The organism is Mucilaginibacter sabulilitoris (assembly GCF_034262375.1).
Taxonomy (GTDB): Bacteria; Bacteroidota; Bacteroidia; order Sphingobacteriales; family Sphingobacteriaceae; genus Mucilaginibacter; species Mucilaginibacter sabulilitoris.
Genome location: NZ_CP139558.1, coordinates 5,763,009 through 5,820,679 on the forward strand (window position 1 = coordinate 5,763,009; position 57,671 = coordinate 5,820,679).

A 57,671-nucleotide genomic window follows, 5' to 3' on the forward strand; every position below is an offset into this window, starting at 1 on the left:
AATGAATGTGGAGGGCTTGTCCTCATTTTTAACAAAACTTACGGGTTTGACGATTCCTAGATAGAAAAATTCTGTGTGATGTTTATGTCTGTAAAATAAATGTATAGTATCTTTATTTTGCTCTGCTGCTATTATCCTGGAATCATTTCCCCCTTTTTCTTCACCTTCCCAATACAAATAACCGTCGTTTATATAATTGTTATATTTGGTAGCCGAGACCTGATTTTCTTTGGTAACAAAGAGAATTATTTGATCGGAGTAAGACGGTGTAACTACACCCCTACTAAGAGGAAAATGCGTTTTGTATCCCCAAACTTTTGCCAGGTATGGCCTCCCATAGACCTGCCCAATTTCAATTTCACTAAAATCAATTTTACTCATTGATACAGGCTAGGTTAAACAACCGTAAAACAAGGGTTATGAGTTATCTGTTCAATAAGTCAATATTTTTTTAAAAATGGCCTCCGCTAACAGTGGAGGAACCGCATTTCCTATCTGTTGCTGAACATGCATCAACGTACCTTCAAAAACAAAATTATCGGGAAAACTTTGAAGGCGAGCTGCCTCACGAACTGATAATCCTCTGTCCTGAAAAGGATGAATTAGCATGTTTTTTCTGTAATTTGATATAACAACCGAGGGAATAGCGGAGTCAAGCCTTTTATATATACCACTATGGCAGTTTTCTAAATTCGCATAATTTGTCATTAATTCCTCTGGGATAGCTCTCCAATTCTGACCTTGTTTTATGTGTTTATATCGTTCGACAACGTAATCTTCATTTTTGGAAACCAGATTTTGCTGTGCTGTTTCTGAATTAGATCTCATGGTCTTGGCATATATACCAACCTCCTCAATGCTTTTTTTATATGGGAGTTCTGAAAATTTATCTCCATTTGAAAGATCGGGAAGGTCAGAAATAGCTTCTTCAACGCTTACTGTGTATTCGGCTTTTTTTGGGAATTCAAAAGACTTGCCTAAGCGGTTACCGACCATTATAAATCTGTTACGATGTTGCGGCACGCCATAATCTGATGCATATAATACATCTTCAGTTGTTTCATAACCAATTTCGCGAAAGCATTCCTTTATAATTCTGACTGTTTCGCCCTTGTTAAAGGTTGTAATCCCCTCTACATTTTCAAATAAAAACCATTCTGGCTGCAATTCTTTTACAAATCTGACAAACTCATTAAAAAGTTTATTATTAATATTCTCTGATGTCCTTGTTTTCGTATTAGAAAGAGAAAATCCCTGACAGGGGGGGCCTCCGAAAACAATAAATGGAGGTTGTTTTATATGTAATAGCGGATCTATCTGCGTAATATCTTCGCATAGAATATTAACTCCAGGGTGATTGCGACTGAAGGTTTTTGCCGCTGAAACATCCTTTTCGACTGCAAGACCTATTTTTATACCTGCGTTTTCAGCTCCTAAACTCAGACCGCCTGCTCCGCTGAAAATATCTATTCCTATTTTTTTTATAGTTTTCAAAATGATAAGTTGTTGATTTTGAGTTGATTAAAAAATTTATAACAAAAATCCCCCACCAAACTAAAAACGTTGGTGAAAATACAAAATATAATACTTTTATGCCGAATTAACCTCATGCAATTGCTAAAAAATTTAGTTTACATTAACTCCTTCTGATTTTGCACTGGAATAAACCTGATAAAGTATTTTTGATTGTTTTTCAGATGGCAAGTCGATTTTACCTGAAGCCATCTTTTCTAAGACCCCGAGCTGCATAGAACTTAAGTTTTTAATCCCTTTATAATTTCGGTAATAGTCATAAAGCTTATTCCAATCCTCATAAGTCACTTTCAAAACGAAGACTTGTGCATCTATTCCTTTATCAACAACTTTTATTCCTTTGCTTTCTTTTATCTGATAGTTTTTTTCCGCTCTGTCTATAAATAAACGCGGATCTAAATCGGGAAAGTCAAGATCAATTTCCTGAACGCTTGTCCAGCACATCGAATTTTTAGTCCATTGGGTGATGTTTGCATATCCAGCAGCAGGACGGGTAATTTTTTGATATACCTGTTCGGAAATTAGTTTTAACATTTCTATAAGACTTTGCGGAATTTCCTGTGTTTCCCAAATCAGGTCGAAATTCAGATGAAGACCAGATTCCAGAGTTAGCGCAGAAAGATAGGAAACAGTATAAGCAACAGTCTGGGCTCTGAACCCACCATCGTACCAGGGGGCAGCGGAGATGATTTTTTCAACAGCCCTAAATAAAATTACGCGGCAGATTGCATCCTTAAAATATGTTTCCGTAATAGCCAGATTATCCTTTTCAAGAGTCTCTGTAATTTCATCAGCGAATTTTTTGAAACTTTCCTGTGCACCTTTGGACACGATATCCGGTCGCCTGCGCCACATTACTTCTGTTTTTGAAAGCAGCGTTTTATCGACTACCTGCTGTTTCGGATTCTCATTAATAAATCTTCCTTTTTCAGCCGGTTTCAAATATGCCTGACTGTTGAGGTATTCCCCTCTTACCCGTTCATAAAACCAATGAGTTCGCTTTTGAGAGCCGCCGATGGCTGGGGCATAAATTCTATTCGAGTAATCCTTCATGTCCTTATGAAAAGGGCTATTGGAGAAAAAATCAGAATTATTTATTTTATTCTGCGTATTAGCATATTCAGCCACTTTTGAAATAAAGTCATCCTGGTTTTCTGTTTTTTTAACCACAGATAATTTCATCTGAACTGCTACTTGAGAAACATCGAGATTTGAAGTCATCCTTGCTGCATAAATAGCAGAAGTTGTCTGCCCGCCATTAACGATCTGAAAATTCTTTATTTTTTTTAAATGACCGTCACTTCCGACTTCGACTGATTCCGCAGTTGCCGTAATCCCGTTGTTATATGCAAAGAACATTTCCGGTTTGTATTCAATTGTATTTTTTAAACCTTTATTGACATTGCCTTTGAACTGAAGGAAGGTACGCACGTTTTGTTCAAACAGCTTTTGCCCGTGATCTTCATAGATGCTGACCAGCAGATCTCCGTTGATAACGGTCAAATATGACTGATAGCTATTGTTTTCGTCATTTATTTTCAAACATGGCAAGTTCACTTCTATATCAGAAACTGCCGCTTTACTTTCGGATTGATAAATGTTATGCAGATACTCGATGTCTACAACACGAAACTCAAATTGTATATCCTTGTCGGTCTCTGAAGGAAGCTCCATTAAATTCCTGGTAGCTTTTCCGTCAGTAAGCACCATGAATCTTACTTTATGGAGTTGCTTTTTTTCGACGTATTTATAAATGTTATACGCCATAGAGTAAGCTTCTGACGTTTCTTCCATTTCTTTGTATAACCCCTCAGTGGATTTTTTATAAAAAGTCTTAAGGCGGTTAAATTTTGTCTCTATCTGTCCCTTTGTCAAAGTCTGAATTATATTGTCTTGGAAAAACTGGTGATTTAATATTGTAAGTATTTTCCTTTCATCATCATAATCATAACCGTAGGCCTCAATACCTTTTTTTATATATTCAGCAGGTGAGTAATTATTGGTCAGATCACCTACGCTGACAAGGTCTTCACAGACAATTTCAAAGAACGACTGAGCCTTTAAAAGTGCCCGGCTTTCCGCGTCACTCAGAATTGACTGTAAAAAGTCTTCATGGAATTCTTCAATTGATGCCATTGTGATCAGGTATTAAATGGTAAGGGTACTTCATTCGTGACACATTTCGCTAAATCAATAGAATACTGAGCAGTCAGGATTCTGCTGTCGACACCGCTCGATAATATTTTAGGAAAATCATCTGATACGAGATATGACTTACTTAAATCAAATGAATACGTAAAAAATGGGGGTTCGGTTACGCTCTGCATGTACCCATATGCCGAAAGTTTAGCCTCAAAAATATCTCGGGTTTCGTAATCCTCTTCCGGGATTAGGGCATTAACTGCATCGATCATGTCCAAAATTGAGATGCCATGGTTTGTATGTGTCAAGCCATAAACTGACAGATATAGTGGTTTTATTTCGCAATCAAGCTGCTGCAATGAGGAAATCTTTATTATTCTTCCCTTACTGGCAATAAACGATTTGACTTCAACAAAGAATTCCGGCAGAGAAAAGTCTTTTTTATCAGAGTCGGGACCCACCCAGCTTAAAATAGATTCTTGATACCCGAATTCAGGTATCAATGAATAAACTATAAAATAGAGTTCGGTAAGCAAACCCATCTGAAGAATTTCTGTCATGGCTGTCGTATTATTTTCACGTAGAAATTTCTGCCACCTTTTAATCCTAAGATTAATTACTGGAATCATACTGATTTCATTTGCACACTTACTGGCCATAAATACTAGGTTGGTACAGACAGAAAGAAATATTTCCCAATCGCCGTTATTAGTCAGGATAAAATACAGTTTGCCTGATTCATCGTCTGAAACTGGAATTACTGAAATCCCTTTGATATTTTCGGCAATTTCTATATCCGTCAAGGGAAACCCGAATTTAATAAGCAGGCCATACCTGTTTTTACTGTCTGTTACCCAAAAAAAATCATGAGCTGTTTCGATATCGATCCTTCGAGAAGTATCAGGTTTCATGTGTAGCCATGGATTCTCTGCAGCTTTAGTCATCGCTTTCGCTTTCTAATTTTAAACTGTCTGTTAAATTTTTAAAATACACTGTATTAATTAAAAGCTTAGCGGGTTTTTCTTTCGTGAGAGCATCCCCGGAAAAGCTAATGCCGAATGCTGCTAATTCATCTCTGTAATTCGGATCATCTTTATCCTCAACCTGGAGGATGTGGAGCATTAGTAATGGCCGCACCCGCGCCGCCCTTGCAGCCTTACGATCATTTTTCAATGCTTTTCTAGTTTCGTCATCTTCAATTGTAATAGACTCTGATGTTCCTGAAGACACCTGCCTATTCAAAACTTCGTATGCGCCTTTATTAAGTTTAATCCTTCTGTACTGTTTTTTAATACCAATATCATTAAATACAAAATCATCCCCATTTCCACTGTAAAGGGCAATATCCCAGTCTGTCGTGCGCTCGTCGAGGTATTTCAAAATAAAGGCAATGGGCATACGAGAAGTAAGCCCTAGTTTATCTTTATCCACCGTTTTGAATTCCTTTATGAACTTTTTAACTAAACTTTTATTTATGTTTTTCCAGACTATAGTTTTTTCATCAGTTGAAGGCTGGGGCAGTAAAACAAGTAAATCTTTGATTGCATTTATATTATGATCAATGCTTTCAGCTTCTGCACGTAAATAACTCGTTTCTTTTAAGGAGCCATCCAGCTGCATACTGTAGTAAAACTCCTGGACATTTTTCTGCTTGTTTCTGGCAGTTATCTGCAGGGCGCTGTCAGGGTTTTCTACCAAGTACAGGCCAAAATCATTGGGTGTTTTCTTATGCTCTGCCATCAGTTTAAAATCAGAAATCAGATCTTCAGTTGCCCGAATTATTTCAGCAAAGTCCCTTATTCGGTCCTGCGGCATAAATATTTTGCATATATCTTCATACCCGGGCCGGTAACCAAACCACCGCCCCATCTGCATTAAAGTATCATAAAATACCGTATTTCTCAAAAAATAGCTGATACTCAGTCCTTCGACGGTAAACCCTCTGGCAAGACTTGCACCGCCGATTACAATTGCGTTGGTAACGGTATCTTTCCGATATTCGAGAGGAATCGTTTTTTTTAAGTGAACTTCTCTGACAACAACCGTTTCTATATAAGCTGGAAGCTCGGCGAGTAACTGGTCCCATGAAAATTCAATTTCTGAAAGATGCATGTCAAATGATGTTTTAAGGTCACGAATTGTTTCACTTTGATCTAATGCATCGAAAAGCTTTGAATACGAAACAACATCCTTTTTTATTTTTTCTTTCAGATATTCTTCAGTCAGCGTAGCAAGATTTTTATGTACATCTGTAAATCTCGTCGCATGAATCAGCATACTGTTGTGTTTATTGCCCTGACCTCTTAATCGTCGAATACCTATATTCAAAACAAAAAGGCGAATAGCATCAAGCAGGCTGCCGGGAAGCTCCTCCAACTTAAAGTCTTTCTTGTGATCATAAGGAATACTAAATTCATTATCCTCGATGGGAATAAGATGCTGTTCTTCAGAATCGATAAAAATCTTACGGGCGCCGAAATAATTTGAAGGAGCGTCTAAAGCGTAGATGAAATCTTGTGGAAATAAATCGTTTCCAACATCTGTATGAGAGGCTTGATGATCTATGAATATATTAGCATAGGGTGTAGCAGTATAGGCGACATACGCAGATTTTTTAAACAAACTAAGCAGTTTCCTTAGTCTTAAATTTATGGCAGTCGGATCCTCTTTCTCTTTTGTATTAATTGACGCATAATCGGACTCATCATCAATAACAAGCATCGCATGATCTATATCGTTTCCCTTGTACTGCATTTCAAGCCAGTCAATTACGTTCTTTAACGTACTTGTATTTTTCTTAATAACCAATAATATGGGAACACTAACCGTATCAAAGTTAATACCGTGAGCCAGGCGGTCAGCATCCTGCTTATTAAAATCTCTTTCTACCGTTGTCAGACTATACGGCATCGACTCCCTTCGAGTGTTTCCAATTCCTGCACCAACCTGAGATCCCTTGTGCTGACCGATGAATGATTCATTCAGCCGCTCTTGAGTCTGATCTCTCAGATTATTTATGCCGCCCGCAATAACGACAATGAACTTATATCCAGCATCGGCGGCTTTGCAGATCAATGAAGAGTAATTCCCGGTTTTTCCAGACTGTACGTGTCCGACTACCATCCCATAACGATTGAAATCGCTTTTCGTAGGATTTTCGAGGTTATTCATCACGAGATCAGTATCCGTGTCAATAGTTTTGACCACCTCAGGAGGTAATGACCTCAGCAGGTAATTGCGCAGTCTTTCCCAATAGTAATTATCGGTTAACTGCTTTTGAATTGAAGTCCACCACAGGGTATCTCTTTTTTGCTGTTCATCGCCCTGGATTAAAATTCCATGCCTCATCTCTACATCAAAATGAATCTCAAATTCTCTTGTCATCCTGTGCCAGTCATCGATGGATAAGTTTTCATAATCTTGTACCGAAAGAATACTGATGAGGATTTCTTTAGGGACGGAGGCAATAACATTTTTGAAATTTTCAATTTCCTGGGATATAATTGATTTCCCAAGCGGGCTGGGCGTATCATTCAGCTTGTTGTATATAAACTGTTTTACGGCCTGGTAACTATTTGTCTGCATTGCTGATAAGGTATTTTCGGTTTATGTAAATTTCTGTCTTTAGTAATTCATCAATATAAGATTGCTGCAATCCCGATGCTAATAGTCTTTCAGTTAACGCTTCAATGTCAGATTCAGAAAGCGCAGTTTGCTGTTTGATTTGATGAGGGCTGTTCTGCAGTTTAAACTGAATAGCATCAATTGGCAGGTAAGCTTGCAGGCCTTTTAAGTAAATCTGCAGTTTTTGAGATGCAACACTGGATAATTCAGATTCGAGATCCGTAAATAAAGGATGATCCTGGTTGATAGAGAAACGAAAGTCGTCATTCAGCGGTAGAATTTCCCAAAACTGGATCACTGTTTTATCTTCGATTTTACGACCTCTTCCTGTAAAAGGTTTGGATCCAATGTCCGTTACTCTGCTTATAATTCTGCGAAGGTCAGTTTTTATGGCATCCGCAGGCCGTGCAATTGATTTCTTGATATCTATACCCCAAAGTGCATCCATGTCATTGGGGATATCAATTTTAATTCTAACCAGTTTATGTGCATCTACAATTTTATGAAGACCCCACCAGGTACCGTAGATTAATATCCTGTTCCCTCTGTACAAATAGAATCCCTGGGATTTAATATAACCTTCTTCCGTGGCATAATACTCATATTCCTTCTGAGAAAGTTTCGAATGATGAGGCAGTATGAATGGCTGCACATTCACATCTGACGAATAGATTTTAATTTTCTCCAGTTGCAGCTGCTGTGTAGCCGGATGATTAAGATTAAAAGGATTAAATGGAAGTACCGGGTTATTATTGATTTTTATTTTAACTGTTTTTTGATCTGCCCCTTCAAGAAAACGATGAAACACCAAGGCCAGGTGTTTTCTTACCTGATCAATTATATTAGTAAGGTTGTTTTTGTCGCATCGATCAATCTGCTGCCAGCATATAAGGGTCCCGCTTTTTAGAATATTTAGTTCATTATATAGCGGGAGATGTGCGATTTCTTCTGGAGTTATAAGCAGCCATTCGTTTTTTTCAGAAATGTAATCTAAATCCCATTGGCGGCAGGAGAGGGTGTTTTCTTTTTTTGAAATAACTGTCAGCCTCCTGCATTGAGAAAAAGATGCCGTCTTTAAGCCAAGTCCAAAACGCCCCAGATCATTTTTATTTCGAATTTCTTTGGGATTTCTCGAAGCAAGTCTCATGGCCTCAACCACTTCGTTTTCGGACATTCCAGAACCATTATCTACCATAGCGAAGACTAATTCAGGCTGTGGCACCATGGTAATCTGCAGATCATTGCAGCCAGCAGTTAGACTGTTGTCAATTAAATCGGCAACAGCAACTTCAAATGAGTAGCCAATATCTCTAATAGATTCAATAAAGTTTCCGACATTCGGATTGACCAGTTCAGTTTTTAACATATTGATAATAAGGTGTCAGGTCTCGCAGGAACTGTGAAGTTAAATTTACACTATTTTATTCTAAATACATCGATTTTTATCGTCAAGAAGTTTTAAGAGACCAATTAAAGTTTGATCTATTTTTGTAGTTTTTAGGTCACACTCCCAAATGACTATAATTCTCCATCCAAGGCTCTGAAGTTTTTTCTCTGTATCAATATCGCGAATAAGATTTTTACTGATTTTACCGGACCAGTATTCAATATTGGATTTAGGAATAACCGCATATTTGCAGTTTATGTGGGAATGCCAGAAACAACCATGTATAAGTATCGCTACTTTATACTTGGGTAAGACAATATCAGGTTTCCCAGGCAGTTTTTTATCGTGAAGACGAAATCTGAAGCCTTTCCCAAATAAATATTTTCTTACAAGCATTTCAGGCTTTGTATCCTTGCTACGGATTCGAGACATATTATAGCTTCTTGCTTCCTTTGAATGGGTGTCGGTCATTAGCTTTAAATTACAACATGAATGCCAAAATTCTGATTATTAACGGAGTGACATCGTAGGTTATCTAATTTCGAATAGGTAATATTACAAGCGGGTTAAATAAAAAGAAATACTTAGTTCTTACCTTTCAAAAGTATGGTATCTGCAATTTGCACAATTACGGGAAACCTTATTGCCAACTAATTTGCTGTTTTTTAACGCTTTTTTGTACGCTACGAGTATTCCAGCCATGGTGTCAAAGTATACAACAGTAGAAAAATGATTAAAACCTCTACCATATAAAGTTTCAATTCATGTTGACCTGACATTGTGACAAATGTAAATTAGTATTTTGAACTGTTAGGGAACGTGAACTTAATAGGGCTCGTTCCTTATTTAAGGATAAGCGAACACTAAATCAACTTCTCTATTTAAACAACTCAATAAAAAGTCTAACTGTTCTAGCGACACATATATTTATGGTGTGTTCTTTAAGAAATCCAGGTACAAGCTTGAAGCATCGAAAAACGGATAGTTATCTTTTTGCAGATTAGCCTGTATCTCATTGGTAGCGAGTTCTACAGCCTTTACTATATCTTCCTTAGACAGGTCTTTGTCAGGATGATTTTCATAGTCGAAGCCAGAATATTGCCAATTTTCACTAAGCTTTATCGCGTTGCTGAACTGTGCCGGAAAGGCTCCCGCCAGGATTTTTACCATTTTCTCGAGGGCAAAAATGAGATACGCTAAGTCCCCGATAGTTTCTGGTGTATGGTAAAACCTAGTATTCCCCAAATATATGTGATTGCCCTTTTCATCCCGATGATTGTGTGCAATAGCATGATTTCTGAACTTTCTCAATCCCTTCCATCTTTCAAGGATTCTTCGGGCCGGCCTGAGCACCTTTTTTAAACGTACAATTTCATCAAAATATTCCGGCTCGGTTTTAAGTCCTAAGTGTTGATCCCATTCATCAGTAAACGCGCAGGTTTTTAGAAGGATCTGATAAATCAGCGCCTCCCGGATGGTATCCAATGATATATTTTCTTCCGTTTCCAGATCATCAATATTATCAATCAAATTGCGATAGGTGAATAGAGCTGTAAAGTGCTGATCTATCAATACGAAAAGTGACCAGAGTGTCAGGACTGATATATCTAATTTGCTTGGCTCGACAGAATTAGTCGATGTGTTACTGGACATGGGATTCTGCTTTTTGAATAATATTAAATAAATGTCCGATCTTACAAAATAACCTGCCAGACCGAACAAAACGGATGATTTTTGGTATGTAAGAAGCAATTATCAACCCAATATTCGTAGGGTGATGCCAGAGCGAAACGACGACTTCGCGCCTGACTCATTCGCAGGTGCCTATCTCCGATCGCAGGTATCTCGAAAAATTGGTCAAAAGTTTCCCCCAGATAGGGGGGTACGAAGAATTATATCGCTTGGCTTTCGGAAACTATTTGCAAAAATGCCAATACGGATACCGTCTAAAATTGACCAATAATATTGTCCGGCTCCTCGACTTCATTTTACCAGTACGTTTGGATGAAATAGAAAATCAATTGGGGCATAGAAAAGGCTGTATTATTATGTTAGTTAAGAATAAACTTGATTTCGAATACGATAATCGATTATTTTTTGAAATTACATGCGCATTAACGGTAAAGCCGCATCAGCATAATCTCTTATTCGTTGTTGGAATATACCCATATCTGGATTTGCATATTTGCCTCCTTCGTCAATTTCATGTGCAATCTTATTTCTCATTGGCCTCAGTTTATCCGTTAATAACCTGCCTAATGTCCATCCGATAGATTCCGGCCAAACAAATTTATTTATTTCATTTTCATCAATCTTTATCTCAGTATCCATTTTGTATTGCTTCAAATCTAAGCCTTGCCTTTTTGCATTGTCATGGGTTAGCGCTTTAAATTGATTGACAAGTGTCAAACATTTGTGAATGCATAGGAGTCGATATGGGCTACTTGTCGAATTAATCATTTCCCGATGAAAAGAAAACAAGGCAGCGATATGATCGTTATACTGTTCTACAGGCCTCAGATGTAATCGAAAAGCTTATTAAAGGTATGGGCTGAATGAATTTGGCATAACGATAGTTGGTTTCAACATCCAAACCATTGACATTTGACAGTACCAGAGGCGCATGGAATTTCCAAGATAACATGCTTAAATATGGATCTACAAGATCATGAAATATTTCTAATGCATCATGCCAAGCAACAGCAGATATTGTACACGACACTGATGAGAGTCGTTTGAATTGATTTAGATGGACTGTGAACTTGCGCTGACTAGTTCCCTCAATTTCATAAGACTGTACTTCTGTATCAGTAACATTTAGGAGTGAATCGCCACCCTCCAATTTTCCAGCAACGATTCGTGAGTTCCATAGAGGGGGAACACTATAGAGTGTTCCCATGACTTTAAAATCACGGCTATAATTAAAGTTTATTAACTCTCCTTTTGGATTATCCGGTATAATAGGAACTATCGTTATATTCTCCATAAAACCGACCTTCTCTGGTCTTGTAGGAAATTCAACGTTGACATCTTCAGCCATATTTGAGAATTTAATTTAAAGGAACTTTTTAGCTATTATCGTTAATATTAATTGTAACATTAAATTATTGTTTTACAAGTTGATTTTAACGTGGTCAAATTTTTTAATTGTTGGTTGGGACTACTTTTCTTTCCATCAGTCGCCTTAAGAAAAGCAGCAAAAGAAAGTTGCTTTAAAAACAACTACAACAAAAGTGAGAGTGATAAATAGAGAAGGCGAACTATTCAGTAAATTCGATACCAAGTTCTTTTGATGCTTGTGCTTGAAATTCAGCATGTTTATTAGGATCATTCATTATTTCTTTTAAACGCAGAGCCGATAACTTCATATCAGTTAATGGCCTCAGAAGAGGTTTTGCTGATACCAATCTTAATTCAGCCTTTTCCAATAGCTCTTTAGCCATGTCAGAGCTGATAATCTCCGAGGGGACTGAAAATTTATCATCAACCATACTTACATAAAGACTTTCATTTTTTAAACTGTTTAATTTATCTACGCGACTGAAAACATCAATTATTGAGCCTCGAAAATCGGTTTTCTCATCAATGCTTTTTTCGTATAAATAAACTGAAATGAGTTCCGATTTTAATGAAAGCCGAGTTTTTTGCTGATGATCGCGAAATCCCAATTTATCGAGATACTTACTGTTTACCTCTTCACCCATATAAAAAGCAAGTACTGCTCTGCATAAAAGTGTGCTTTTTCCTACTTCTTCTATTGCCAATTGCGACAAGCTGTATGACCTTGCAAAGTACCCATTTGCAAACAATAGGGTGGCTTCGTCAAAAAGCGATTGCGCATTGCCGATTACCATACTAAAACCCTTTTCTAATTCTTTATCATTCATGTTATAAGTCTGTAGTAATCAAAGCTAACTTTAATTTGTTATCCTCAAATCAAGGATTAAAATCGTCATTTGTTTTTATCTTTTAAAAACATATTGTACCAATCCATATTAATGGTTACTTTTACGTAAGTCATTAGGAATCAAACGATATCAGATTATTTGTGAAAACTTCGGGAGTTGTCACAAATCAGAATTTGTAAATTATTGAAAATAAGGATAATACTGAACTCGGTTCGAGTCCCGTCCACCTGCAAATCAACAGATTGCAGGTTTTTTTATTGCTATCAATACGGCATATTATGCATCAAAACGCAACAAAATGGTGCATAATTCGGTGCGTAACCAAGAGCAACGATACTACGCACCGAATTTGAATTAATTATTTGATTTTCAAGATGTTCTGCGAGTGAACATCTTGATGTCAGCAGGCTACAAACTTACTTTTGTTTAACTTTTAAGCTTGTATCAATGAAAAGTAATTTCCATCTGCTTTTTTACATCAGAAAGCAAAAAAACTACAAAGGCGGCGTAATGCCCATCTACATGCGCATTACAGTTAACGGAAAACGCGTGGATATGTCCGCAGGCCGTAATTGCGATCCGGCTATCTGGAACAGTCACGCGGGACGTGCTATCGGACACAAAGCAGAAATCAAAGCACTTAATAAGTATCTGGATAGTCTGCAGACCAAACTCCGAAATGCACATCAGGAATTAATCGATGCCAACCAACAGGTAACAACGGAAAGCCTACAAAATCAATTCACTGGAAAGGCTCAAAAAAGTATTTTCTTGATGGAATTATTTAAAGAGCACAATGCAAAGGTCAAGGCGCTAATCGGAAACGGATTTGAAGCCAACACATTAAAAGGATATAATACGTCTGAAAAGCATCTAAGTGGTTATTTGAAAAACGCCTCGCTTGTATCGGACTATAGGATGGATCTTCCGTTTGGATATTGATATAATTTTTAAAATCTTCATCCGGATGATAATTTAGTCCTTCGTTGAATGGCGTCAAAACAAAAGTCTTAACATCATTTATATCTTTGATTCGCTTTAGCATAAATCCGATTTCAAATAATAGCCCTATTTTCTTCTGCCTGGCGAAGCATTATTTCCAGACCTTCCTCCCGTGACATTACTTTACCAAACTCCTTTAAAGATTGGTTATCATTATAAATACCATTAGGATCATTCCACATCAGCCATTCAATAATGTCCAGCCTTGTTAAACAGTTAACAAGATTAATCAACTCTTTTTCTGAGATTTCGACGAGACGAACATAAGGGTACTTTGATTCACTCCAAAAACTCATGATGATTTATAATTTAAATTCATTGACAATTGTTCCACGAGTTAAAATAAAATTCAAGGCTTTCACTCACCACAATGAGCTAATCGTTTTGTAATACGTATACGTTAAGCACCAGCCGGGATTTTTATATTTCGCTGATAGAAAACTGCCTCACAGTGCTTTTATCCACTCTTTAAACATATGATTTAAAGTTTTTCCGTATTTATCTTTAAGATATTTTATTTCAGATTTCTTTATCCGGAAATTGATTACTGCCGTCGCTTCCTTTTTTGGCTGTCCAGCTCCCGCTCTTTTACCACCGCGTCCGGAATTTGTTTTTTTATTATCAAAAGCGGAGACTCTGATTACCTCGGACATTTAGAATGAACAATAATTAGTGAATGAATTGATTGCCCTCAAAAAATTATAGAGCATTTAAATTGTCGGGGCTTTGAAAACAGTATCACGCAAGCCATTAAGATTCCAGATCCGCCTCAAATAAATCCATAAGATCTTGTTCAGTATTTACTTCATGATCTAAACTGCGGTATGATTCTTTCCCTCTAATTTTATAATAAACAACAACGTTGGATTCATCATCTGGCGCAACGTAAGTTTTAAACCATTCGATCTCGTCTAATTCAAGATCAGTAGAAGAAAAAACGTCACCAACAAACTCCCTTATTGCAACCTCTTGAAAATCATTTGTAAAAAACCAGTTAACGCCATCCACCTGAAATGCAGTTAAAGGAGTAAATTTTTCATTGTATATAAAGCCCCAGTTCCCATAACCGTCATCACTAATGGGAATAATTTCACCTTCGTAAACGATTTCAGTGTCGTCTGTAATCTCATAATACTGTCCCTCTACTAGAGTTTTCATATATATTCTTTAATGTTGTTTGCTAAAATTATTACTTAGGTTAAAAATCGTATTCTTGGCTTGAAAAAGCAAATTATTAAACTCTATTTAATACCCATTGTATGCGTTGCGACTTATTACATTAAAGTTAGTTTTTTATTTGAAACTTGCAAAACAATTTTCAAATAAAATAGACTTTTCACATGTTCGCGAAGAATTGAAAAAAGTCAGCCACTACACTTTATTGATCAAACCTCGACTCAGAAAATCAATACAATGAGACCACAATTAGCAAATATGGAGCCACCAGCAAAAAAAAGCTAGCCAATTGTTAGTCGCTCTCCGGTGCAATAGAAACTAGAATTAGTAAAAGCTATGATTAAGTTGATTGCAGCAGGCAACAACATATCCCTTAATTTACAGAATTCATCGTTCTGGTACTTCGCGAGGATTTTTTTTGAGATCGGCAATAGTGGGATAACTGCAGGTGTACCTGTTTTTTGCCGGTTTTTAAAGATACGCAACTCACCATTTGACGCGATCGTAACTTCCGATCTTTTCAGTTGCTTTACATCGATGAAAGATAAGCCGGTGAAGCTACAGAATATAAAAAGATCACGAACCCTGCTCAGTCGATCATTCGTAATTTCTTTGTGCGCAATAGCCTGTAGCTCCTCTTTGCTCAAATATACCGTATCAACATCTTCCCTTGTCATTTCAAATTTGGCGAACGGATCATTTATCAACCAGCCGTTGTCGACGCAATCCAATACGATCTTCTTCATATTGGCAATATTCTTTAAACTTGAGTTATGATTTAAATTTTTTGTGGTACGGAACCAGCGATACAATTTCTTTACGAATTCCAGATCGAGACTGAGTATATTAATTTCTTCAGTTTTATACATGGACTTCAGAAATGCCAAAGTATGCTTGTAGGAAGTATTATAATTCGTCCATGTGCCCTTTTCAACTCCTTTTCCGATCATGTTTTTCAAATCTTCATTATGAGATTTGAAAAGCACCATCAAGAGCCTTTTCCGCTGCGTCTCGCCAGACAACATATCTCTGATGGCTATAGCAGTAACTATCTTTCCCCGGTCAATGAGCTGCGTTCGCGCGGCATATGCATTGTTCTGCAATACATCCAGATAGTCATTCAGACCTCTGGCATCCTCTCTGTTCCCGGTCGCTCGACTGGCTCTCACATTCCACCTGGAAAGGTCCCAAAAACGTTTAACAGACATCTCTTTGGGTACACCGTCGACGGTTATCCTTAAATAAATCGGAAGGATGTTTCCCTGATGGTCTTGTGTTCTTTTGAGAAAGAACAGTAACCCTAAACTTTTTTCTAACATAACGATAGATTTTTAAGTGAATAAATATCGAAATGCCGGAATCAAAAGTCAAGATGTTTGGCATTTGAACACGTTGTTAATCAGCGCATTATACCACTTTTCGTGCGCGTTTTTTGTCTCATCAAACTGACGCGCACGAATCGCACACTTTTTTTATGCGATTCAATGGGTCATGCGGAAAAGTTGAGGGCTGAAAGTTTTAAGCATAGATTTTAGCGAGTCTGAACAAGAAAAAAGTTGTATCTCTGACGCCTCTGGAGGTAGCTCTAAAAGCTTTGATTTTGGCATTAAAAGATTCAGCTGATGCGTTTGTACTCCTGTTGTCAAAGAAGTTTAAGATAGATTCATAATGTTGTTGGACAGACCTTGCCACGGTCTTAAAGGTGTCGATACCACATGCCTCCACGTGGTTATACCAAAGGGCCAGTCTTTTAAAGGCGACTTGCTTACTTTTGCAGATTGTGAATATATTGCCCAATCCTATAGCCAGTTTATAAGCCTTGAGCAATTCCGGATACCTTGGAAAAAGTAAACCGGCTCTTTCTTTTTGCGAGGCAGTCCACCTGGACTCAGGTTTAAACAGCAGATAGCGACTTCTGGCAAGCAATTGTTTTAGCGTATCGCCATTGCTGAATATCTCGGGCTGATAAGGATGTTTGTTTTGCCTGGCCTGTTCAATAGCACTGCTTTCTGCATCCAACGCTTCCCAACGATATTTTATCCGGGCTTCCTGTACAGCATCGTATGCTAATTTTTGTACATGGAACCTGTCGATTACACGGCTGGCATTGCTAAAACACCTGCGGATGGCTTTAATCATGTTTGCCGCCATATCCATCGTCACTTCTTTTACCTTATGTCTTTTACGCAACGGTATCTGTTCGATAACCTTTATGATCTGTTCCGCTTGTGTACCCCTTAGCATGGCTACAATTGCCTTCTTGCCGCCTTTAGCTTCCTTTTTGGTGATAATGGTATAGAGTTCGCCATTGCTCAACGCTGTTTCATCTATGCTTAGCGATGGCCCGATGTTCTGTTCAAACAGCATCCACTCATCTGCATGTTCTTTTTGATCCCAGCTATGAAAATCGCTCAGAAAATCTTTATATTGCTGTTGTAGCTGTTTTCCGTCGACGCTGTAAAGCCTGCCCAGCAAGTGGCAGCTGATCGGGTTATTATCCAAATATACCTTTTAAAAAAAGGCCGAATTCCGTTGTCATTCGTGCCCCTTTTCGTACTAAATCCCAGTCCCTGGTGATGACCTCACCGCTGGATTTTACTTCCCATCTGCGCCGTTTAATACAGAGTGCTACCTTATGACCACGGATCGGAAAGTCCTGGATAGCTGTTTCAGGCAGAAAGCCTTTTGACTCTATTTGTGCCTTTTCATAACCGGCAGGAGGCAGGTTCTTTTCTTCCAGGTAAATATTCAGCTGACCACTTTCTGACGGTTTAACGTCAGTCAGTTCAAAATAATCTAACAAGCCTTCAGGAAGTATAAGGCGGACCAGGGTTTCGTATGCGTTGGACAAGAGATCGTGTTTCGTTAAATACAAAACAAATACTTTTTATCTTATCCCTCAACTTTTCTGCTTGACCCATTCAATGCATATTTTGGCTATTTGGGAAAACAAAAAAGCCTGTAATCATATGATTTACAGGCTTTTGTTGTATTTTGTTATTCTTATCAGCGGTGAGGGAGGGATTCGAACCCTCGGTACAGTTTCCCGTACGTCAGTTTAGCAAACTGATCCTTTCGGCCTCTCAGGCACCTCACCATTTTTTCAGTACATCCCCGTTTTTCAGGGACTGCAAATATAGTAATTCAATATTCCCGTCAAAAAAAAAGTTCAATTTCTAATAATCTATCCGCACATGGTAAATACTCATCAACATCCGCTTGAAAATAGTTTTAATGGTTTCAATGTCTTTCAGGGTTATATTACTGTCTTTCAACTGGTTCTGATCGAGTTTATATTTTACTATGCGGTCAACCAAAATACTTATTGATTCTTCATCAGGCTCTTTTAAAGAGCGCGAAGCCGCTTCAACCGAGTCGGCAAGCATCAAAACACCTGCCTCTTTTGAAAAAGGGATAGGTCCGGGGTACCTGAAAATGTTCTCGTTGATAAATTTTTCAGGAAAATTCTTTAACGACGACTGGTAAAAATAATCCACCCTGGTATTACCATGGTGCGTACGTATAAAGTCTATCACAATTTCGGGCAGGTTAGCCTTACGCGCCATTTCAATCCCCTTGCTTACATGCCTGATGATGATCTGGGCACTCTCTTCGTAAGGTAATTTATCATGCGGGTTAAAACCGGAGCTTTGGTTCTCGATAAAAAACAAAGGGTTTTCCATTTTACCAATATCATGGTACAACGCCCCTGCCCTAACCAGCAGCGCATTACCGCCAATGGTATATATGGCATTCTCGGCCAGATTAGCCACCTGTAACGAATGCTGAAAGGTACCGGGGGCGTTAAAGGCCAGTTCACGCAATAAGGGCGCATTAGTATTGGTAAGCTCAATAAGGGTAATATCGGAGGTAATGGCAAAAACCTTTTCAAAAATATAAATAAGCGGATAGGCCAGCAATGTAAGCAATACACTCACTACAAATGGTACAAAATCCATCCAGTCAATATCCAGAAACGTACCTTCCCGTATAAATGTAATACCCAAAAAGGCCACGAAATAGGTAAACGTGATAATAAGCGCGGATATCAGGAATTGCTCGCGCCTGATGAGGTTTTTGATGCTATAGATAGAAACCATGCCTGCGGTAATTTCATAGTAAGCAAACTCAAAACTGTTAGGCACAAAAAAGCCGGCAATCAGCACTACCAGCAGGTGAATGTTTAGCGCGAGCCGGGTATCAAACAAAATACGGATAATAATAGGTACAATGCAGTATGGCATATAATACAAATTGGGCAATTGCAGCTTTATGGCCAGCGACAGGGTGGCCAACATAGCGGTAACTACCAGCAATATTAAACTTACCAGCCGGTTGTCTTCATAAATATCTTTCCTGAAAAGGTACAGGAATATCATGAGCAATGATATGGCAATAGCCACCAGTAAAAATTGACCTAACAATACCAGTTTACGGTTGCCATTGGTGCGGGCGTTATCTTCAAAAGCTTGTTTATATGATTCCAGCTTTTGATAAATTTCATCATTAATAACTGATCCTTTATATACGATCACCTCTCCTTTTTGAACCATGCCGCGGGTTAGGGACAGCCCATCAACCACCTCATTTACCAATCGGGAAGTTAAGTTATTATCATAGCTTAAATTAGTTTGCAATCTGTTTTGTAATAGATCGAGTAGAAAAGCCTTATCCAGATCGGTATGTTTACTCAATATTTTATCACAATAAGCTAAGGCCTTTTCGCGGGTAAACAGCTCATTGGTATTTTTCTCTGTAGCAACATTCTTGTTTAAAACCGTTATAGGATAATTTTCAGAATTTACCTGATACTGCGCGTTTAGCTTTAAAATACCTGTTTCGTATATCTCTTTTAACAGGTCGGTACCAGCAGCTATATATTTAGGTTTAAGCTTGTCGTTAATACCAGAATTATGCCATTTTATTTCAATATCATTCTTAAAACCCTCGGTTTGCTGGGTTTCAACAGCAGCGTCCAGCTGATAGATCGGGGTTATACTTTCTTTGGCGGCCTTTTGGTCGTTCTTATTTTCCTGTGCGGTTTTTAATATAGCAAAGTTGTAAGGCGATATAAGGTCTTTTTGATTCCAGATGCGCCCCTTTTCATATTCATAGCTGAATTTTGCCTGCTTGGGTAAAAAAAACACAATTAGACTGATGCTGACAAGCATCATCAAAAACTTAACATTACGTGCGTATTTGCGCAATAAAGCCTTTTGGCGCGAAGAAGATAGTTTTGCCATTTATTTAATTAACCACTCAAAAATAATATAAGTTTCTGTTATATGCAGTTTTTCTTGCTTTTATCAATTTAAAGTTGATATCTTTATGATATCAAATTAAAATCACCTTTATCATGGAATCTGAAAAAACAATTAACCCGCCCTCTGGCTTTACAGCATTTATTTTATTCCTGTTTTTGCTAATCATAGCCGGCATTTGCCTTGCGGTGGGCCAGGAACCTATCGGGTCAGTTATTGCAGTTATAAGCTTCGTTTTTGTATTACCGGGATTAGTGATAGTAAACCCCAATGAGTCAAAAGTGCTCACGCTTTTTGGCAAATATGTAGGCACTGTTAAAAAAGATGGCTTTTTTTGGGTAAACCCATTCACTGTAAAAAGAAAAGTATCATTACGGGCGTTTAACCTTAACGGTCAGCAGCTCAAAGTGAATGATAGCATTGGTAACCCAATTGAAATTGCCGCGGTTATTGTATGGCAGATAAAAGATACCGCCAGCGCCGTGTTTGCAGTAGAAAACTACATACAGTATGTAAACATACAGAGCGAAGCCGCGGTAAGGCACCTGGCCAATTCATTCCCTTATGATAACCTGGAAGATGAAACTGCCGCTATTACCCTGCGCGGCGGCGCCGAACAGGTAAGCCAGATGCTGGAGCAGGAGTTAAACGAGCGCCTCGCACGTGCCGGCATTGAAGTGTTGGAAGCCCGCATATCGCACCTTGCTTATGCTCCCGAAATTGCGCACTCTATGCTACAGGTTCAACAGGCATCAGCTATTATAGCTGCACGCCGATTGATAGTTGAGGGCGCTGTAGGGATGGTTGAAATGGCCCTGAATAAACTATCAGAAAAAAACATAGTAGAGCTTGATGAAGAACGCAAAGCTGCTATGGTGAGCAATCTGCTGGTAGTACTCTGCGGCGATAAAGCTGTCAATCCGGTGGTTAATACAGGTACTTTATACCATTAATTGCATGGATCAGTTTAGAAGCTTTGATCAGCTGCGCACCAATGAACTATCTGTATTAAGACATGGTTTTTTTAAGCTCTGGTTTGAGCTTACCGATGGGCAGTTTTGCTATGGTAAGCTGAGCTATGGTAACTTTTGGAAAACCATTTATATTTTAGAGGTAGAGAAGAAAACTTGGATCATTAAACGTAAAGGCATATTTAAGCGTTCGTTTTTAATTAATGACCTGGATGGAATGAATTTAGGAGTGGTTACGCCCGAAATCTGGTCGCGCAAAATACGCCTGAGTATGAATAATGGGTTTGAGGCGGTTTATTTAAATAAAAAACTGATTTCGCGCACATTTACGTTAACTAATGATCAGTTTGGTGATATATTAAATATCAGAACGGAACTATGGGGATTTAAAAAACCTTTTAAAATTTCTTTCGATCTTGATATGTTAAAGAAAATACCCGAGTTGCCTTTACTGGCCTTGTTGGGCGTAAATTTAGTATTAATAAAACAGGCAAAAGCCGCGAACGCGGCAAGTTAGTATGGCCGAGAAAAAAGCATTTGTATTACGTATTAATCCCGATGTACTGAAGGAGATAGAGAGCTGGGCCGCCGAGGAATTCAGGAGCACCAATGGCCAGATTGAATACCTGCTGCAACAGGCCCTGCTTGGCCGTAAAAAAACCGCGAAAAAGAAAAAGGAGTAATGAATTACCAGGATATTAATCAATTAACAGGTAAAAAGCTTTGGCTGTTAAATCGCGGTAGGATAAATTCTGATTATAAACTGACCGATAATGTGAACTCTTACGGCCGAATGTATAGCGACAATTCATTTATTGCTAAAACCTATCTGGAAACTAATAATGAAACTATCCTGGTATTAAATTCAACCATAGGCGATCTTTCTATCAAAACCCCGGAAGGAAAAGTAATCGGTTATTTTGAAACAAATAAAATCGGTTTAAAATTAAATGATGGGTTTAAGGCCAATTTCAATGCCACGTCATTATTTAGTTCTGAATATCATTGGCTGGATGAGCATAATAATGAACTAATAAGAATTTTTGGTAATGATGCTTCCCAAGTAGTGGTAACTTTTATTAGTCCCATTTCAGAAATACCACATTTAAGTGTACTTATTCTGGTTGGAATTAAAACAATTTTCAATCGCAAAGAGCTTTATTGAGGATTTTCACTTCTAAAGGTTAAGCGATATATTTTTAATTATTATGCATGCATAGCTTTTCACTTCCATCAAAATAACTAAATTTGCCCCACCAATTTTAATGAGGGACACATGAAAGAAGTAGTAATAGTAGCTGCCACACGCACACCGATAGGCAGCTTTGGAGGTGGTTTAGCAGTCTTGAGCGCAACAGAACTGGGGGCGCAGGTTATCAAATCGGCAGTTGAAAAAGCTGGTTTAAAGCCCGATCAAATACAGGAAGTTTACATGGGTAATGTAATGCCGGCCAACCTGGGGCAGGCACCGGCTACGCAGGCTGCCATATTCGCGGGTCTTCCGTATCTGCCAGCCACTACCGTTAATAAAGTATGCGCTTCGGGTATGAAAGCGATAATGCTGGGGGCCCAAAGCATTGCCATAGGTCAGAACGATATTGTGGTTGCCGGTGGCATGGAGAGCATGAGCAATGTACCCTATTACCTTGATAAAGCCCGCAACGGCTATCGGTTAGGCAATGGACAAATTACCGATGGCCTTGTAAAAGATGGCCTTTGGGATGTTTATAACGATTATCACATGGGTTCCGCGGCTGAACTTTGCGCGGTTGATTGCAATATCACTCGTGAAGAACAGGATGCCTACGCTATTGAATCATATAACCGCGCCCAAAAAGCACAAGCCGAAGGGAAATTCAGAGATGAAATAACACCGGTTGAATTAAAAGATAAAAAGGGCGATATCACGTTATTTGCTGATGATGAGGAACCTAAAACGGTAAAATTTGAAAAAATCCCCTCATTAAAACCCGTATTTAAAAAAGATGGCACGGTTACCGCCGCCAATGCCTCAACCCTGAATGACGGAGCAGCAGCACTGGTATTAATGAGCCGCGAAAAAGCCGATAAGCTTGGTATTAAGCCGCTGGCACGGATAGCATCACATGCCGATGCCCAGCAAGCTCCTGAATGGTTCACCACTGCCCCATCAAAAGCCATCCCATTGGCATTGCACCGTGCAGGTTTATCATCAGACCAGATTGATTTTTATGAGATCAACGAAGCCTTTTCTGTGGTATCAATTGCCAACAACCAGCTTTTAAAACTTAATACTGCTAAGGTAAATGTAAATGGTGGCGCGGTTTCACTTGGTCATCCGTTGGGCGCTTCAGGAGCTCGCATTATTGTTACTTTATTATCTGTATTACAGCAAAATAATGGCAAATATGGCGCAGCTGGAATTTGTAATGGCGGGGGCGGTGCAAGTGCAATGGTTATCGAAAATTTACGTTAATTAAAGCAGGTTAAGCTGACGCTTCATATGTTACAACAGCTAATCGATAATTTATTTAATTTTGTAGCCCTATAAAATGTTAATTATTAAATACACGGTATGGTAATGAGGCGTTTGTTTGTATTTATAATATCCTTGTTTATTGTTGGCCAGGCCTTTGGCCAGCGCGCCAATGAAAATTCACCTACAAAACAATTAAGTATTTACCAGGACAGCCTTGCTTCCTTAGGAAAAAAATTCATCAATGATGAAAATGACCTGGAGCGTAAAAATGCTAATTACAAGTTCATTAAAACTTTGGTCAGCGCTTTAAAAGAGCCCAATTCATTCCTTTTCCCATTTGATTCGGTTAAAAGTATTAGCATCATTAATTCGCCCGATAACCGCTTCCGTATCCTGAGCTGGCATGTTATTAACCAGGATGGCAGTTATCGTTTTTATGGCACCATACAAATGAATACCGGCGGTCCGCTAAAAATGTTCCCGCTTGAAGATTATTCGCCATTATTGCAAAATCCAGAAGATTCTGTAACGGACAACCATAAGTGGTATGGCGCCCAATATTATAAAATTATACCTGTTTATGCCCAAAAACCTTACTATGTTTTAATAGGCTGGAAAGGCAACACCATAAAATCAACCAAAAAAGTAATTGATATACTGTCATTTACAAACAATAAACCTGCATTTGGTATGCCGGTTTTTGATAACAACGGCAAAAACCCCAAAAGGGTAATTTTTGAGTACACTCGGCAGGCTTCAATGTTACTACGCTATATACATGATCAAAACTTAATTGTGTTTGATCACCTTGCCCCTCCTGATAAAAAAATGAAAGGCCTGCCAGAAACTTTTGGCCCCGACCTTACTTATGATGGTTATAAATTAAAAAACGGACGCTGGGTATATATAGAAAACCTTGATATGCGTAACATTCCCAACGATAGCGATAATGAATATGTAGATCCAAAAAAACAAGCTATTCAGGACCGCAATCTTATTCATTCAAATTAAAGAATTAAATCTGCATAACACACTTAAAATCAAAACATACACTATATATTTTGTAACACTTTCGGTATAAAATTCCGATTCAAAAGAAATATATTACTTTTAATAAATTTTACTTCAGAAAAAATAATGCAAGAAGCCCCAGCCGTAAAGGCTACCCCAAAATCCAGATTCCCTAAGAGCGTTCCCTACATTATAGGCAATGAAGCCGCAGAACGTTTTAGTTTTTACGGAATGCGTTCAATACTGACACTTTTTTTGGTAAACCAGTTTTTTAACCCTAATCATATCGACGCTGTAAACGACTTGGCCAACGCTAAAGCCAATAAGCTACACCATTTATTTGTGATGGTGGCCTATGCTTTGCCATTTGTAGGTGGCATGGTGGCCGACTGGTTTACCGGCAAATACAAACTTATCTTATATGTATCGATGATTTACTGTTTGGGGCATTTAATGTTGGCCATGTTCGATGGTGGCCTTGGTGGTTTTGAATTGGGTTTACTTGTGGTTGCAATTGGCGCCGGCGGTATTAAATCATGCGTATCTGCTAATGTAGGTGATCAATTTGATGCTACCAACCAGGATCTACTTTCGAAAGTTTACGGCTGGTTCTATTTCAGTATCAATGCCGGCTCTATGATTTCAACCGTTGCTATTCCATGGACTTATGATCACTTTGGCCCCAGGTGGGCCTTCGGTATTCCCGGTATCCTGATGGCGCTGGCTACCATCATATTTTTTTCGGGCCGTAAAAAATATGTAAAGGTTCCCCCGCAAGGGGTTAATCGCAATAACCTGGTATTTATAACCTGGTATGCACTAACTCATGCAGGCCAACGCAAACCGGGACAATCTATGCTTGATGTTGCCAAAGGCCCGTATGACCCCGAACGCGTTGAAGGTGTGAAAGCAGTATACCGGGTTATGGCCGTGTTCTTTTTCGCATTGGCATTTTGGGCTGTTTGGGATCAATGTTTGTCTGAGTGGACCCTATATGCCGAAAGAATGAATCGTGAGATTAACCTGGGTTTTACCTCATTCACAGTGTTGCCTGGTCAGTTATCAACTGTTAATACGGTGTTTCTTCTTCTATTTATTCCATTTTTCAACTATATAGTATATCCACGACTTGACAAAATTGGTCTAAAAACAACCCCGCTGCGAAGACTTGGTACCGGCCTGATTTTAACAGCTTTATCGTTCGTGGTAATTGGCATAATACACACCAGCCTTGATCATGGCGGTAAACCCTCCATTTGGTGGCAGGTGCTTGCGTTTATGATACTTTCAGCAGCCGAGGTGCTCGTATCTATCACCGGCTTGGAATACGCTTATACACACTCACCAAAATCGATGAAAAGTACCATGACCGGTATTTGGTTCCTGGTTGTATCGTTCGGTAATCTTATTACCGCACTTGTAAATGGCTTAATAGAAGACGGCGGCTGGTGGGCACATAACCTTAAGGGTGCAAACTATGAATGGTTCTTTGTTATTTTTATTGTTGTATTTATCCTGATATTTCTTTTTGTTGCACCACGGTTAAAAGAACGAAACTATATCACTGATCCTTATATAGATAATCAAATTATTGCTGATAACCAATAATTTATAATTTCCACCGTTATTGTAAAGCAGTTAAATATTATTTAGCTGCTTTTTATTTTTAAAAGCGGGTTTAAATAAATTATTTTTGCCCATTGTTTACCTGATAGTTTTTAAGTGCCGGATAGCATTGTTATAATACCAACCTATAATGAAAAGGAAAATATTGAGCGTATGATTCGCAAAGTATTTTCTTTACCTCATGACTTTCATATACTCGTCATTGATGATGGATCACCCGACGGTACAAGCATCATTGTAAAAAACTTAATGAATGTTTACCCAGAGCGGCTGTTTATTGAAGAGCGTGCCGGTAAGCAGGGACTTGGAACGGCCTACATACATGGCTTTAAATGGTCTATAGCCCATCATTACGACTATATTTTTGAAATGGACGCCGATTTTTCGCATAATCCTGAAGATCTGCTCAAATTACGACAGGCTTGTATTGAAGGTGCCGATGCCGCTATCGGTTCGCGCTATATCAATGGTGTAAACGTGGTTAACTGGCCTATGAGCCGGGTATTGATGAGCTATTTTGCGTCAGTATACGTACGGTTTATAACCGGTATCGATATCAGAGATTCAACAGCCGGCTTTATGTGCTATAAACGTAAAGTACTGGAAACGGTAAGGCTCAATAAAATAAAGTTTGTTGGTTATGCCTTCCAGATAGAAATGAAGTACACCTCCATTAAACATGGCTTTAAGCTGAAAGAAGTTCCCATCATATTCACAGACCGTACTGCCGGTACATCCAAAATGTCGACAGGGATATTCAAAGAAGCATTCTTTGGTGTAATACAAATGAAGATCAACAGTATCTTCCGAAAGTACCCGGAAGGATGATCTCGCTTTCGGATTTATTTTGATGGAGACATTCGACTTTTCATTTTGATTCTTTATCTATTTAATTATACAATAGATGTGTAACAATACAGATAAAAAATCCCCAATTCCGAAATTGAAAATCTCAAATCCGAAATAAAAAAACTAATTTCGTTGGTAAATGAATGAGCATCTTGACCCCGGAGCAGAACGCTTAAGTAATACCGAACGTGATATTGAAAGAGTATTGCGTCCGCAGCAATTTGAGGATTTTACCGGTCAGCATAAAATATTAGCCAACTTAAAAGTATTTGTACAGGCTGCCCGCCAGCGTGGCGAGGCACTTGATCATGTTTTACTGCACGGCCCACCGGGTTTGGGTAAAACCACCCTGTCGCACATTATAGCCAACGAAATGAGCGTTGGTATCAAGATCACTTCAGGTCCGGTGCTTGACAAACCCGGTGATCTTGCGGGCCTGCTCACTAACCTGGAAACCGGCGACATCCTGTTTATTGATGAAATACACCGCCTTAGCCCATTAGTTGAAGAGTACCTGTATTCGGCGATGGAGGATTTTAAAATTGATATTATGCTGGAGAGCGGCCCAAATGCGCGCTCCGTTCAAATATCGCTTAACCCTTTTACCCTTGTGGGTGCTACTACCCGCTCGGGCTTACTTACCGCTCCTTTAAGGGCCAGGTTTGGTATCAATTCCAGACTCGAGTATTACGATGCAAAGCTGCTTACTACTATTGTATTACGCTCGGCTGCCATCCTCAAAACACCTATTACCGACGAAGGTGCTTACGAAATTGCCCGCCGCAGCCGGGGTACCCCGCGTATTGCTAATGCCCTGTTACGCCGCACACGCGATTTTGCACAGATTAAAGGCGACGGCAATATTGACACCGCTATAGCACAATACGCGCTAAATGCGCTAAATGTAGATGAGCACGGCCTTGATGAAATGGACAATAAAATATTACTCACCATTATTGACAAGTTTAAAGGCGGCCCGGTAGGTTTAAAAACCATTGCCACCGCTGTAGGCGAAGATGAAGGCACTATTGAAGAAGTATACGAACCATTTTTAATTCAGGAAGGTTTTTTAATGCGTACCACCCGCGGCCGTGAAGCTACCGAAAGTGCCTATAAACATCTCGGTAAGATAAAACTGGGCGGTAATCCTTCCCTATTCTAAAACCAATAAAACTACCATACCGAACATGAAAACAAAACTAAAAAACGGCTTCAGCTACCAATGCAAAATGCTTTTAGCTATACTTGCATTTGCCAGTTTGCATTTAACAAATGCCAATGCACAAACTACCCCCACCGATTCATTGGCAAAAGTAAAAGCCGATAGCCTTGCAGCACGCAGGTTAGCAACCGGAACCAAAGTGGGCATAGCCGGGTTAAACCATGACCATATACATCTTATTTTAAACGAATACCGCCACGGCAACGTAAACATTGTTGGCATTGCCGAACCCGACAAAAAACTATGGCAAAAGTTTGGTAAGGCATATAACCTGCCCGACTCGTTATTTTTTGAAGATCTGAAAACTATGTGCCAAAAACGTAAACCAACCATTGTATTAGGTTATAACGCGGTTGGTAAACATATTGACATCGTAGAAACCTGTGCACCAATGGGTATATCAGTAATGGTTGAAAAACCACTGGCGGCTACGCTTGAGCAGGCCAAACGAATGGAATTCCTTGCTTTAAAATATTATATAAACCTGCTAACCAATTACGAAACTACCTGGTACTCATCGGTTCAAAGTGCATATAATACTGTAAAAACCGACAGTATTGGAGTTATCCGTAAAATGGTATTCCATGATGGTCATCAGGGGCCGCGTGAAATTGGCTGCAGCGAAGACTTTTTAAGCTGGTTAACCGATCCCGAACTTAACGGAGCCGGCGCGCTGAATGATTTCGGCTGCTATGGCGCCGACATGATGACCTGGTTGATGCAGGGACAAAGACCTATTGCGGTAACTGCTGTAGCCCGCCATTACAAACCATCAGTATATCCAAAGGTAGAAGATGATGCTACAATCATTGTGGAATATCCAAATGCAACCGGAATGATCGAAGCCTCATGGAACTGGCCTTTCAGCATTAAGGATATGGAGATATTTGGTGCAAAGGGTTACATCCACACCTTTGATAGTGATAGCCTGCAGATAAGAATAAACAATAATACAAGGGAATTTAAGGCACCTCCTTTGGTATCACCTGCCAATGCCCCGGTACCTTATTTCACAGCTGCTCTTAAAAACCCAATGAGATCGCGTAATGACCGTTCGTCACTAAAATATAATATGATAGTGATGCAAATACTGGATGCTGCAAAAAGATCAATTAAGGAAGGTAAAAGAATAGTTTTGTAATGCGGGATAAATATTTTATTTATATAATTGTGAAACCTGCGCATTTATTATCCTAATTTCGCCGTTCAATAAAAAATCATTGTTATAATATGTTCAAACAATCTTTTGTGTGGTTAACCGTGTGCGCTTTGAGCACAATTTCATGCCAGTCTAAACCTGCCGATAAAACAGCCACTGCAGTGGCAACAAGTACCGGAACACCTGCAGCCGCAGCAGCAACAACAAGCGGCAAAATTGATAACGCGGCTGTTATGGCCCGCAAGCAGGTTCCCGTTGTTTGTTATCACCAGATACGCGACTGGAAACCAACCGACTCAAAAGGTGCTAAAGATTATATTGTGCAAATTGCCGCTTTTAAAGAACATATTAAAATGCTGGCCGATAGTGGTTACCATACTATACTGCCCGATCAGCTATATGCTTACCTTACAACCGGTGCTCCGTTGCCAAAAAAACCTATCATGCTTACGTTTGATGATACAGATCTTGATCAGTTTACCATTGCTAACCCTACTTTAAAAAAATATGGTTTTAAAGCTGTGTATTTTGTGATGACGGTATCATTGGGCCGCCCGCATTATATGACGGCTGATATGGTTAAACAACTATCAGACGAGGGAAACGTAATTGGCAGCCACACCTGGGATCATCACCGGGTTGATAAATACTCACACAACGCTGAACTGAAGATAATAGGAAAGAACGGCAAAGTAACTACCCGTCCGGTTGATGATTGGGTTACACAGATAGACAAGCCTACTAAGAAACTGGAAGAGATCACCGGTAAAAAAATTGATTATTTTGCCTATCCTTTTGGCATCTGGAAAAAACCGGTTTTACCTGAATTTCAAAAAAAGGGATTCAAAATAGCTTTCCAACTGGCCGACAAACGTGACCCTGACTATCCTTTAATGACTGTGAGAAGGATATTGGATAGCGGTTACTGGAGCACCAAAACATTCAGCAACAGCGTACGGAATAGTTTTTAATTCCGAAAATAGTAACATAAAAAAGCCTTTCTTTAAAAAGAAAGGCTTTTTTTCGAATAAGCATTTATATTTCTTTATAATAGAATCATAAATTTTCACCTGCAGGGCCTTGCTCCATATTTGATGATGCCTGCTGTTTTTGTTCATCTTCACCAGGTTTTAATTTGGCTTGTTTAGCCAACAGCGTGTCTTCCCCGGTATTTTCTCCTAATTCATCGTTATGCAGGTCAGAATCATCATTATTCATCACTGCCTTATTTTTTCCTATAGTTTCCATGATGTATGAAGGTTAATTATTTCTCTGCTACCCATTTCACCGCTTCGTCCAGCTCCTCAAGCGGATACCCCCTGTATTTACCCGGGAGAATATATTTAAACAGGTGACTAAATTCTCTGATGCCTTTTTGATCGGTCACTATAGCCAGTTTGTTCCATCTCAAAAAGTATTTCAGGCCAATCTCAACATTTCCGCACCAAGCACCTGCTGTAAAATTCTGTATATTGGTTTCTAAAACTAATAGCAGGTTAATCCGTCCGTTTTTCTTCACCTGTTCATTAAGTAAAGGCAGCAATGCCTTTGTATAATCTTTAATTGTTACGTCACCAACCGCGTGCATACCTAACACATGCGAGGGCAAATAATTCATGTGTTCAAGCATAGTGAATATTTAAGAAAACAATACAAAAACTACACCATTAATTAAATCAGGAGTATTTTTTTATAAAAAAAGCATAGCGCTTCCATCATCGCTTTAAACCTGCCGGTTTTACGAATTTTATTTTGTAGTATCTTTGCAGCAATAATGCTAAACAGGACAACATACAGCCGGTTGATTAAAAGCGAAGCCCAAAAGCTTGGCTTTCTGTTTTGTGGCATTTCCAAAGCCAATTTTTTAGAGGAAGAAGCGCCAAGCCTGGAAGCATGGTTAAAAAAAAACATGCACGGCGAGATGCAGTATATGGAAAACCATTTTGATAAACGCCTTGACCCACGCTTACTGGTTGACGGGGCAAAATCGGTTATATCATTGGGCGTTAATTACTATACTGATAGTGGTCAGGATGATCCAGCTGCGCCCAAGATATCAAAATATGCCTATGGTATGGATTACCATACTGTTATAAAAGATAAACTGAGGCAGCTTTTACAAATCATCAACGAAAAAATTGGCGAAGTTGGCGGTCGTGTGTTTGTTGATTCGGCACCTGTACTGGATAAGGCCTGGGCCAGGAAGGCCGGAATGGGTTGGATAGGTAAAAACTCCAACCTGCTCAATAAAAAAGCCGGCTCGTTCTTTTTCCTGGCCGAACTGATCATTGATCTGGAACTGGAGTATGATATAGCCCCAACAGCCGACCATTGCGGTACCTGTACCAGCTGTATTGACGCCTGCCCTACCGATGCCATCGTTGGGCCTTATGTGGTTGATGGCAGCCGTTGCATATCATACCTTACCATTGAGCTCAAAAACGAAATACCACAGGAATTTAAGGGCAAAATGGATAACTGGATGTTTGGTTGCGACGTTTGCCAGGATGTATGCCCCTGGAATCGTTTTTCGGTATTAAATACAGAGCCGGCCTTTACTCCACATCCAGAGTTGCTTACCCTGAAAGCTTCTGACTGGCAGGAAATTACACAGGATGTTTTTCAGAAAGTATTCAAAAACTCCGCTGTGAAACGTACCAAATTTTCAGGGCTAAAACGCAATATTGAATTTTTGCGAAAATAGTTTTGAGTTTTAGTAATGAGTTTTGAGTATAATAGCGATCTATCACTCAAAACTCATCACTCACTACTTCTTATCCCTTTTTAAACTTCAAAGCCAGTTGTTGCAGCATTTCATCATTAACGGGCTTTGCCGGCTCGTCTTTTTTATAAGGCTTATTTTGATATGACTGGGTTTTGGTATGATCGGGCTTGTGAAATTCCTTTTTTGGATAATCAGCTTTTGGCGCATCCGCTTTGGGGGCCTGCTCGGCGGGTTTGGGTTGTGCGGCAGCTTTAGCCTGGCGTTCGGCCGCTTTTTTAGCATTCCACCTGGTATATATTTCTTCAAGCTTTCGTTTGGTATACAGCGGAAAATCGCCCTGCATCATCCAGGAGTAATAGCTTGGCTCAACGTTAAACACATCTTCTACACGTTTGCCTTTGTGTTTGCCAAAATTAATCAGCTCCTCACCCTGCTCATTATAAACCATGCGACCGGCAAAATCAACCGGATTGCTTAAGTTGGTGAATTTGTGCAACGCTTCAACCTCGCCAACAACCGGAATGGTACGGTTACCCTTTTTATCTTCCCATTCCATGTTTTCATAGCGTTCTATCTGCGCAAGCAAAACTTCCATGGTAGCGCGGGTATCAGCCTCGGCCGAATGCGCGTTTTCAATTGTTTTGGCACAATAAAACTGATAGGCAGCCTTTAAGGTACGCTGCTCCATCTGGTGAAAGATATTCTGCACGTCTACAAAATGACGATTATCAAGCGTAAATGATACGCCGGCACGCAAAAACGCCTCCATCAACATTGGTATATCAAACTTATTGGAGTTATAACCCGCCAGGTCACTTTCGCCAATAAATTCGGCTATCGCATTTCCTAAATCTTTAAACGGCTGTTCATCTTTAATGTGCTCGTCGTAAATACCATGTACCAACGACGATTCTAAAGGAATAGGCATACCCGGATTAATACGCCAGGTTTTTACTTCCTCGCTCCCGTCAGGATGAAGTTTAATAACAGATATTTCAACTATACGGTCGGCACCTATATTGGTACCTGTGGTTTCAAGGTCGAAAAAAGCCAGCGGGCGTTTTAAATTTAATTTCATTTTAAAAGAATCAATTGTAGACAGGACAAAGGTCGCAAATGTCCTAAAAAGAATTAGCAGAATAAATTTTTTAATTTATTTAATATTTCTGTTTTATATTTAATTTAACACCACCTTAATTTATCACGATTATTCATGAAGAAACTATTGCTTATCGCTCTAATATCAGTTGGTATTCAGAACTTTACAAAAGCTCAGGACTTTCAGGGCGGTTATGTGCAGGAAGAAGTAGAGATGCAAAAATATAACAAAGACACCTCCGCTCACGCCGTATTTTTAAATGAGTTTGGCAATTCGAGAATTGATATAACAAACGAAGACCACATCAGGCTGATATACGACTACCACGCCAAAATAAAAATATTCGATAATAAAGGCTTTGCCAATGGTACTATTGAAATACCCATTCATAACGGCGATGATGTTGCCGAAGAAGTTACAGACATTTCCGGAACCACTTATTACAAGGATGATAATGGCCTCACTCAAAAAATAGACCTTGATCCTAAAAAGGTATTTAAAGTTAAAGATTATAAGTATGGCAGCACGGTAAAGTTTGCTCTGCCAGGTTTACGTAATGGCTGCGTTATTGAGTTCAGGTACAAACTTACCTCTCCGTATTGGGACAGCTTTCGCAAGTGGGAATTTCAGGACAATATACCCAAGGTATATTCTCAGTATGAAGCGCATATACCTGGTTTCTGGACATTTAACGCCTCATTACGGGGTGTTTTAAAACTATCAAAAACAAATTCGGAGATTGAACGGGAATGCTTTACATCGCATGGATCAAAAAGCGATTGTTCGCACCTGGTTTACGCCATGAAAGATATACCGGCTTTTGTGGAAGAAGACTACATGACCTCGCCGAAGAATTTTTTATCGGCCATATACTTTGAGCTTGTTGAGTTTACAAACCCCTATACCGGTGTTAAAACTGTGGTGACCAAAGAATGGAAGGATATTGATCGCCAGCTTAAAATAGCCAACGAATTTGGGTCGCAGCTTAAACGGAAGGATTTGATGAAAGAGCGCTTAGCGTCGGTAATAGCCGGTAAAACCGATGAGCTTGATAAAACCAAAGCTATTTATGCCTATCTCCAAAAATGGTATAAATGGAACGATTATATAGGGATATATAGTTCAGACGGTATTAAAAAGGCTATGGACGCCCATACAGGCAGCGTAGGCGATATTAATCTTACCCTGGTTACCGCGCTGAATGCCGCAGGTATAAACTCCGAGGCCGTGGTATTATCAACCCGCGACCATGGTAATATAAATACCTTGTACCCTGTATTAAGCGATTTTAATTATGTGATAGCTAAAGCTAACATTGGAGACAAAACCTATCTGCTTGATGCTACCGACCCCTTGTTGCCATTTGGTTTACTGCCGCTCAAATGTCTGAACGATAAGGGCCGGGTAATAAGTCTTGATAAGCCATCGTACTGGATTGAGTTAAATTCGATCCAGAAAAAGGCTAATACTACTTCGCTTAACCTTACACTGCTTGATAATGGCAAAATAAAAGGCACCATCAGCAATTATTATACCGGGTATGATGCTTATTTAAAACGCAAGGCTATTAAAAAATTCAACTCTGTTGATGAATATGTGGAAGACCTTGACGGAAAGCTGCCGAAACTGAAGATACTTAAGGCAGACATGTCCAATCTGGATAGCCTTAACCTGCCTTTAGGCGAAGTGTTTGAAGTTGAGATAGATGCTTTTGATAATATGAACCGTAGCCGCCTGGTATTTAATCCTTTCTTGTGGGAAAAAATAACCAGCAACCCTTTTAAATTAAGCGAACGCGATTATCCTGTTGACTGGGGTATGGCGTCAGACAACCGGCTGGTGCTCAGCATGCACCTGCCATCGCAATACGCTATTGAAACAGCCCCTCAGGTAGTGGCATTTTCCATGCCTAATAACGGAGGGATGTTTATTACCAGCTTTGAAAATCAGGATAACGGGTTTACTTTTTCTAACATAACCAGGTTTGCCAAAGCCATTTATAACCCGGAAGAGTATCCTTATCTGAAAGAATTATACAACAAAATTATCCTTACCGAAAAAACCGACATGGTTTTCAAGAAAAAATAATGAAAATATTTTTCGCTCTGTTAATAAGTGTTATCATAAGTGCAAACGCCTGCGCGCAGGATAATTACGATGTTTCCCTGATATCAAAAGACCTGCTGCCTTATGCCAGCGCCGTTGTCAGGAATAAAGAAGTAAGCGTTGAGGTAAAGGACCTTGACAATACCATCTACCACATAAAATCAGCCATTACTATATTAAACCCAAATGGCAATAACATTGCGCATGTGGTAGTTTGGCACAATAAAAGCAATATCATTAAAAGTATAAAAGGTGCTGTTTACAATCAGCTGGGTAAATTAACCAATAAGTTTTCCGAATCAGATTTTGAGGATGTGAACTCCGGCAATGATTTTTCATTATTTGAAGATTCAAAGGTTAAACATTATAACCCTCCTGTGACTGATTACCCGTATACCATTGTTTATGAATATGAAGTAAAATCTAAACAATCTTTAAATTTCGGTGATTGGGAACCAAACTCTACCACGGGACTGGCTGTTGAAAAAAGCTCCTATGTATTTAGCTGCAAGCCCGATTTTAACATCAGGTACAAAGAAATTAATATGCCTGTAAAAGTTATTAAAGGGCTTAATAAGGATGGAGAGAAAATCTACACCTGGCATGTAGCTAATTTAAAGGCAGTTAAAGATGAGCCTTACAGCCCCAATGAGGATAAATATTTAAGTAGCGTTAAAATTGCTCCCGAAAAATTCAGTTATGAAGGTATTGCCGGCTCATTCACCAACTGGAAAGAGCTGGGTAAATGGCAGTATGATAAATTGCTGGCCAGCCGTTTAAAGGTGTCTGATGCTACTGCGGGTTATATGAAACAGATAACCGAAGGTGTAACAGATCCTAAGTTAAAGGCAAAAAAAATATATGAATACATGCAAGGTAAAACCCACTATATAAGTATACAAATAGGTATTGGCGGGTTTCAGCCATTTTTAGCATCAGATGTTGACCAGCAAAACTACGGCGATTGTAAGGCTCTGGTAAACTATACCCAGGCACTATTAAAAACCGTCAACATTGATTCGTATTACTGTGTAGTGCAGGCAGGCAACCGCAAGGTGAGCATGCTTAATGATTTTGCCAGCATGGACCAGGGCAACCATATTATTTTATGTCTTCCCTTTAAAAATGACACTACCTTTTTAGAGTGTACGAGTCAAAAGATACCATTTGGCTTTTTAGGTGATTTTACCGATGACCGTACGGTACTGGCCTGTACCCCCGAAGGTGGTAAGCTGCTGCATACCCCTAAATATACCGCGGCAAACAATCTGCAGCAACGCAAAGCCACCTTTGTTTTAAATGCAGATGGCGAGCTTTCGGGCGAAATGCACACTTCCTTTAAAGGCTCTCAATACGAAAACCGCGAAAGAATTATTGAAGAGGCACAAAAGGACCAGATCAAGAGCCTGAAAAAAGAATATGCCATAAACAACCTGGATATTGAAAAAGAAGAATTTAAACAGGATAAAGGACTGCAACCCATAACCACCGAAAATATAAAACTTTATGCCCGTGACTATGGCTCCGTAAATGATGGCAAACTGTATTTTATAACAAATGCAACCAACAGAACGACCAATGTCCCGAGGGAGGTACGCAACCGGCATAATGAGATGTATATTAACAGAGGCTATACCGATGAAGACGAGATCAGTTACACCCTGCCCCAAGGCTATCATGTTGATTTAAAACCAACCGATGTATTGATTGACAAACCTTTTGGTAAATTTTCAGAAACCATAGTTATAAAAGGCAATCAACTGGTATTTAAACGCAGATTGCAAATACTTGATGGAACCTACAGTAAGGATACGTACCAGGATCTGGTTGATTTTTATCAGGCCGTTGTCGATGCCGATAATAATACGGTTTCGCTGATTAAAGGTAGCTGAATATAACTATGCCTAAAATAATGCCAATAACCATAATGAGGTAAAGCAGAATTTCGTTACCGGCAAAACGTTTGTATTTAGTCCAGAATGAATATTCTTCTTTTTGTTTGGGCATGATGGGGCAAAATTATTGAATTTAATTAATTTGCCGGTAATAAATGTTACTTGCCGGCGCTGCTTTCGGCGGCGGTATCTGTCATGATTGATCCAGCCCTGGAGAAGTATTTATACATGGAAGGGTCACGCAGGCGCACAATAATTACCCCCTTGCGCGAACTGGCATGCACCACATAGCCGTTTTGCAGATATACGCCTACATGGCTAAACTGCTTGCCGTCAAAATCAAAAAAAACCAGATCGCCCTCGTGCAGATCTTCCTCGTATTTACGTTTTATAACTGTTATCTGTCTGCTGGTCATGCGCGGAATGGTAATGCCATAAACCTGCTGTTCCAGTAAAAAGGCAAGTCCTGAGCAATCAATCCCATCTCTATCAAGACCTCCAAATTTATAGGGAGTTCCCATCCACTGATCAATAAAAGCATACAGGCGGCCATTTTCAATATCCCTATCACTTACACCCATAATTTGCGAATATTTTTGGGCCATCTCTGTCTGTGGTTTTACTATCTCGCCAGGTTGCCCCTTCATCGCGGCCTTACGTGAATGGCAGGAGGTTAGCACCAATGGCACAATAAATAATGCAAACAGATAAATCAGGCCCCGATGTTTAGTCATACAGTAAAATTATATTTAAACGGTAATTATTTGACACAGATATTTTTAACATATTAACATGGGATGAATACGCAAATCCTTAAGGTTGATTTAAGGAGCCTTCTCACCCAAATACTTTCCAAACCAGTCGAGATAACGCTGAAGCCGGTCAACCTGGTAACTTGGTATGCTGATACCGTGATATTGGTTTGGGTAAAGTACCAGTTGAGTAGGTATCCCCAGCGATTTAAGTGCCTGGTACATTTGCTCGCCACCAACGGTAGGTACATTAAAATCCTTTAATCCTGACATGAACAACGTTGGTGTTTTAATTTTATCAGCATGAAAAAACGGATAAGAAAGCTTAATATACTTCTCCGCATTCTTCCACGGAAAACCCAGTTCGTTCTCATATTGCATCACCCATTGATCGCTGCCGTAAATAGATAATTGCAAGGCGCTGCCGGCCCCGCTCACAGCTGCCTTAAAACGAGTGTCAGAAGCTATGGTGTAATCGGTCAATATGCCTCCGTAACTCCATCCCCCTATACCTAAATGCTGCGGGTCGGCAATGCCCATTTTAACCAGCTCGTCAACGGCGCCAAGTAAGTCCATTACTTCTTTATTACCCCAATCGGCATAAATAGCCTTGGTATAATCCAACCCGCGGCCAATGCTGCCCCGATAGTTAACGGCCGCCACAGCGTAACCAGCGCAGGCCAAAGCCTGCCTGGTAGCGTCAAATTCAAACTCATCCTGATCAGTAGGACCACCATGTATAAATAAAATAAAGGGTAGCTTTTTAGTCACTACACTATCAGGCGTGTACATCATGCCCGATACCAGCGTACCGTCGCTGCTGAACGACTGAAAACCTTTTACATAAGCCAGTTTAACCTGGCTCAGCCATTTATCCTGGTGAAAGGTAAGCCTGCGTATCTTACCATTCTCAATAGCCACCAGCTCATGCGGAAGCTGCGGGTTGGTCATTTTAGTGATCCAGTTACCCGCAGAATGAGCTATCATGTCCTCAAAACTGCTCCGGGTGCCTTTATTAATTACCGTGGATTTACGTAACAGCAGGTTATATTGCGCTGTGTAGCGGATACGGTCATTACTCACCAGGTAAGCGATGTTCTTGCTATCCTTACTCCAAGCGTGGCTGGTCACCGGCCTGTCTAATTGTTCGGTAAGCAGTTTGTTGTTTTTGCCATCGGCATCCATGATACATAAAATATCGTGCTGGTAAATAAAGTAATCAGCATCGCTTGATGAGCGCAAATAGGCAATATGTTTACCATCGGGGCTCCACTGGGGTGAGTAATCATGCCCGGTAAAAGTGGTTAACTGCTTAATCTCTCCATCCTTTTTGGCCTCCACCGTAAAAATATCCAGATTTTCATTTTTATCGGGATCATCGGTATGGTTACTTACATACACTATAGTTTTGCCATCAGGGCTCCATTCCGGAGCACTGTCATCCATATCGCCCTGAGTAAGGGTATCAAGCTTTTTAGTTGCTATATCAAAAATGTATAAATGCTTGTGCCTATTTTGCAGGTAACCCTCCTTATCGCGTTTAAAACGGTAACGGTCAACTTTTATAGGGGGAGTAGTTTTAGGACTGGGCTTGTCGTTATTTTCCGGATCCTTTATAATAAGTGCCAGTTTTTTACTATCCGGCGACCATACGTAATCATCCAGGTCACCTTTAATATCCGTCAGTTTTTTCCCTTCGCCGCCTCTGCGGTCCATCAGCCAAACCTGTCCTCCTGTTTTGGAATCTTTTTCTGAAATGTACGACAGGAATTTACCATCGGGTGTCCACTTAGGTGAGGAGGCAGCGTCGGCTCCTTGCGTTAGTTCTATAGATTGCTTACCATCGTAACTTTGCATCCAGATGTGCGATACACGGTTATCTTTAGCCGAATCTACTTTCGAAAGGCTATACGCTATCCACTTGCCATCGGGCGAAAGCTGCGGATCGTTCAAAGTAGGGATATGCAGAAAATCAGATGGTTTAAACGGTCTTTTAATCGTTTGGGCGACAGCCCCTCCACAAAGGCAAACCATCATAAACACTAATATATTCTTTTTCATAAAGATCAAATACACCTCTTAGGAATTAACCACTATTTCAAATACTTATTATACCATTCTATGTAACGTTGCAGCCTGTCAACCTGGTAACTTGGCTTGGTTAATCCATGAAACTGGTTGGGATAAAGTATCAGCTCTGCCGGGATGCCCTGCGACCGGAGCGCCTGGTACATTTGTTCGCTGCCGATTGTCGGGACATTAAAATCTCGCAGGCCCGACATGAACAGTACCGGTGTTTTTATCTTATCAGCATGAAAAAACGGGTAGGATATCTGGATCCATTTGTCGGCATTTTTCCAAGGCACACCAATCTCGTTTTCATATTGCAGTACATACTGGTCGCTTCCATACACAGATAACTGTAAGGCGCTACCGGCCCCGCTCGAGGCGGCTTTAAAGCGCGTGTCTGATGCTATGGTATAATCTGTCAGGATGCCGCCGTAGCTCCAGCCGCCAATACCTAAATGATTAGGGTCGGCAATACCCATTCTTTCCAGGTAATCAACTGCGCCCAGCAAATCCTTTACCTCTTTGTTACCCCAATCGGCATATATGGCTTTGCAGTAATCCAGGCCGCGGCCGTTACTGCCCCTGTAATTTACAGCTGCTACCGCGTACCCGGCACCAGCCAGTGTTTGCCGGGTAATATCAAAGGTGTATTCATCCTGGCCAACCGGCCCTCCATGAATAAATAATATCAACGGCCACTTTTTACCGGCGATGCTATCCGGCCTGAACAGGATGCCCGAAACATCGGTACCATCCGCACTCCGCGACTGAAAGCCTGATACATTTGCCAGTTTTACCGTATTGAGCCATTGCTGGTGATGGAAGGTTAAGCGACGAAGTTTGTCACCCTCCAGCGCAAACAATTCGGTTGGAGTGTAAGGGTCGCTTTTGGTAACTACCCAGTTACCGGAGGCGTTGGTGTTGATATCACTTATCCCAAACTCTCCTTTATTTATGGTTGATATTTTGCCGTTATTGATATTGATACTCGCCAGGTAACGCTGCCTGTCATCAATTACCAAAAACTGAATATTTTTATTATCCTTTGCCCAAACCTGATCCGCTACCGGACGGTCAAGCTGCTGTGTTAAAATCCTGCTGTTTGAGCCAACTGCATCCATAATGCATAATACATTGTGGTCGTACATCATATAATCGGCATCGCTTGTAGTTCGCAGATAAGATATATACCTGCCATCGGGACTCCATTGCGGGTTACTATCGCGCCCTTTCCAGGTGGTAAGCTGCAGCATGGTAGCATAAGGCCGGGCATCAATGGTAAAAATATCCTTGTTCTGATTTTTATCCGGATCAACAGTACGGTTACTTACAAACGCGATGGTTTTACTATCCGGCGACCATGCCGGAGAGTTTTCGTCCTTGTCGCCCCGGGTAAGGGTATCCAGTTTTTTGGTATTGATATCAAGCAGGTAAAGATGATCATGCAGTTGCTGCAAATATCCTTCAACGTCCTGTTTAAAATGATAGCGGTCAATTACTATAGGTTTGGGTATTTTAGGTTCTTCCTTTCCTTTATTGGCAGGGTCGCCAATTACCATAACCACTCTTTTACTGTCGGGCGACCAGGCATATTCACTTAAATCGCCTTTAATATCGGTAACCTTATAACCCTCGCCCCCGCGACGGTCAATAAGCCAAAGCTGTGAGCCGTTTTTCGAATCGCGCGATGACAGGAAAGCCAGGTACTTACCATCGGGGCTCCACCTTGGCATTGAGGCAGCTTCTGCGCCATGGGTAAGTTCTATCGATTCCTTTCCGTCCCAGCTTTGCATCCACAAATGCGACACCCGGCTATCTTTAGCGGTATCTACTGTGGAAACGCTATAAGCCACCCATTTCCCATCGGGCGATAGCTGGGGGTCGCTTACGGCCGGTATACGGTAAAGATCAGTTGGTTTGAGGGGCTTGTTTTCCTGCTGAGCAGCTACATAACAGGAAATGGATAAGGCTATAAGAAACAGTACGGTTCTTTTCATAGAGTATACGCATAGAGGCCCGTAATTTAGCAATTATGCACCGATACTTAAGCGAAAAGCGGAGAGTTGAAAGCCGAAAGAAAAAAAAATGATTTTAAACTAACGATAGCTATTGCTTTAAACCATCGCGTCATTGAGGTACGAAGCGCCCTCTCCTTTGGAGAGGGTTGGGTGAGGCTTCGCGCCTCGCAATGACGCTTTTTCCTTAAAGCTTAAATGCATTATATCACCCCTGCCTTCTCCAGCTCTACCTGCATTTGCTGTTGTATATTTTGCGCTTCGGCACGGGCGGCATCGGCAAAATCTTTCCCGTTACCTGCATAAATAATAGAGCGAGATGCGTTTACAATTAGGCCGCAGTCTTTGGTGATGCCGTAACGGCAAACTTCTTCCAGGTTCCCCCCTTGCGCGCCCACGCCAGGCACCAGTAAAAAATTATCGGGCGCATACTTACGTATATTGGTAAACTCTGTGCTTTTGGTAGCGCCTACTACAAACATGATCCTGTCGGCACTGGCCCAGGTATTGGCCTTTTGTATCACGGTTTCGTATAAATAGCCATCGCCGGTTTGCAGGTATTGAAAATCCTTACTCCCTACCGATGAGGTAAGCGCCAGCAGGATGATCCATTTACCCTCGTAAGCCAAATAAGGTGTTACACTATCGTTACCCATATAAGGTGTAATGGTAATGGCATCAAAACTCATACCCGATGCTTTTTCATCAAAAAAGGCTCTGGCATACTTGTCAGAGGTGTTACCGATATCGCCTCTTTTAGCATCTATTATGTTTAAGGTATCAACCGGTAAATATTTCCAGGTATCAATAAGGCTTTGCAAACCTTTTACGCCGTAAGCTTCATAAAACGCGGCATTGGGTTTGTATGATACGCACAAATCTTTGGTAGCATCAATAATCCTTTTATTAAATTCGAGTATAGGGTTTGGGTAATCCTTTAAAAATTCGGGTATCTTATCAATATCGGTATCAAGACCTACACATAAAAAGGATTTTTTTAGTTTGATCTGTTCAATGAGCTGAGCGCGTGAAATCATTAATGCTTAATATTTTGAATGTCAAAAAAACTAAAAATTTAACTCAATTGTGTCCTTTTAACATATATTTATTTAATAAATTTGAAATTAAAAATTATTTGTTTACAATTGCATCGTTTTCCTTTGAATTTTTCTTGCACTAAAGAAACAGTTTAAAACCCCACGTTATCTATTATTTCAATATTTACCTGGATTTGGATGTTTACTTAAACAAAAGTTTCAAGATCAATTTCTTTAAATAATGCCCGCTGCGTAACCACCTAACGGCTTAAAATGCGCATAGGGGCCTTATCAGAAAACAATTTACGATATTAAAAATCCCATTGAACTATAATTCATATCATGTCTGATAAAATAGAATTGAACGACAAACTCGTTTCTGAGTTGCGCGAAATTGCAAAAAATTTAGGTATTACCGAGGCCGACGAACTCAGGAAGCCACAGCTAATATCCCGCATAATTGAACAACAACAGCTTATTGAAGCTGCCCGTGCCCAGCAAAACATTGTTGAGTCTAACTATACTCCTGTTACCGCTGCCCCGGCCGAAGCGGGAGACAAAGCACGCAAAAGGACCCGTGTATTAAAATCCAAAACCCAACCGCGTGTTGAGGTACCTTTAGATGATACCAACCTGTTTGATATCCAGGATGAAGAAACCCCGGCAGAAGATGCTGATGAAGTGCCGGTTATAGCGGCTGTAGAAGAAGCAGAGGCCGTTCAGCAGGGCGAAACCGCCGCCCGTGCAGATGAGCCGGCAACCGAAGTCCGTCCGCAAAAATTTGACAGGCGCGCAAACAACAACCAGGGTCAGCAAAAAAGCCAGGAACCCGCTATCAACCTTGATTTTGATAACGTAATTGTAAACGAAGGCGTATTGGAAATTATGCCCGATGGTTACGGTTTCCTGCGTTCATCTGATTACAACTACCTTACTTCACCCGATGATATTTATGTATCACAATCGCAGATAAAATTATTTGGCCTTAAAACCGGCGATACCGTTCGCGGAAGCATCCGCCCTCCGAAAGAAGGCGAAAAATATTTTCCTTTGGTACGTGTAGAAGCCATTAACGGCCGTATACCGGCAGAAGTGCGTGACCGTGTTCCTTTTGATCACTTAACGCCGCTCTTCCCGTCAGAAAAACTAAGCTTATTTACAGATCCGGGCAACTATTCAACCCGTATCATGGACCTGTTTTCGCCAATTGGTAAAGGACAGCGTGGTTTAATTGTGGCGCAGCCAAAAACAGGTAAAACCATGTTGTTAAAGGACGTAGCCAATGCCATAGCTAAAAATCACCCCGAAGTTTACCTCATTATATTACTGATTGATGAGCGCCCCGAGGAGGTAACCGATATGGCCCGCAGCGTACGCGCCGAAGTGGTATCATCAACCTTTGATGAGCCTGCAGAACGCCACGTAAAAATTGCCAATATTGTTTTAGAGAAGGCTAAACGTATGGTAGAATGCGGTCATGACGTAGTGATCCTGCTCGATTCTATTACCCGCCTTGCACGTGCCTACAATACGGTTGCACCGGCATCTGGCAAAATATTATCTGGTGGTGTTGATGCCAATGCGCTGCACAAACCTAAACGCTTTTTTGGTGCCGCCCGTAACATTGAGGATGGCGGTTCATTAACCATTATAGCTACCGCATTAACCGAAACCGGCTCAAAAATGGATGAGGTTATTTTTGAAGAGTTTAAAGGTACCGGTAACATGGAGTTACAGCTTGACCGTAAACTTTCGAACAAACGTATATTCCCTGCTATTGACATTACTGCATCAAGCACCCGCCGCGACGATCTGTTGCTTGACCGCGACACATTACAACGCATCTGGATTTTACGCAACCACTTAGCCGATATGAATTCGCAGGAATCAATGGAGTTTTTACAGGCCCAGATAAAAGGCACAAAAACCAACGAAGAATTTCTGATTTCGATGAATTCGTAATATTTTAGCGTTTATGAAGTTATAGATAAATGAGAATTGAGTAGTTAGTATCAAGTATAAGGACGGTTTCGCCGGTATCGATAACGATATTTCAAAAAATCTTAATACTTGATACTAACTACTTGGATCTGCTTAAATAAATTATTATCTGTAACTTCATAAATAGTTAATAAAATCCTGATAACTTCATAGCCGAATGAAGAAGCGCGTTAAGAAACATCTCCCCAATGCCATTACCTGTGCTAACTTGTTTAGCGGTTGCATTGGAATAGTATTTGCATTTCAGGATAACCTGTTAGTAGCATCTTATGCGATTTTTCTGGCCGCGATTTTCGACTTTTTCGATGGCTTTGCATCAAGGGTGCTCAACTCCTACTCTTTTATAGGTAAAGATCTGGATTCGCTTGCCGATATGGTAAGCTTTGGATTTCTACCCTCGGCCATTCTGTATGAATTATTTTTAAAGGCCCCGCAAATTGAGCATGTAAGTAATTATTTGTGTTACCTGGCTTTTTCAATAACGGTATTTTCGGCGCTGCGCCTGGCTAAATTCAATAATGACACCCGCCAATCTGATAGCTTTATAGGCTTGCCAACCCCAGCCAACGCCATATTCATAGCCTCATTACCACTGATTATTCAGCAGTATGAAGTATTGGACAAGTATATATTAAACCCATACGTGCTTACAGTTTTAATACTGGTAATGTGCACGTTACTGGTATCTGAGCTGCCGCTCATGTCGCTCAAATTCAAGAACCGCGATTTTAATAAAAACATTTTCCGTTATTTACTGCTACTGTTTTCGGCAATACTGATTCTATTTTTTAAATTTGTGGCAGTTCCGGTGGTTATATTTATATACATCACCTTATCTTTAATTCAATTTAAATTCACAAATGACAAAGTTCCAGGCTGAAATTGACGTAATGCCCAAAAAAGAAATACTTGACCCTCAAGGAAAAGCAGTAACCGGAAGCATGAAAAACCTTGGGTTAGCAGAAATACAAAATATACGCATAGGCAAACATATTACGCTTGAAATAGATGCTGAAAGCGCCGATGCCGCCCACGCTAAAGTTGACCAGGCCTGTAAAAACCTATTAGCCAACCTGATCATGGAAAGCTATACTTTTAAAATTGAGCAAGTAGCTTAAGGCAGAAAGTTGAAGGCTTAAAACAGAAAGCCAAAGGGTTCTGTCAAATAATAAAAAAATAAGCTTATAAAAAATGAGGCAACCTGATTGGTTGCCTTTATATTTTATGCCGATTAGCGATTTTTTGCTTCACGCCTTCAGCTTTGGCTTTCGGCATTTCTGCTTATAAATTCGCTTCTTTCTCGGCCTTAATTTGCTGCAGGGTTATCAAATTAGCTTCAACAGTTGTTTTTACCCGGTTAAATGTTTCAAATACTTCAGCGGGGTTTGGTGCGCCGGCTTTGCAGGCCAGTTCAACCTCCTGTATAGTTGCCTGGCTTATGGGCATACCAAAAAAACCAAGATTAGGCTTTAATTTATGCGAAGCTTTTGATGCGGCTTCCCATTCGCCCGCAGCTAAGGCATTGGCAATGGCCGTAATCAATTGCGGGGTTTGCTCCAGGAACATACCTATCGATTCTACAATAAACTCTTCACTGCCATCGGCAATTTCGTATAAAAAAGAAAGATCAAGATCCTGATCGGGTGAAATATCAGCCATATTATTTTATGATATATAAAATTATACTTTTTTTACGATCAAGTCGTCTTTAAGTTCGCTTTTAAGCTGTAAAATATTTTTATGTGATATGGGATGGACAAAATCTGAGGCAATTTCGGCAAGGGGTTCCAGTGTAAACCTCCGGTTATGCAGTTCGGGATGCGGTACCTGCAGCCTGGGTTCATTGATAACAGCATCGCCATAAAATAAGATATCAATATCAATAGTGCGCGAACCCCACTTTTCTTCGCGCCTGCGACCCAATTTACTTTCAATGGCCAATATTTTTTGGAGCAATTCCCCCGCCGGCAACTCGCCTCGCAACATCAGTACCTGGTTAAGGTAATCGGGCGCGTCTGTTTTACCCCACGACTGGGTTTCGTATACTGACGATGCCCTGATAACAGGGGCAATTTCTGCCTCGATATATGCAATGGCTTGGTTAAGAAACGATTTCCTGTCGCCAAGGTTACTGCCTAACAATAAAAAAATATTATCCATGTTGTAACAAATATTATAGAAATGGCTCTTAACATTATCGGTATTGATTACTAAGTTTGCATAGATATAAAGATTTATAACATTAATGAAACAATTCTTCAAATTCGTTCTGGCCTCTATAGTGGGTATCTTGATAACCACCTTCCTTTTAGTTATCATTATTATCGGGATCATATATTCTGCAAGTGGTGATAAAACCGTTGAAGTGGAACCCAATAGTGTACTACGCATGGCGTTTACCACGCCAATTACTGAACGTACACCCAATAACCCGTTGGCCGGTTTAGACTTTTTAGGATTAGATAAAGACAAATCAACCGGCCTTAATGATATACTGGCCAACATAAAAAAAGCAAAAACAGACGATAATATAAAAGGCATATTCCTTGACGAAAGCTACATGACATCGGGTCAGGCCACTACCGAAGAAATACGCAATGCCTTGATCGACTTTAAAAAATCAGGGAAATTCGTGGTAGCCTATGCCGAAATTTATACCCAGGGATTTTATTACCTGGCCTCAGTGGCCGATAAAGTATATGTGAACCCTAAGGGAATGATTGAATTTCACGGCTTCAGCTCACAGATAACCTTTTTAAAAGGCGCGCTTGATAAATTAGGCATCGAGGCGCAGATTATAAAGGTAGGTACTTATAAAAGCGCAGTTGAGCCGCTGGTACTCACCAAAATGAGCGATGCCAACCGCTTGCAGGTTACCTCCTACCTGGGCTCATTATATGACCATTTTTTAACCGGCATCAGCAAAAGCCGTGGTATAAATAAGGATTCGCTATTTAATTATGCCAACCAGATGCGTATACAGCAACCTGAAGACGCGTTAAAATTAAAGCTGGTTGATGGCCTCAAATATAAGGACGAGATACTTGACGACCTTAAAAAACGCAGCGGAACAACATCAAAAGAATTGAAGAGCATCGAGCTTGGAGAATATACCAAAAGCAACCCCGAGAAAGAGGACAAGGACGACGATAATTCATCATCAAAAAACCGCATAGCCATTGTTTATGCCTCGGGCGAAATTTCTGGCGGCGAGGGCGACGATAACACCATAGGCTCTGAAAGAATTTCAAAAGCCCTGCGCAAGGTAAGGCTTGATAATAAAGTAAAAGCTGTTGTATTGCGCGTAAATTCGCCGGGCGGAAGTTCACTGGCATCGGATGTGATATGGCGCGAGGTAATGCTCACCAAAAAAGTTAAGCCTATTATTGTTTCTATGGGCGATGTGGCAGCATCCGGGGGCTATTATATATCCTGTGCCGCCGACTCCATTATTGCCCAGCCCAATACTATTACAGGTTCTATAGGTATTTTTGCTATATTGCCTAATCTGCAAAAACTGTTTAACGACAAGCTGGGTGTTACTTTCGACGGTGTAAAAACCGGCAAGTACGCCGATTTGGGCGACATTGACCGCCCCCTTACACCCGACGAAAGGCTCATATTACAAAACAGTGTAAACCACGGCTACGATGATTTTACAAAGGCGGTAGCCGAAGGTCGCCATAAAACACAAGCTTATATTAACAGCATTGGCCAGGGCCGTGTATGGACAGGTACCCAGGCATTACAAAACGGGCTGGTTGATCGCCTGGGCAATATTAATGATGCCATAGCGTCTGCCGCTAAAAAAGCTAAAATTAAAAACTATAACCTGGTGTCTTATCCCGAACAAAAAAGTTTTCTTAACCAGTTAAGTGGTGATGTAACCGTTGAGGCACGTACCCGCATGCTGAAATCTGAACTGGGTGATAGCTATAAAGTTTACGAACAAATAAAAGGCATTACCCAAATGATGCGTACCCCGCAAACCCGTTTGCCTTATGATATTGTGATTAAATAAGTTCCTATTATATTTTGATTGAAAAAAGCTGCCTGTATGGGTGGCTTTTTTTTTATTTTCGCGGCGTGATTTAATCTTTTAATGCATAAGCGTGTTTTTCAACAAATGCTAATTCCTTAAGAGATTCTATTCATAATATATAGTTCAAAAAACTGTTATATACACTTAAACCCCTTATCACCCAAATGAATAATTGGCACTTACCAACAAGCCGCTTTTTTCTAAATGCAGCTTTTATATTACTAATTTCTTTTTCTGCAGCCTGCAAAAAAGGCTCTTCACCAGAAAAAGCGCCCGAACCATATAATGGCACGGTTACTTATACCATTCATAAGGCCGATGGAACTGAATTTGATACTGATGAGTTAACCATAAATACAGTTGGCGATAGTGTTAAAATACTCGTACCGGCTACTACAGATGTAACCAACCTTATACCCGAAATTAAAGCAGAAGGCGCAACTATTAACCCCAATAGTGGTGTAAAGCAAGACTTTTCAAAACCAGTTACTTACACCATTACCAAAAACGGAGCTACTAAAACCTATATATTTTCGGTGCGTTTTGATAAGTTAAAGAACGTTGTCTATTTTGGAGGTGACGACAAAAATTTTTATGCGTTAAATGCAAAAAACGGCAAGCTCTTTTGGAAGTATACATCAAAGGGGCTTTTTTCTTATTCTACTCCTGTGTTGATAAACGGCATTATTTATACTACCAATACCGATAATAATTTATATGCCCTTGATCCTGCTTCAGGTGCCGAAAAATGGAAATTTACCACTACAAGTGCTATCATATCGAGCCCTGTTGTAGCTAATGGCATCGTATATTTTGGCAGTGATGCCGGCTACATATATGCCGTAGATGCAATTTCAGGCACTTTAAAATGGAAATATGGGACCGACCACTTTGTTGAATCTAACCCTGTTGTCAGTAATGGGGTAGTTTATATAGGTGGTACAGATGGTTTTCTTTATGCATTTGATGGTACAACCGGCAACATTAGGTGGAAATACGATACTGGTAATGTAATTTTAAGATCAAGCGCAATTGTATCAAATGGTGTTGTATTTATTGGTAACCGGGAAGGGAACCTTTTTGCAGTAAACGCAGCTACGGGCCAGTTAAAATGGAAATTCAGCACGAATGAAATTTCACTGGAACTTGCAAAACCAGTGATCAATAATGGTGTTGTATACGTTGCAAGCTGGTATTCTGCCAATCATTCCACCGAAGCAGGGAGCCTCTATGCCATAAAAGAAAGTGATGGTAGCCAGATATGGAAAGGCCTCAACGGGCAAGGCTTTATGTCAGGGCCTGTATATGCTGATGGTAAATTATTTATTAACAGCAACGATGGTAATATATATGTTGTTGATGCTATTACGGGCACACCCATCTGGAAAAAGCCTATCCTGTCTAACGGAGGCATTCCAACTGTTAGCAATGGAAATGTATATACAGGTGGCGGAGGGAGCCATTTCTTTTATACGCTTAATGCCAATACGGGTACCGAGGTCTGGAAGTTTCCGCTACCCAACGACTTAAATGTATCAAAGCCCCTGGTTATTGATTCAAATGGAAATTACTAAGGTTAATATAGTTTAAAATCTTCCTGAATATTTTCTTTTGATTGAAGAAGCCGCCAGTACAGGCGGCTTCTTTTTATTTATTAATTTATTGATTAAACCTTTCAATTTAATGTATGTCAATATGAAAAGAAGCTTTAATAATAAATTTTATTTTTAATATAATATATTGTTAAATTAATAGTTATATAGATAATAAACCGGTCACAAGAATGAAAGTCCTTACTACCCCCTTAAAAAAGTATTTTTTTTTATCTCATCGTTTTATTATTAATGGTATTTGTCATCAAATGTCATACAATACAATCAAAATCCAGAAATAAGATCTTTCCAGTTTATATTTTAATTAAAGGCTGCCTTTCGGGGCGGCTTTTTTATGTTATTGCTTTTATATCCTCAAAAAACAATCCCCTAACAAAAGCTTTCTTTATGATGGCTTTTTGTATTTTTACAGCCTCAATTATATTATGGAAAATAAACCCATAGCCCGCACGCTTCGTTTACTATCGCAGCTCATGGAACTGCATGAGGTTAACCCCTTTAAAATAAAGTCAATAGCAAATGCCGCCTTTAAGGTTGATAAGCTCCCCTTCCCTATTGCCGGTAAAACGCTTGAGCAAATGGAAAAGGTAGATGGTGTTGGCAAAAGCATCGCTTCTAAAATCATGGAACTTTTGGAAACCGGCGCCATTGCCGAGATGCAGGAGTTATTGGATAAAACACCAGAGGGTGTGGTAGAAATGATGAATATTAAAGGCATAGGCGCTAAAAAGGTGGCCATTATATGGCGCGAACTTGGCATTGAAAATACTGGCGAACTTTTTTATGCATGTAATGAGAACCGTCTCATCGAGGCTAAAGGCTTCGGCCTTAAAACCCAGGAAGAAATTCGCAAGGCTATCGAATTCAGGATGGCCAGCAACGGGAAATTTCTGTTTGCACAGGTTGAAAAAGAAGCTAATGAGTTAATGGATGAAATTAAATCCATTTTCCCCGATGCGTTGAAACATTTTGCCGGGGAGTTTCGCAGGCGATGTGAAATTATAACAGAAATTGTAATTGTGGTAGGCAGTAATAACTATGAAGTAGCGCATAACGCACTATTACAATCGCATATATTGAACAATGTATCACGAAACGAAAATCATATCTCGGGCGAGTTGCAGAACGGCATGCTCGTTGACATAGTTTGCGTTGACAAAGCTGAATATTTTAAAGAACTATTCCTGAATACAGGTACCGATGATCATGTTGACGCTGTGCTGAAACGCATCAATATACCACTTGACCAGCCCGAAACTGAGGAACTTATCTATAAAAAAGCAGGTCTCAGCTGGATACAGCCAGAATTGCGCGAAGGCACAACCTTTATAGAAAGGGCCGAAAAGAATGAGCTGCCCACGCTCATCATCACCCATGACCTCAAAGGCAGTCTGCACAACCACAGTACATGGAGCGATGGCGTAAACACGGTAGAAGAAATGGCACTATACTGCCGTGATAACCTGAAACTGGAATACCTGGGTATGTGCGATCACAGTAAAAGCGCTTTTTATGCCAAAGGATTAACTATTGAACGGGTATTGCAGCAGCATGAAGAAATAGACCATCTGAATAAAAAACTGGATGGCTTTCATATATTTAAAGGTATTGAATCGGACATTTTGTATGACGGATCGCTCGATTACCCTGATGAGATCCTGCAAAAGTTTGATTTTATAGTGGCCTCTGTACACTCCATACTTAAAATGAACGAAGAAAAAGCCACATCGAGGCTAATTACAGTCATTGAAAATCCATATACCACCATACTCGGTCACCCAACCGGCCGCTTATTGTTAAGCCGTGGTGGTTATCCTATAAATTATAAAAAAGTAATTGATGCCTGTGCGGCCAATAATGTAGTAATTGAAATTAATGCAAATCCACTACGGCTTGACCTTGACTGGCGCTGGCACCAATACGCGCTTGAAAAAGGCGTTTGGTTATCTATTAACCCCGATGCTCACCGTGTTGAAGGCTTTTTAGATATGCATTACGGGGTTTTAGCAGCCCGAAAAGGCGGCTTATACAAGGAAATGTGCCTTAATGCGTTATCGTTGCAGGAAATCACCAAAGTTTTTGAGAAAAAAAGGTCGGCAGTTTAAGCGACAACACACAGAGGCATCAATAACTAATTACCCACGGGGAATTACCAGAAAACTAATGAACCAACTAAAAGATAAGATACGATACGTAGAATCATCAGGCAAAAAACCGGCTATACTGGTTATTGGTGACCTCATGGTTGACCACTATATAACAGGCGATGCCTCACGGTTATCGCCTGAGGCTCCGGTACCAATAGTAAACGTAAAAAACGAGTCTGTTACACTTGGTGGTGCGGGCAATGTGGTACAAAACCTGGTGGCATTAGGGGCGCAGGTTACTGTGGCAGGCTTAATAGGCCACGACACTGCCGGCGAGCAAATCATCGAAATATTAGCTGCAGAAGGTGTTGAAACCCATACCATTATTAAAGATAATACCCGCCCTACCACGGTTAAAACGCGTGTTTTAGCCGGCAGTCACCAATTGGTACGGATTGACAGGGAAACTACGGAAGCCGTGTCTGACCATATTGCCGATGAGCTTATTAACACATTGAATGGTTATATTGAAAAAGCCGATATAGTGGTATTGTCCGACTATAATAAGGGATTATTTTCACCCTCATTAACCCAGAGGCTCATTATACAGGCAAACCGGCAAGGCAAAAAAGTAATAATTGACCCTAAGGGATTAAACTACGAAAAATATAAAGGAGCCTACATCATAAAGCCCAATCGTAAAGAACTGGCCGAGGCAGCTAAAACCGAAAAAATAAACTCTATAGAAAGCCTGAAACAAGCGGCCGGGATTATTTTTGAACAAACCGGAACAGAATACCTGGTAGTAACGTTATCAGAAGAAGGCATGGTAATACTAAGTGAGCTCACTCACAAATTGTTACCTGTTAAAGCCACTGAGGTTTTTGACGTAACCGGTGCGGGTGATACGGTGCTGGCATCTATTACCTTTTTTATAGCCGCGGGTTTAACTATTGAAGAGGCTTGCGAAATAGCCAACCATGCTGCCGCCATTGTAATACGCCATGTAGGCAGCGCTACTACCACTATCGCGGAAATAATAGAGGATATTGAAAAGGGATAAGCCTAAAAGTTTACTAAAACTTATAACACAAAACTTAAAACTCCAAAATGGTTTTAAACGAATTAAGGGATCATCAAAACATTATACAACTGGTAATTGATACACTTACCGGCGAAATTGAGCAAGCCTGTCAAATAATCACGTCTACTATACAAAGCGGCAACAAAGTTTTGCTTGCAGGTAACGGGGGCAGTGCCGCTGATGCACAGCATATTGCTGCTGAACTGAGCGGTAGGTTTGTTAAAGAGCGCAAAGCGTTGCCCGGTATTGCACTAACCGTTGATACATCGGCACTTACCGCTATTGCTAACGATCACGGATACGACCGTGTGTTTTCACGCCAGGTGGAGGCATTTGCACAGCCCGGCGATCTTTTTATAGGTATTTCGACCAGCGGCAACAGCCAGAGCGTATTAAATGCTTTTCAATCTGCCACTGCATTTGGGTGTAAAACGTTAGGTTTATCTGGTCGCGATGGGGGCAAAATGAATGGAATTTGTGATTTGAATATTATTATACCGTCAAATGTTACAGCCCGTATACAGGAAATGCATATATTAATAGGTCACATATTATGTAAGGCTGTTGATGAGTTATTTTAATTAAACCGATACATGAGAATCGACCTCGAAAAAATACTGACGGGTAAGATAACCGATTTGCCAACACTCAAAAGTAGGCTGCGAAGCTGGCAAAATGCGGGCGAAAAAGTTGTTTTTACCAATGGGGTTTTTGATTTGCTCCATATTGGCCACATCACTTACCTGGCAAAAGCCGCCGAACTTGGCGATAAACTTATTATCGGTTTAAATGCCGATAGCTCGGTTAAGCGTATCAAAGGCGAGAGCCGTCCGGTTAATGACCAAAACAGCCGTGCCGCACTGCTGGCTGCCCTGTTTTTTGTTGACGCAATAGTAGTTTTTGAAGAAGATACCCCGCTGAACCTGATCAGTACCTTATTGCCGGATATACTGGTAAAAGGCGCTGACTATGCTGTAGAAAATATTGTTGGCGCTAAAGAAGTAATAGCCAACGGCGGCGAGGTTAAAACAATTAACTTTGTTGAAGGCTACTCGTCAACCTCCATAATTGAAAGGATCAGGAAGCAAATTACCTGATAAGGCAAAAGATGAAGATACTGGTGATCCGCTTTAGCTCCATGGGAGATATTATTTATACTACCCCGGTTGTGCGCTGTCTCAAAAAGCAAATACCCGGTGCCGAAGTGCATTTTTTAACCAAACCGGCCTTCAAATACATTTACGATAATAACCCTTATGTTGATAAACTGCTGCTCCTAAAACCCACACTATCAGCAACTATACAGGAAATTAAAGCAGAAAACTATGATTATATCATTGATCTGCATAATAACCTGCGTACCACACTTATTAAACTACGCACAGGTATACATTCATCAACTTATAAAAAGCAAGCTGTAAAAAAATGGCTGAGCCTCAAGTTTAAATTAAAGCTCATACCCCCTGTTCATCTGGTTGACCGCTACCTTAAAACTGTTAAATTTTTAGGTGTTATAAATGATAACCAGCCAATTGATTATTATATAAAAGCAGAGCACCAGTTAAGCGAGTTGCTACCCGCATCCCATCAAAAAGGATACATAGCCTTTGTTATTGGCGCTACACATTTTACCAAACGCATGCCTAATGATAAGATCACCAGCATTTGCAGGCAGCTTAACAGGCCGGTTGTACTATTAGGAGGTAATGATGTAAAATCTAATGGAGACATCATTGCTACCGCTATTGGCCCATCTGTTTATAACGCGTGCGGTATAACATCGCTCGACGAGTCGGTTTTTCTGGTATCACAGGCTAAAAGCATCATCGGTTTTGATACCGGGCTTACCCATATTGCCGAAGCTTTTAACAAACCTATCGTATCTATATGGGGAGGCACAGTGCCCGATTTATTGGGAGTACAGCCTTACATGGTTAAGGATGTGCTGGTTACCGGCATAGAAATATCATGCCGCCCCTGCTCTAAATTTGGATTGGAGAAATGTCCGCTTGGACATTTTAAATGCATGAACGATATAGTCGACGATGATATTGTCAATTTTTCAAACAAATAAAGCTTTCCTTACTTGTTTGATTGCTGCAGGCCCACTTATTATGAATTTTTGATGAACATATTTAATTATCAGTATAATCAATAATGTTTCAATTGGGGTTTCTTTCGGTTACACTTTTTAGTATATCTCGTTTAATTTTAGGCAGACATCAGTTAAGTTCATACTGCTAATATTTAACTCTCTCCTCAAAACTCAGCGTCCTCTAATGTGTGCGGTGCATAATAAAAATGCTTAATCATACGACAAAAAACATTATCAATCAGGTAGTTACATAACCACATTTCGTTAAAACCTGATAAGGTCTTTGCAGATTAATTTATTTGCTTACTTTTGCCGCCTAAATAACCTTATTCACTTTATATGAAAAAACTATTACTTTCCCTGCTTTTGGCGGGTTCTTCGATGGCAGCTTTTGCTCAATTACCAACTTTCGGAATTAAAGGCGGTGCCAACTTTTCAACTTTACACATTTCGCTTGATGGTACCAATATCAGCGTCAATTCAGGTACATTGACCACTTTTAATGCCGGTGTTTTTGTCGACTTTAAATTTGGCAACGTTTCTTTACAACCAGCCCTGAACCTTAGCGGCAAAGGCGGAAAGTTTGGCGGCGTTTTTTCTGATACCGAGGATTCCAACATTGAACAAGGCGACGGCAGATTCAATTTAATTTATTTACAACTACCTGTAAACCTGGTGTATCATGTACCGGTTGTAGTTGGCGATATTTATTTTGGAGCCGGCCCCTATGTTGCAAAAGGTATTTCCGGAAAGGTTAAAGGTAACGACAGCGACGGAAATTCGGTAAGCGAGGACATTAAATTTGGTGATGACGGCGATATTAAATCAATGGAATATGGTGCAAATGCCATAGCCGGCATTAAATTTAAAACCGGTTTGCTTTTCAACGTTAACTATGATTTGGGCTTGTCAAATATAGCACCAAATGCAGATGGCGGTAAACTAAAAACCCGCGTTTTTGGAATTTCAGTAGGCTACGCATTTTAAGCTGATTTAAAAAAGAAGTATAAAAAAAGGAGCTTTGCTCCTTTTTTTATTTGTGCTCATAGGTAATACCTAACCAAACTTATTCCCGTTGTAATATTATCAGGTTATTTATTTATCTTACTGCAACCTAATACTTTCCACATGAAAAGACTAATACTGATCAGGCACGCTAAAGCAACACACGAAAGTGGTTATGCTGATTTTGACCGACCGCTGAAGCAATCTGGCATGCAGGATGCTCTTTTCATGGCCAATATTTTAAAGGAGCGAGCCCTCATCCCTGAAATTGTTATAACCAGTCCGGCGTTGCGTACCTTGACCACCGCACAGATATTTGCAGAACACCTGCACCTGCCACCATCAGATACTGACGAAAAAATATACGAAGCCAACGAACGTACACTGATAAATATCATTAATAACCTGCCAAACGAATATGATTTTATTGCCTTAGTTGGGCATAATCCGGGTATCAGCCAAATATTGTATTACTTAACCGGCCAAATGCGCGATGTTCCCACCTGCGCGGTTGCATTAATCAGCTTTGATAACGACGATTGGCGCTCTATCAGCAACGAAGATGGCCATTTAGCATTCTACGATTCGCCCAAGGGGTAATTTTAGAGACAGTTTTGAGTATTGAATGATAAGTTTTGAGTTTCACCTCTATCAAAGTATTGTGAGCTATTATTTATCAACACTCCTTAAACTCAGTACTTAAAACGCACCACTCA

Annotated in this window: 54 protein-coding genes and 1 tRNA gene (1 of these 55 only partly in view); 27 read left to right on the forward strand and 28 right to left on the reverse strand. The window is 40.1% G+C overall.

The window, feature by feature from the left end:
- The 11 genes from SNE25_RS24480 to SNE25_RS24530 form a co-directional block, all read right to left on the reverse strand.
- Window positions 1-381: the beginning of an HNH endonuclease gene (locus SNE25_RS24480; protein ID WP_321561650.1), read on the reverse strand. 456 nt of this gene lie to the left of the window's left edge; 381 of the gene's 837 nt are visible here — the first part of the coding sequence; it begins with the start codon at window positions 379-381; its stop codon lies beyond the left edge, outside the window.
- A gap of 51 nt (window positions 382-432) precedes the next feature.
- Window positions 433-1,494, reverse strand: coding sequence for a DNA cytosine methyltransferase (locus SNE25_RS24485; protein ID WP_321561651.1), 1,062 nt, complete (start codon window positions 1,492-1,494; stop codon window positions 433-435).
- A 132-nt stretch (window positions 1,495-1,626) separates the two neighbouring features.
- A complete protein-coding gene (locus SNE25_RS24490; protein WP_321561652.1) occupies window positions 1,627-3,669 on the reverse strand; it encodes an AIPR family protein in 2,043 nt (680 codons plus the stop codon).
- Between the two features lie 5 nt (window positions 3,670-3,674).
- A complete protein-coding gene (locus SNE25_RS24495) occupies window positions 3,675-4,619 on the reverse strand; it encodes a PD-(D/E)XK motif protein (protein WP_321561653.1) in 945 nt (314 codons plus the stop codon).
- The gene (locus tag SNE25_RS24500) at window positions 4,612-7,260 is read right to left on the reverse strand and encodes a Z1 domain-containing protein (RefSeq protein WP_321561654.1); all 2,649 of its coding nucleotides are present in this window, start codon (window positions 7,258-7,260) and stop codon (window positions 4,612-4,614) included. The genes SNE25_RS24495 and SNE25_RS24500 overlap by 8 nt, the downstream gene beginning before the upstream one ends.
- Window positions 7,247-8,665 carry an ATP-binding protein gene (locus SNE25_RS24505; RefSeq protein WP_321561655.1) on the reverse strand — a complete coding sequence of 473 codons (1,419 nt, stop codon included), beginning with the start codon at window positions 8,663-8,665 and terminating at the stop codon, window positions 7,247-7,249. Before SNE25_RS24505 ends, SNE25_RS24500 begins: the two co-directional genes overlap by 14 nt.
- 60 nt (window positions 8,666-8,725) lie before the next feature.
- Entirely contained in the window at window positions 8,726-9,157 is a 432-nt protein-coding gene (locus SNE25_RS24510; RefSeq protein WP_321561656.1) for a very short patch repair endonuclease, read from the reverse strand.
- Between the two features lie 456 nt (window positions 9,158-9,613).
- Window positions 9,614-10,339 (reverse strand): hypothetical protein, encoded by a 726-nt coding sequence (locus SNE25_RS24515; RefSeq protein WP_321561657.1) that lies wholly within the window; start codon window positions 10,337-10,339, stop codon window positions 9,614-9,616.
- A gap of 450 nt (window positions 10,340-10,789) precedes the next feature.
- On the reverse strand, window positions 10,790-11,017 hold the full coding sequence (locus SNE25_RS24520; RefSeq protein WP_321561658.1) for a hypothetical protein: 228 nt from the start codon (window positions 11,015-11,017) through the stop codon (window positions 10,790-10,792).
- A 166-nt stretch (window positions 11,018-11,183) separates the two neighbouring features.
- Window positions 11,184-11,726 carry a hypothetical protein gene (locus tag SNE25_RS24525; RefSeq protein WP_321561659.1) on the reverse strand — a complete coding sequence of 181 codons (543 nt, stop codon included), beginning with the start codon at window positions 11,724-11,726 and terminating at the stop codon, window positions 11,184-11,186.
- A gap of 220 nt (window positions 11,727-11,946) precedes the next feature.
- Window positions 11,947-12,573 (reverse strand): AbiV family abortive infection protein, encoded by a 627-nt coding sequence (locus tag SNE25_RS24530; protein ID WP_321561660.1) that lies wholly within the window; start codon window positions 12,571-12,573, stop codon window positions 11,947-11,949.
- A 468-nt stretch (window positions 12,574-13,041) separates the two neighbouring features.
- Between SNE25_RS24530 and SNE25_RS24535 the strand changes: the two genes are divergently transcribed.
- The gene (locus SNE25_RS24535; RefSeq protein WP_321561661.1) at window positions 13,042-13,536 is read left to right on the forward strand and encodes an Arm DNA-binding domain-containing protein; all 495 of its coding nucleotides are present in this window, start codon (window positions 13,042-13,044) and stop codon (window positions 13,534-13,536) included.
- Between the two features lie 113 nt (window positions 13,537-13,649).
- Here SNE25_RS24535 and SNE25_RS24540 read toward each other — a convergent pair whose 3' ends face one another.
- From SNE25_RS24540 to SNE25_RS24570, 7 genes are all read right to left on the reverse strand, one after another.
- Window positions 13,650-13,892 (reverse strand): hypothetical protein, encoded by a 243-nt coding sequence (locus tag SNE25_RS24540; RefSeq protein WP_321561662.1) that lies wholly within the window; start codon window positions 13,890-13,892, stop codon window positions 13,650-13,652.
- Window positions 13,893-14,346: 454 nt separating this feature from the next.
- Entirely contained in the window at window positions 14,347-14,754 is a 408-nt protein-coding gene (locus SNE25_RS24545) for a hypothetical protein (protein ID WP_321561663.1), read from the reverse strand.
- Between the two features lie 299 nt (window positions 14,755-15,053).
- Window positions 15,054-16,091, reverse strand: coding sequence for a site-specific integrase (locus SNE25_RS24550; RefSeq protein ID WP_321561664.1), 1,038 nt, complete (start codon window positions 16,089-16,091; stop codon window positions 15,054-15,056).
- A 199-nt stretch (window positions 16,092-16,290) separates the two neighbouring features.
- A complete protein-coding gene (locus tag SNE25_RS24555) occupies window positions 16,291-17,274 on the reverse strand; it encodes an ISAon1 family transposase (protein ID WP_407666949.1) in 984 nt (327 codons plus the stop codon).
- Window positions 17,267-17,623, reverse strand: coding sequence for an ISAon1 family transposase N-terminal region protein (locus SNE25_RS24560; RefSeq protein ID WP_321560923.1), 357 nt, complete (start codon window positions 17,621-17,623; stop codon window positions 17,267-17,269). The genes SNE25_RS24555 and SNE25_RS24560 overlap by 8 nt, the downstream gene beginning before the upstream one ends.
- 159 nt (window positions 17,624-17,782) lie before the next feature.
- A tRNA-Ser gene (locus SNE25_RS24565) sits at window positions 17,783-17,869 on the reverse strand.
- A 79-nt stretch (window positions 17,870-17,948) separates the two neighbouring features.
- Window positions 17,949-20,015 carry an HD family phosphohydrolase gene (locus SNE25_RS24570; RefSeq protein WP_321561665.1) on the reverse strand — a complete coding sequence of 689 codons (2,067 nt, stop codon included), beginning with the start codon at window positions 20,013-20,015 and terminating at the stop codon, window positions 17,949-17,951.
- A 113-nt stretch (window positions 20,016-20,128) separates the two neighbouring features.
- Here SNE25_RS24570 and SNE25_RS24575 point away from each other — a divergent pair, with 113 nt between their 5' ends.
- The 11 genes from SNE25_RS24575 to SNE25_RS24625 all read left to right on the forward strand — a co-directional run bounded on the left by SNE25_RS24575 (window position 20,129) and on the right by SNE25_RS24625 (window position 30,300).
- Window positions 20,129-20,986, forward strand: coding sequence for an SPFH domain-containing protein (locus SNE25_RS24575; RefSeq protein WP_321561666.1), 858 nt, complete (start codon window positions 20,129-20,131; stop codon window positions 20,984-20,986).
- 4 nt (window positions 20,987-20,990) lie between these two features.
- Window positions 20,991-21,521: a hypothetical protein gene (locus SNE25_RS24580; protein WP_321561667.1), complete on the forward strand. Its 531-nt coding sequence runs from the start codon at window positions 20,991-20,993 to the stop codon at window positions 21,519-21,521.
- A gap of 1 nt (window position 21,522) precedes the next feature.
- Window positions 21,523-21,687 carry an Arc family DNA binding domain-containing protein gene (locus SNE25_RS24585; RefSeq protein ID WP_321561668.1) on the forward strand — a complete coding sequence of 55 codons (165 nt, stop codon included), beginning with the start codon at window positions 21,523-21,525 and terminating at the stop codon, window positions 21,685-21,687.
- Window positions 21,687-22,169, forward strand: coding sequence for a hypothetical protein (locus tag SNE25_RS24590; RefSeq protein WP_321561669.1), 483 nt, complete (start codon window positions 21,687-21,689; stop codon window positions 22,167-22,169). The genes SNE25_RS24585 and SNE25_RS24590 overlap by 1 nt, the downstream gene beginning before the upstream one ends.
- A 111-nt stretch (window positions 22,170-22,280) precedes the next feature.
- Window positions 22,281-23,459: an acetyl-CoA C-acyltransferase gene (locus SNE25_RS24595; protein ID WP_321561670.1), complete on the forward strand. Its 1,179-nt coding sequence runs from the start codon at window positions 22,281-22,283 to the stop codon at window positions 23,457-23,459.
- A 105-nt stretch (window positions 23,460-23,564) separates the two neighbouring features.
- Window positions 23,565-24,473, forward strand: a complete 909-nt coding sequence (locus tag SNE25_RS24600) for a hypothetical protein (protein ID WP_321561671.1) — start codon at window positions 23,565-23,567, stop codon at window positions 24,471-24,473.
- Window positions 24,474-24,599: 126 nt separating this feature from the next.
- Window positions 24,600-26,081, forward strand: coding sequence for a POT-type proton-dependent oligopeptide transporter (locus tag SNE25_RS24605; RefSeq protein WP_321561672.1), 1,482 nt, complete (start codon window positions 24,600-24,602; stop codon window positions 26,079-26,081).
- A gap of 114 nt (window positions 26,082-26,195) precedes the next feature.
- Entirely contained in the window at window positions 26,196-26,927 is a 732-nt protein-coding gene (locus tag SNE25_RS24610) for a polyprenol monophosphomannose synthase (protein ID WP_321561673.1), read from the forward strand.
- Window positions 26,928-27,087: 160 nt separating this feature from the next.
- A complete protein-coding gene (ruvB, locus tag SNE25_RS24615; RefSeq protein WP_321561674.1) occupies window positions 27,088-28,110 on the forward strand; it encodes a Holliday junction branch migration DNA helicase RuvB in 1,023 nt (340 codons plus the stop codon).
- Window positions 28,111-28,135: 25 nt separating this feature from the next.
- Complete coding sequence (locus SNE25_RS24620) at window positions 28,136-29,311, forward strand: Gfo/Idh/MocA family protein (protein WP_321561675.1); 1,176 nt, start codon at window positions 28,136-28,138, stop codon at window positions 29,309-29,311.
- A 119-nt stretch (window positions 29,312-29,430) separates the two neighbouring features.
- Entirely contained in the window at window positions 29,431-30,300 is an 870-nt protein-coding gene (locus SNE25_RS24625) for a polysaccharide deacetylase family protein (RefSeq protein WP_407667056.1), read from the forward strand.
- 85 nt (window positions 30,301-30,385) lie between these two features.
- On the opposite strand, the gene SNE25_RS24630 is transcribed toward SNE25_RS24625, so the two are convergent.
- Both SNE25_RS24630 and SNE25_RS24635 read right to left on the reverse strand, forming a co-directional pair.
- Complete coding sequence (locus tag SNE25_RS24630; protein WP_321561677.1) at window positions 30,386-30,577, reverse strand: hypothetical protein; 192 nt, start codon at window positions 30,575-30,577, stop codon at window positions 30,386-30,388.
- A gap of 16 nt (window positions 30,578-30,593) precedes the next feature.
- Entirely contained in the window at window positions 30,594-30,959 is a 366-nt protein-coding gene (locus SNE25_RS24635; protein WP_321561678.1) for a SpoIIAA family protein, read from the reverse strand.
- 144 nt (window positions 30,960-31,103) lie between these two features.
- On the opposite strand from SNE25_RS24635, the gene queG reads away from it, so the two are divergent.
- Window positions 31,104-32,033 carry a tRNA epoxyqueuosine(34) reductase QueG gene (gene queG, locus SNE25_RS24640; RefSeq protein ID WP_321561679.1) on the forward strand — a complete coding sequence of 310 codons (930 nt, stop codon included), beginning with the start codon at window positions 31,104-31,106 and terminating at the stop codon, window positions 32,031-32,033.
- A 70-nt stretch (window positions 32,034-32,103) separates the two neighbouring features.
- Here queG and SNE25_RS24645 read toward each other — a convergent pair whose 3' ends face one another.
- Complete coding sequence (locus SNE25_RS24645; protein ID WP_321561680.1) at window positions 32,104-33,132, reverse strand: 3'-5' exonuclease; 1,029 nt, start codon at window positions 33,130-33,132, stop codon at window positions 32,104-32,106.
- Between the two features lie 135 nt (window positions 33,133-33,267).
- Here SNE25_RS24645 and SNE25_RS24650 point away from each other — a divergent pair, with 135 nt between their 5' ends.
- Both SNE25_RS24650 and SNE25_RS24655 read left to right on the forward strand, forming a co-directional pair.
- Window positions 33,268-35,241: a DUF3857 domain-containing protein gene (locus tag SNE25_RS24650; RefSeq protein WP_321561681.1), complete on the forward strand. Its 1,974-nt coding sequence runs from the start codon at window positions 33,268-33,270 to the stop codon at window positions 35,239-35,241.
- Entirely contained in the window at window positions 35,241-37,151 is a 1,911-nt protein-coding gene (locus SNE25_RS24655; protein WP_321561682.1) for a DUF3857 domain-containing protein, read from the forward strand. Before SNE25_RS24650 ends, SNE25_RS24655 begins: the two co-directional genes overlap by 1 nt.
- Here the strand turns inward: SNE25_RS24655 and SNE25_RS24660 are convergent.
- The 5 genes from SNE25_RS24660 to pyrF all read right to left on the reverse strand — a co-directional run bounded on the left by SNE25_RS24660 (window position 37,138) and on the right by pyrF (window position 43,025).
- Window positions 37,138-37,266: a hypothetical protein gene (locus SNE25_RS24660; RefSeq protein ID WP_321561683.1), complete on the reverse strand. Its 129-nt coding sequence runs from the start codon at window positions 37,264-37,266 to the stop codon at window positions 37,138-37,140. The two genes, SNE25_RS24655 and SNE25_RS24660, sit on opposite strands and share 14 nt — an antisense overlap.
- Window positions 37,267-37,312: 46 nt before the next feature.
- Window positions 37,313-37,888 carry a C40 family peptidase gene (locus SNE25_RS24665; RefSeq protein ID WP_321561684.1) on the reverse strand — a complete coding sequence of 192 codons (576 nt, stop codon included), beginning with the start codon at window positions 37,886-37,888 and terminating at the stop codon, window positions 37,313-37,315.
- 90 nt (window positions 37,889-37,978) lie between these two features.
- A complete protein-coding gene (locus tag SNE25_RS24670) occupies window positions 37,979-39,967 on the reverse strand; it encodes a S9 family peptidase (protein ID WP_321561685.1) in 1,989 nt (662 codons plus the stop codon).
- A gap of 32 nt (window positions 39,968-39,999) precedes the next feature.
- Window positions 40,000-41,973 carry a S9 family peptidase gene (locus SNE25_RS24675; RefSeq protein ID WP_321561686.1) on the reverse strand — a complete coding sequence of 658 codons (1,974 nt, stop codon included), beginning with the start codon at window positions 41,971-41,973 and terminating at the stop codon, window positions 40,000-40,002.
- 221 nt (window positions 41,974-42,194) lie between these two features.
- Window positions 42,195-43,025 carry an orotidine-5'-phosphate decarboxylase gene (pyrF, locus tag SNE25_RS24680; protein WP_321566244.1) on the reverse strand — a complete coding sequence of 277 codons (831 nt, stop codon included), beginning with the start codon at window positions 43,023-43,025 and terminating at the stop codon, window positions 42,195-42,197.
- A gap of 345 nt (window positions 43,026-43,370) precedes the next feature.
- Between pyrF and rho the strand changes: the two genes are divergently transcribed.
- The 3 genes from rho (at window position 43,371) to purS (ending at window position 46,147) form a co-directional block, all read left to right on the forward strand.
- Window positions 43,371-44,990: a transcription termination factor Rho gene (rho, locus tag SNE25_RS24685; RefSeq protein ID WP_321561687.1), complete on the forward strand. Its 1,620-nt coding sequence runs from the start codon at window positions 43,371-43,373 to the stop codon at window positions 44,988-44,990.
- Between the two features lie 196 nt (window positions 44,991-45,186).
- Complete coding sequence (locus tag SNE25_RS24690) at window positions 45,187-45,909, forward strand: CDP-alcohol phosphatidyltransferase family protein (protein ID WP_321561688.1); 723 nt, start codon at window positions 45,187-45,189, stop codon at window positions 45,907-45,909.
- A complete protein-coding gene (gene purS / locus SNE25_RS24695; RefSeq protein ID WP_321561689.1) occupies window positions 45,890-46,147 on the forward strand; it encodes a phosphoribosylformylglycinamidine synthase subunit PurS in 258 nt (85 codons plus the stop codon). The genes SNE25_RS24690 and purS overlap by 20 nt, the downstream gene beginning before the upstream one ends.
- Before the next feature lie 163 nt (window positions 46,148-46,310).
- Here purS and SNE25_RS24700 read toward each other — a convergent pair whose 3' ends face one another.
- The gene (locus SNE25_RS24700; protein WP_321561690.1) at window positions 46,311-46,688 is read right to left on the reverse strand and encodes an Hpt domain-containing protein; all 378 of its coding nucleotides are present in this window, start codon (window positions 46,686-46,688) and stop codon (window positions 46,311-46,313) included.
- A gap of 21 nt (window positions 46,689-46,709) precedes the next feature.
- Window positions 46,710-47,189, reverse strand: a complete 480-nt coding sequence (gene folK / locus SNE25_RS24705) for a 2-amino-4-hydroxy-6-hydroxymethyldihydropteridine diphosphokinase (protein ID WP_321561691.1) — start codon at window positions 47,187-47,189, stop codon at window positions 46,710-46,712.
- A gap of 85 nt (window positions 47,190-47,274) precedes the next feature.
- Here folK and sppA point away from each other — a divergent pair, with 85 nt between their 5' ends.
- From sppA to SNE25_RS24750, 9 genes are all read left to right on the forward strand, one after another.
- On the forward strand, window positions 47,275-49,050 hold the full coding sequence (sppA, locus tag SNE25_RS24710; protein WP_321561692.1) for a signal peptide peptidase SppA: 1,776 nt from the start codon (window positions 47,275-47,277) through the stop codon (window positions 49,048-49,050).
- Window positions 49,051-49,235: 185 nt separating this feature from the next.
- On the forward strand, window positions 49,236-50,645 hold the full coding sequence (locus tag SNE25_RS24715) for an outer membrane protein assembly factor BamB family protein (protein WP_321561693.1): 1,410 nt from the start codon (window positions 49,236-49,238) through the stop codon (window positions 50,643-50,645).
- A 464-nt stretch (window positions 50,646-51,109) separates the two neighbouring features.
- On the forward strand, window positions 51,110-52,789 hold the full coding sequence (locus SNE25_RS24720) for a helix-hairpin-helix domain-containing protein (RefSeq protein WP_321561694.1): 1,680 nt from the start codon (window positions 51,110-51,112) through the stop codon (window positions 52,787-52,789).
- Window positions 52,790-52,847: 58 nt separating this feature from the next.
- Window positions 52,848-53,834, forward strand: coding sequence for a D-glycero-beta-D-manno-heptose-7-phosphate kinase (gene rfaE1, locus SNE25_RS24725; protein ID WP_321561695.1), 987 nt, complete (start codon window positions 52,848-52,850; stop codon window positions 53,832-53,834).
- Between the two features lie 47 nt (window positions 53,835-53,881).
- The gene (locus tag SNE25_RS24730) at window positions 53,882-54,436 is read left to right on the forward strand and encodes a D-sedoheptulose 7-phosphate isomerase (RefSeq protein WP_321561696.1); all 555 of its coding nucleotides are present in this window, start codon (window positions 53,882-53,884) and stop codon (window positions 54,434-54,436) included.
- Between the two features lie 12 nt (window positions 54,437-54,448).
- On the forward strand, window positions 54,449-54,952 hold the full coding sequence (gene rfaE2 / locus SNE25_RS24735; RefSeq protein WP_321561697.1) for a D-glycero-beta-D-manno-heptose 1-phosphate adenylyltransferase: 504 nt from the start codon (window positions 54,449-54,451) through the stop codon (window positions 54,950-54,952).
- Window positions 54,953-54,963: 11 nt separating this feature from the next.
- A complete protein-coding gene (locus SNE25_RS24740) occupies window positions 54,964-55,929 on the forward strand; it encodes a glycosyltransferase family 9 protein (RefSeq protein ID WP_321561698.1) in 966 nt (321 codons plus the stop codon).
- A 360-nt stretch (window positions 55,930-56,289) separates the two neighbouring features.
- Window positions 56,290-56,937, forward strand: coding sequence for a porin family protein (locus tag SNE25_RS24745; RefSeq protein ID WP_321561699.1), 648 nt, complete (start codon window positions 56,290-56,292; stop codon window positions 56,935-56,937).
- A 141-nt stretch (window positions 56,938-57,078) separates the two neighbouring features.
- Window positions 57,079-57,555, forward strand: coding sequence for a SixA phosphatase family protein (locus SNE25_RS24750; protein WP_321561700.1), 477 nt, complete (start codon window positions 57,079-57,081; stop codon window positions 57,553-57,555).
- The last annotated feature ends 116 nt before the right edge of the window (window positions 57,556-57,671 follow it).

Bases quoted from the DNA above. Each gene is read 5' to 3' on its own strand.
- SNE25_RS24490 (WP_321561652.1), bottom strand. From the start codon at position 3,669: ATGGCATCAATTGAAGAATTCCATGAAGACTTTTTACAGTCAATTCTG.
- SNE25_RS24495 (WP_321561653.1), bottom strand. From the start codon at position 4,619: ATGACTAAAGCTGCAGAGAATCCATGGCTACACATGAAACCTGATACT.
- SNE25_RS24500 (WP_321561654.1), bottom strand. From the start codon at position 7,260: ATGCAGACAAATAGTTACCAGGCCGTAAAACAGTTTATATACAACAAG.
- SNE25_RS24505 (WP_321561655.1), bottom strand. From the start codon at position 8,665: ATGTTAAAAACTGAACTGGTCAATCCGAATGTCGGAAACTTTATTGAA.
- SNE25_RS24510 (WP_321561656.1), bottom strand. From the start codon at position 9,157: ATGACCGACACCCATTCAAAGGAAGCAAGAAGCTATAATATGTCTCGA.
- SNE25_RS24515 (WP_321561657.1), bottom strand. From the start codon at position 10,339: ATGTCCAGTAACACATCGACTAATTCTGTCGAGCCAAGCAAATTAGAT.
- SNE25_RS24520 (WP_321561658.1), bottom strand. From the start codon at position 11,017: ATGGATACTGAGATAAAGATTGATGAAAATGAAATAAATAAATTTGTT.
- SNE25_RS24525 (WP_321561659.1), bottom strand. From the start codon at position 11,726: ATGGCTGAAGATGTCAACGTTGAATTTCCTACAAGACCAGAGAAGGTC.
- SNE25_RS24530 (WP_321561660.1), bottom strand. From the start codon at position 12,573: ATGAATGATAAAGAATTAGAAAAGGGTTTTAGTATGGTAATCGGCAAT.
- SNE25_RS24535 (WP_321561661.1), top strand. From the start codon at position 13,042: ATGAAAAGTAATTTCCATCTGCTTTTTTACATCAGAAAGCAAAAAAAC.
- SNE25_RS24540 (WP_321561662.1), bottom strand. From the start codon at position 13,892: ATGAGTTTTTGGAGTGAATCAAAGTACCCTTATGTTCGTCTCGTCGAA.
- SNE25_RS24545 (WP_321561663.1), bottom strand. From the start codon at position 14,754: ATGAAAACTCTAGTAGAGGGACAGTATTATGAGATTACAGACGACACT.
- SNE25_RS24550 (WP_321561664.1), bottom strand. From the start codon at position 16,091: ATGTTAGAAAAAAGTTTAGGGTTACTGTTCTTTCTCAAAAGAACACAA.
- SNE25_RS24570 (WP_321561665.1), bottom strand. From the start codon at position 20,015: ATGGCAAAACTATCTTCTTCGCGCCAAAAGGCTTTATTGCGCAAATAC.
- SNE25_RS24575 (WP_321561666.1), top strand. From the start codon at position 20,129: ATGGAATCTGAAAAAACAATTAACCCGCCCTCTGGCTTTACAGCATTT.
- SNE25_RS24580 (WP_321561667.1), top strand. From the start codon at position 20,991: ATGGATCAGTTTAGAAGCTTTGATCAGCTGCGCACCAATGAACTATCT.
- SNE25_RS24585 (WP_321561668.1), top strand. From the start codon at position 21,523: ATGGCCGAGAAAAAAGCATTTGTATTACGTATTAATCCCGATGTACTG.
- SNE25_RS24590 (WP_321561669.1), top strand. From the start codon at position 21,687: ATGAATTACCAGGATATTAATCAATTAACAGGTAAAAAGCTTTGGCTG.
- SNE25_RS24595 (WP_321561670.1), top strand. From the start codon at position 22,281: ATGAAAGAAGTAGTAATAGTAGCTGCCACACGCACACCGATAGGCAGC.
- SNE25_RS24600 (WP_321561671.1), top strand. From the start codon at position 23,565: ATGAGGCGTTTGTTTGTATTTATAATATCCTTGTTTATTGTTGGCCAG.
- SNE25_RS24605 (WP_321561672.1), top strand. From the start codon at position 24,600: ATGCAAGAAGCCCCAGCCGTAAAGGCTACCCCAAAATCCAGATTCCCT.
- ruvB (WP_321561674.1), top strand. From the start codon at position 27,088: ATGAATGAGCATCTTGACCCCGGAGCAGAACGCTTAAGTAATACCGAA.
- SNE25_RS24620 (WP_321561675.1), top strand. From the start codon at position 28,136: ATGAAAACAAAACTAAAAAACGGCTTCAGCTACCAATGCAAAATGCTT.
- SNE25_RS24630 (WP_321561677.1), bottom strand. From the start codon at position 30,577: ATGGAAACTATAGGAAAAAATAAGGCAGTGATGAATAATGATGATTCT.
- SNE25_RS24635 (WP_321561678.1), bottom strand. From the start codon at position 30,959: ATGCTTGAACACATGAATTATTTGCCCTCGCATGTGTTAGGTATGCAC.
- queG (WP_321561679.1), top strand. From the start codon at position 31,104: ATGCTAAACAGGACAACATACAGCCGGTTGATTAAAAGCGAAGCCCAA.
- SNE25_RS24645 (WP_321561680.1), bottom strand. From the start codon at position 33,132: ATGAAATTAAATTTAAAACGCCCGCTGGCTTTTTTCGACCTTGAAACC.
- SNE25_RS24650 (WP_321561681.1), top strand. From the start codon at position 33,268: ATGAAGAAACTATTGCTTATCGCTCTAATATCAGTTGGTATTCAGAAC.
- SNE25_RS24655 (WP_321561682.1), top strand. From the start codon at position 35,241: ATGAAAATATTTTTCGCTCTGTTAATAAGTGTTATCATAAGTGCAAAC.
- SNE25_RS24660 (WP_321561683.1), bottom strand. From the start codon at position 37,266: ATGCCCAAACAAAAAGAAGAATATTCATTCTGGACTAAATACAAACGT.
- SNE25_RS24665 (WP_321561684.1), bottom strand. From the start codon at position 37,888: ATGACTAAACATCGGGGCCTGATTTATCTGTTTGCATTATTTATTGTG.
- SNE25_RS24670 (WP_321561685.1), bottom strand. From the start codon at position 39,967: ATGAAAAAGAATATATTAGTGTTTATGATGGTTTGCCTTTGTGGAGGG.
- SNE25_RS24675 (WP_321561686.1), bottom strand. From the start codon at position 41,973: ATGAAAAGAACCGTACTGTTTCTTATAGCCTTATCCATTTCCTGTTAT.
- rho (WP_321561687.1), top strand. From the start codon at position 43,371: ATGTCTGATAAAATAGAATTGAACGACAAACTCGTTTCTGAGTTGCGC.
- SNE25_RS24690 (WP_321561688.1), top strand. From the start codon at position 45,187: ATGAAGAAGCGCGTTAAGAAACATCTCCCCAATGCCATTACCTGTGCT.
- purS (WP_321561689.1), top strand. From the start codon at position 45,890: ATGACAAAGTTCCAGGCTGAAATTGACGTAATGCCCAAAAAAGAAATA.
- SNE25_RS24700 (WP_321561690.1), bottom strand. From the start codon at position 46,688: ATGGCTGATATTTCACCCGATCAGGATCTTGATCTTTCTTTTTTATAC.
- folK (WP_321561691.1), bottom strand. From the start codon at position 47,189: ATGGATAATATTTTTTTATTGTTAGGCAGTAACCTTGGCGACAGGAAA.
- sppA (WP_321561692.1), top strand. From the start codon at position 47,275: ATGAAACAATTCTTCAAATTCGTTCTGGCCTCTATAGTGGGTATCTTG.
- SNE25_RS24715 (WP_321561693.1), top strand. From the start codon at position 49,236: ATGAATAATTGGCACTTACCAACAAGCCGCTTTTTTCTAAATGCAGCT.
- SNE25_RS24720 (WP_321561694.1), top strand. From the start codon at position 51,110: ATGGAAAATAAACCCATAGCCCGCACGCTTCGTTTACTATCGCAGCTC.
- rfaE1 (WP_321561695.1), top strand. From the start codon at position 52,848: ATGAACCAACTAAAAGATAAGATACGATACGTAGAATCATCAGGCAAA.
- SNE25_RS24730 (WP_321561696.1), top strand. From the start codon at position 53,882: ATGGTTTTAAACGAATTAAGGGATCATCAAAACATTATACAACTGGTA.
- rfaE2 (WP_321561697.1), top strand. From the start codon at position 54,449: ATGAGAATCGACCTCGAAAAAATACTGACGGGTAAGATAACCGATTTG.
- SNE25_RS24740 (WP_321561698.1), top strand. From the start codon at position 54,964: ATGAAGATACTGGTGATCCGCTTTAGCTCCATGGGAGATATTATTTAT.
- SNE25_RS24745 (WP_321561699.1), top strand. From the start codon at position 56,290: ATGAAAAAACTATTACTTTCCCTGCTTTTGGCGGGTTCTTCGATGGCA.
- SNE25_RS24750 (WP_321561700.1), top strand. From the start codon at position 57,079: ATGAAAAGACTAATACTGATCAGGCACGCTAAAGCAACACACGAAAGT.